This is a genomic window from Magnetococcales bacterium (assembly GCA_015232395.1).
GTDB lineage: Bacteria > Pseudomonadota > Magnetococcia > Magnetococcales > JADFZT01 > JADFZT01.
Map to the genome: position 1 here is coordinate 3,030 of JADFZT010000004.1, position 57,671 is coordinate 60,700.

Here is a 57,671-nt window from a genome sequence, read left to right on the forward strand (position 1 = left end):
TTTTTTTTCTCACCAATTTTTTTTCAAGCAGACAGACCTATAACGGATTTTCCCGAAAGCAGTTGGATTACTCAATCGCCTCAGAAATACGATTTCGCAACTCCATCATCGGTGTATCCTTGGGAATATAGCGTTTGGCACCCAACAGCAAACACTCTTCATAGATATCCATGTTGTGGAGAGTGGTCAGCATCACCACCCGGGCGTTGGGGTCAGCGGCCAAGATCTTTTTAAGCGCCTCTATGCCATCCATCACCGGCATGTGGATATCCAGCAACACCAAGTCCGGTGCTTTTTCCTGAAACATCTGTAAACCTTCCTTACCATCCCGTGCTTCCCCCACCACCTCATAGCCCATGCCCTGGATCACCGTGGAAAAAAGGAGGTGCACGTTGGGGTCGTCATCCACTAAAAGTACTGTTTTTTTTGATGTTTCCTCAGGCATGGATTTTTTCCTCCAACTTTGGCCCATAAAAATGTAGACTTATAGTATGGCATTTATTTCAGACGGATGCATGGCGTTCCCTTTCGGGAAGCCAAAATATCGGCCTGTATCAAGATCATATGCCAGATGGAGATCATATGCCACAAGAGTGGAGGAGAGAAAGTCTGAAGGATGTGCCAATTGAGTGCTGTTGATTGACAGCCTGCGCAGATGTGCCCTCCGGCAAAATGGATTGCTGGATGGCGTGATACCACAAAGGGAGCTTGCGTTGATGGCTTTGATAGCCGATGCTCCATCCTTCGTTTCAACCCAGGCAGGCTTAACAGACGCGGTTTATTCGTGTTTCCGAGAGTCCGTTTACAGACGAATGAGAGCCCTCTGATCCTGATGGCAAGAGCCGTTATTTTTTGAAACATTAGCCCAGTTTGGAGAAGATTCCGCCTCCCCCCCGGATGCACGGAAGATCCAAGGAGGGGAGACAGGCGGAAGTCTGGCATCCGAATTGCTAAGTTTTTTGCTCAACAACTCGGCTACGTGGTTGTTGACTTTGAGCCGCATGGAGTCTGAGCCACTCCATGCGGTCTTTTTTTCCCCTGATCATGGGGAATAAATTGCCGTCTCCGGCAATCATTTCCGTGCAGACATGTCTATGTCTCCCTCTTCGGCATCCCCCGATTTTTTCTGAAGCCTTTTTTTACCCAGCCTGCTTTTTTTCTCCGATTTCATTTTTTAAAGTCAGAAATACGCCCTCTCGGCACCATCGAATGAAATTCCCTCCCAAGGCACCATCGAATGAAAATGAAGCAGATCCACCCTTTAGAAAACCACCTGAGCAGATCTCGCATGGGTTCTATTCACCCACCACCCTTTTGAATTGATCAACCTTTTGATAGAAGGATCGGATCATCCCCAGCCAATCAACGCTTATGGGAGCCATCACACCAGGGCATGTTGGCGCTTCGACCACAACCACAGACATAGAGGGTATCATCGGCCTCGGCCACATGACGCAAAGGGCGTTTTTTCTCAGGACGCCCCTTATGGCTGCCATCACAAAAAGGGGCCTTTTTGGAGTGGCCACACTGACAGATAAAAAGCGACTCTCCCTTTTTGGCAGTCACGGCATGGGGAGAATTTTTTTGATACATGAGAGGAGCTTCAGCACTCTGGGAATTATCGGACATGGGATCGACCTCCTTGATGATGTTGGATTATCTTGCCTGTTACCACTATAAACTCCAGTTATGATAGGGGCAATGGCAGATGCGGGTGGGGATGAACAGAGGGTCTCTTGCCATGTGGGCGTCAGGGGAGGATAGTAAAAATCGGGCAAGGTGTGCTTTGGTTGATGGAATGATGGTGAGCATATGACCAAGATGAAAGAAACATGGCGTAAACTGACCTTTTTTCCAGCACTCTTGCTGGGAGCGGCGCTGCTTTTTTCAGTGGTGAAGGGACGCACTCCCCCGGAACGGGTAGCCCCGGAAGAGCGCATTCGCCTGGCCCGGATCATTCCCACCCCAGAGCTGGCTTTTCTGCCACGGGCTACGGCTCACGGCTTGGTACGCCCAGGTCGGGTATGGCGGGCTGTGGCCCAGGTAAGCGGTCAGGTACTGGAAATTCATCGGGATTTGAAGCAGGGGGCCATTCTTCCAAAAGGGGCGGAGCTGGTTCGTCTGGACCCGGTGGAATATCAGCTCACTGTGGCACGTCTCAGGGCCAATATCAGGGGAGTCGAAGCCCGAATGGCCGAACTGGCCGTCAAAAAGGAGAACGCCCAGGCTTCTCTGACCATCGAACGTCAATCCTTGGCTCTGATCCAAAAAGAGCTGGAACGCAAGCGTGAGTTGGTCAAAAGCCGGACCACTTCCGGGGCGGCTTTGGATCAGGCCCAGAGGGAAGTGCTCGCCTCCCGCCAGGGGGTGCGTAACCTCCAAAACACCCTGGATCTGATTCCGACTGAAAAAAAAGCCCTGGAGGCTGAACGCACGGTCTATCAAGCGCAATTGGCCCAGGCCCAGCTGGATCTGGAGCACACCGTGATTACGGCGCCATTCGATCTGCGGGTGGCTGAGGTCAACCTGGAAACTTCCCAGTTTGTCAGTCGTGGGGAGCTGCTGGCTGTTGGCGATGGGTTGGCAGTGGCTGAGGTGGTGGCCCAACTTTCCCTGGAACGACTCTCCGGACTATTGCTCCCAAACCGCCGGAAAAAAATAGACCCTACCACCATTATGGCGGAGCTGCCGGATCTTTTGGGAGTGGTGCCGGAGGTGCGTCTGCAGGTGGGGGAGAGGACCATGACCTGGCCTGCCCGTCTCGCCCGCATCAGCGACGCCATCGATCCCCAGACCCGCACGGTCGGGGTCATCGTGGCGGTGGATCACCCCTATCGCCAGGCTCGCCCCGGCCTGCGCCCCCCTCTGTCGAAAAACATGTTTGTGGATGTCCATTTTCAGGGGCGTGCCCAAGCGAACAAAGTCGTTGCTCCCCGGAAAGCCCTCAGGGATGGCCATTTTTTGCATCTGGTGGGGAAGGATAATCGATTGGAAATCCGCCCTGTGGAGATTTTCTTGCGTCAGGATGATTTTATCGTCGTGGAAAAAGGCTTGTCTGCTGGTGAGCGGGTGGTGCTGACTGATTTGACGCCGGCGGTGGTCGGCATGAAAATCAAACCCACAGTGGATGAGGCGGCCTTGGCAGAGCTGGTTTTTCAGGCTTCAGGCAGCAGGGTAGGTGAAGCTGTAAACCCGGTTACCTCTTATGGGACCGATTATCTTCCGCTAGCGGCGGACATCCCTGTTGTAAAGAGCCCGGCAGTGGAAACCTTGAAGCCATGATCGGTTTTTTTGTTCGTCATCCCAATGCCGCCAATCTGCTCATGGCAGGAATATTGATCCTGGGATTGGCAGCGCTCCCCACCTTTCGCCGGGAAACCTTTCCCGATATCCCACCGGAACGGGTGGAGGTGCGGGTAGTCTATCCGGGGGCTTCGCCGGAATCCATGGAAGAAGCGGTCTGCCGTCGGGTGGAGGAGGTTCTGGAGGGCATCAACGACCTGCATGAGGTGATCTGCCAAGCCCGGGAGGGGGTGGCCATCACCACCGTCAAGATGCGGGAAGGGGGACGGTTTGATCAGCTGTTGGAAGATGTCAAGACCGAGGTAGAGGGCATCACCAGCTTTCCGGAGGAGGTGGAAAGGCCCCTGGTGCGTCCTTTGGACCGGGTCGATTTTGTCGCGTCCGTTGCGGTGACCGGTCCACTCTCCTCCCGGGATCTCAAGGCCTATGGGGAGGCTGTGCGCAAACGGTTGTTGAGTCATCGGGAGTTGACCCAAATTTCGGTACGGGGATTTTCCGACCATCAGATTCGCATTGAAATACCCACCGGCCTCCTGCGACGTTACAACCTGACCATTCCCCAAATCGCCGATAGAATCGCCAAACAGAGTGTGGATCTGCCTGCCGGAACCATTGAGGTCAAGAGCGGTGAGATCGGTATCCGCTTTGATGAGGAACGCTACACCCCCCAAGAATTTTGGGATCTGCTGGTGTTGGGGGGAGAGAGTGGCGCTGAAATCCGTCTGGGAGAGATTGCCCACATCAGCGAACGTTTTGAAAACGATGAAAACCGCGTGCTCTTCAATGGTCGTCGGGCCGCCATCCTGGATATCTCCAAAACCCGCAACCAAGACACCCTTCTGGTGATGGATGCCTTGAAAAAGGCCCTCAGCGACGAACGGGCCATGGCGCCCCCCGGGGTCACCTACACCATCACCAAGGATGTCTCCTCTCTGGTGCGGGATCGCCTGAACATGTTGATCGAAAATGGCCTGCTGGGGTTGATGTTGGTTTTTTTGGTGATGTGGATCTTTTTCAGTTTTCGCTATGCTTTTTGGGTCGCTGCGGGGTTTCCGGTGGCCTTTTTGGGAACGCTCTTTGTGATGAGTGCCCTCAACTATGACCTCAACATGATCACCATGGTCGCCCTGCTGATCGCTGTGGGCTTGATTATGGACGATGCCATCGTCATTGCCGAAAACGTCGCTGCCAGGAGAGAGGCGGGTGCTGGGGCTTATCAGGCAGCCATCGAAGGGGTGAGCCGGGTGTTGCCGGGGGTGGTCTCCTCTTTTTTGACCACGGTGTTGGTCTTTGGCTCTCTGGCCTTTTTAAAGGGACACATCGGCATCGTACTCAAGGTATTGCCGGTGGTGCTGGTCATCACCCTGGCGGTGAGCTTGATAGAGGCCTTTTTGATCCTCCCCAACCATCTGGCCCACGCCATGGCAGGGAGCTCCCGCCAGCCCAATCCCCTACGGCTGTGGTTGAATCGTCTTTTTGAAAAAATGCGGAATCGCTTTACCGAAGGGATCGTGGCCCCTGCCGTAAACTGGCGTTATCTCACTTTGGGGTTGGTGATTTCCGGGCTTTTGACCTCCATCTCCCTGGTCTCTGGGGGAAGTCTGAAAAGCCGGGCCTTTCCCGATCTGGAAGGGGATGTCATGGAGGCCCGGCTGCTGTTACCTCCGGGAACCCCCTTTTCCCGCACCAGTGGTGTGGTGGATCATCTCATATCTGCTCTGAAACAGGTGGAGACAAACCTGAACCATGAGACGGCATTAATCAAAAATATCGCTGTCCACTTTAACCGCAATGCGGACGCCAACGAAGAAGGCCCCCATCTGGCTACGGTGGTGGTAGATCTACTGGCGGCGGAGTCCCGGGGGATCCGGGTGGAGCGTTTTTTACGCCTGTGGCGGGAGGCTGTGGGGCAGGTGCCCGATGTGGTGAGTCTCAAGTTTACCGAACCCAAAATTGGCCCCGCTGGGCTGCCCATCGACATTCGCCTGTTGGGAGGGGATTTGGGAGAACTTAAAGCGGCCTCCCGGGAGATTCAGGATTGGTTGGCAGGTTATCGGGGAGTGCACGATCTGTTTGATGATCTCAGGCCAGGCAAACCTGAAATACGCCTGCACCCGCGTTCCGGTGCTCTCTCCCTGGGTCTGACCACCTCCGAAATCGCCAGACAGCTCAGAGCCGCCTTTCAGGGAACCACCATTCGGGAAATCCAGGTGGGAAGTGAGGCCTATGAAATCGACGTCCGCCTGACCGCCAACGACCGGGACAGCCTGATGGATCTGGACGATTTTTTTGTCACTACTCCGGATGGGGGACAAGTGCCTCTGGGGGTGGTGGCCCGGTTGGAGCGCAGCCAGGGATATGCCCGCATCGCCCGGATCAACGGCCTGCGCAGTGTCACGGTACGGGGGGATGTGGATACCGGTATTGCCAATGTGGCCGAGGTGATGGGAGATTTCAGAGAGCGCTTTTTGCCGGAGTTGAAAAAACGTCATCCGGGAGTGCGCATGGCTTTTGAGGGGGAGGTGAAGGAGGGGGCTGGGACCGGGGCTTCCATGCGGCGTAATTTTTTGATCGGCTTGCTGGGGGTCTATTTTTTGCTGGCTTTCCAGTTTCGCAGCTATCTACAGCCGGTGGTGGTTTTGGCCGTAATCCCCATGGGGCTGATCGGGGCTTTTTGGGGGCACTATTTTTTGGGTTTGGATCTCTCCATGCCGAGTTTTATGGGGCTGGCCTCCCTCTCCGGAGTGGTGGTGAACGACTCCATTTTGTTGGTTATCTTCATCAAGGACCGATTGGCCAAGGATAGGGAGATCCCGGTGGCAGATGCCGCCATCCAGGCCTCCAAAGAGCGGTTCCGGGCCATTTTTCTCACCTCCCTCACCACAGTGGCCGGTCTTTTGCCCCTGCTTCTGGAAACCAGCCTTCAGGCCCAGGTGTTGATCCCCCTGGCTGTCAGCCTCGCCTTTGGCCTCTTTTCCGCCACCATGCTGGCCCTGATCATGGTGCCGGTGCTCTATACCATTCTCGATGATTGGGGGTTGGCGCGGCGGGTTGAATCATCTCCGGAGGAAGTTCACCCTGATCACGCTACGCTCGATCCATCCTGATCTCATCATAGGCATTTCCTTCTGAAAAAACAGTCGCCAATTCTGGTATGACGCCTCACCCATCACCCTGGGCTAACGATGGGGCGTACCCCGGGCTAGCGATGGGGTGATGGATGGATGATGGCATCAGGCGGCTGAGAACACTTCATCATTTTCCGCTTCCAGCTCTCCCTCCAACATTTCGTGGAGTTCACAGGCAACGGCATAGTCTTGAATGCCCTGAATCAGAGCCTGATGTTGTTGGTCGTCAAACACAGTATAACCGTTATCTTCTATGTCGATATGTAAGCGTTCCATAGTTTTCTCCTTTTCCAGTGTCGCAAAGCCTTTCAAAGGCTCTCTCCGGCTCCGGAATTTTGCTTCTCAGAGAGTTTTAGTTTCGGACAACAACTGCCCTTAGGGTAATTCGACACGGGACTTTGAGGAAAGTTTCTTTGATTATGAGAAACCAACAGGGATAAACAGGGTGAATCCCGGATAAGTGCTTCATTTTGTGTCTATAAATTATCAGACAAAAAAAATGGTTCGATGTTGGATAAGCCCCTTTTTCCACCGTGCTGGCACGCCCTAGAGAAGCCAATCAAAGTTGTCAAAGCCAAGGCTGAAATGATGGTTCCAAAAGCACCGAAACAGGGTGCTGAGTGAACCCGGAAAGTGAATGCAAAAAAAGGGCCGGGTAGGGTGTCAGGCTGGGCACAGAGAGGGGGATGGTTGAGGGGGATGGCTGGGTAGGAAAGGTGAATGGGCTGAAAGGAGGTTGGGGCGTTTTAACCTAAATCCGGCAGTTGGGCGTGTGTGGCTGGTGCAGGATATTGGTTCGCATAGTGAATTGGGAGAAATCGCTGTCACCTTATTGGTCACAAGACTTTTTCCCGATTTGCTTGGTGGATCAAGAGGCTGGGGCATGTACGTACGCCCAACTGCCGGATTTAGGTTTAACAGTCGGAGACCAGGGCAGAGTGGATAAAGAGCGGGTAAAACACGTCGAGTTCAGTGCAACATGACCCCTCTGATGGGGGAAAAAGGGACTCTTTTTTTTGGAACTGTGCTTCGGTGACAGCCATAAGGACATCACATGTGGCGTGAACACGAACCAAAGCAGTCGTTCCAGTCAAAAATGGGGCGTAGGCCATGGCTCTTTTTCTGTCATGCCTGGGGATGGGGAAACCCAGGGTATCTGGCACCAGATTGTCCAAACCTTGAGCCGCTTTCAATCAAAATATCAGCATCCTGAAGATTTGGTTTTTTCTTGAGGGCCGCCATGATCTCCCTGGGTTTCCGTTTTCAGAGTGAAGCTTGCAGACCAGGTTCTGATAGCGTGGGTTAATCGAGAGGCTCTGAAGGATCTATTGTGCCATCCTGAGGGACCTCCACCGGGGCCTGCTCCCGAACCGGCTCCGTCTCACCATCGGTTGTGGAGCCGGAATCGGGCCCGCTGGGGGTGGTGGTTTCCTGTCCAGGGGTGACAATGCCCTCCTGTCCACCCGCTGATGGGGCCATCTCACCACTCCCAGGTCCATGATAATCCACCGTGGTTTGGGGGGCGCTGCCATCGGTAATGACCACTTCCTCATCCTGATCAAGCTTGTCATAGTCGATGGCTGCGGCGTCCTCTTCAATAGCGCTGGCTTCCAGGGCGGCCTTCTCCTCGGCAGAGCTGTTTTCCTCCCCACTCCCGCTGGGTTGCTGTCCGGTATGGGTCGCTTCGTGATCAAGCATCTGCGTTCCACCGGAGGAACTGCCACTGCCGACGAATTCACGCCCATCTTGAATGGATCCCTCACCACCACCGTCATGGGCCAAACCGCCATCACCCAGAGGATCCATCCCTTGGCTCACATTGGCCCCCCCCCATTCTCCGGTCTCACCAATGCCTTCCCCGCTTCCATCCAGCCCACCCAAACCCTCTCCCTGGGATAAGGCGTCACCATCAGCAGAGCCCTCCATATCTCCTGGAGAGGAGGAAAAGGGTGATGAGCCATTGGTCGGATCGGTTTCGACGCCCGCCAGTGCCGATCCCAAATCTCCTCCCAACATCCCCGGTGCAATCCGGTCTTCCAACTTAATGGCTTGTCCGCCTCCCACCTTCTTCTTTTTCTTGCCCATGGATAAACTCCCCACATGTTAATGATTGTTATCGAATATCGTAGATATTATTCAATATATCACATAGGGATGCCAGGATGTGGCGTTAATCAAAGCCGTGAGTGTGATGGCCAAATATCCTGCAAAAACGGTCATATATGGCTCTCATACCGCCCTCGTTGTGGATTGCCGTCATGGACACAACGGCAGTTTCTTCCGTTGAATTGACCACATATTCATAAAATCGATCAGGGTGTGTTAACCCGGTTTGATGCATCGAAGAGCAGAGTAAAGTGGAAGAAAAATGAACAAACCATGTCGAGCTTGTCAAATATAGGTTGGTCCGTAAAACATTATCCATATGGTGTAAAAAAAAGGATTCGATTTTACTGAACTGCGCTTCTGTGCATCCAAACATGCCGTATATTATGTTTTGCGATAACACACCCTGGATTGAACTCAGGCCAGAAAAAGAGAGGTTCGGCTAGAAAGGAAGGTGGGATTCAGGGGGACTAGGGTCACCGCCCAGGAATCCCCGGGTGAAGGTTACCCAGCGCAGGAATCGCCAGGATAAAGAGGAAAAAACGGTAGGGGCAGTGGAGGAGGGGGCTTGGATGCTGAAATAGCCACAACCAAGTCCCCTCTGAATCCAGACTCAGGAGAGGGCGTCCAGCTCCAGCTGACGCAATACCGCTTCGATGATCAACAAGATCACCGAGATCACATTGGCCACCAGCGCCCCCCAGGCCAGGGCGGTGGCAAATTCGGAATTATTCAAAATATAAAAGGATCCAAGGGCTGGCACCAGATGGAAGTCGGCCACCAGGCTCGCCGCCATGGTCATGGCCCCGGTAGTGCGCCTGGCCCCAAGCTTCAGGGTGGTGGCGATGAGATTCATGGAAACCGCAATGATCAACTCATAGCCGTTACCATGAAACAGATAGCTGACCGTGGTCGTCAGAGCCATCAACAAAAAAAAGGTAGTCCACACCAATCGCCATTCCATCGCTTGGGGTCTCCTTAGCTCTTGGGATCGGCAGAAGTGGCTTGTTGCGCCCGCACCATCTGCTCAGTTAACAAAAAATCAGGGAGTTGTTCCAGCTGCGCCAGGGTGCCCATGATCAGCACCTGATCGCCAGCATGGATGTGAATATCGGGATTAGGCAGTAGCATCAGCCGCCGCTGGCCTTTGCGTTGAATACCCAAAATATGCGCCCCGATCACCGAGCGCAGCATGGAATCCCGAATCGCCACTCCATCCAGGGAAGAATATTTTTCTACCGTGATATCCCGGATGTCCAGATTGACAAACTCTCCGAAGGCAACCCGATCCAAAAAGCTGGATTGCTTGCCCTCCGGGTCCGGGGGGTGGATGGCGATGGCGGAGATGCGTTGGCCGATCAATTCGTTGGGCATGATCACAACGTCGGCCCCGATCTTGCGGAGTTTATCCCGGGACTCCTTGTGGTTGGCAATGGAGATCACCAAAAACCGTTCGGCGATATCGGGTTTGAGCTCCTCTTCGAGAATCTTGCCGGTGACCACAGCGGTGATGTTGTCGGAATCTTCGGCAAAGGTGGCGATAATCCCCCGGGAATGCTCCACCCCGGCCCTTCGGTAGCTATCGTTCAGAAAGGGATTCAAGGGCATGACATCAGCGACGTTATCTTCTCCAGCCTGGGCCAGGCGTTCGGCATCGTCGTCAATCACCACGAAGGGAATATCCTGGCGGGCCAACCGGCGCACCACCTGGCGGGAAATTTCCGTATATCCGGCAATAATGAAGTGGTCCTTGAACTGTTTCACCCAGTGCTCCGTTATGGCTTCACGAATTTTTCCGATCAGATCTTCATTGACCACCACGCTGATGGTGACGCCCAAGGCATAGGACCACACCATCACCCCCCCCAAAATCAACAGGATCACAAACAGCTTTCCTGGATTGGAGATGGGATGGGTCTCCTGATAACCGACGGTAGTCAGCGTAAAAACGGTCTGATAGACGGCATCCAGAAAGGGGTAATCATCGATGATCATGAACCCCAGGATGCCGATGGTATTGACCAGAATCAGCGCGACCAGCGGTGGCCTGAACCGCCCCAGGATATCGTAGAGATCCCGGGGACGTTTGGTAAACCTGTTACGCAGGGTAAGTTCTCCCGGTTGATTTTGGCTCCAGTTTGCCCTCTGTATCTGGCTGGGGCCAGGGGGGAATGACAATCCCTCCGGAAATAACCAGTTTTAACCCCTCTTCCACACTCATTTCCAGAGGGATCACCTCTTTTTCCGGCACAAAAAGCAAAAAACCACTGGTGGGATTGGGGGTCGTGGGGAGAAATACGTTCAACACATTTTGATTGGTTTTTTCCTGCACTTCACCACGGCCTGTGCCGGTGACAAAGCCAATGGCATGCACCCCCCGGCGAGGATATTCCATCAGGATAACCCGATGGAATTGATCTTGAGTCCTGGAAAAAAGGGTCTCAAGGAGTTGTTTGATGGCTTTATGGAGATTGCGGACGAAAGGGATTCGGCCAATGATATCTTCACCAAACTCGACCACTCTTCGACCGACAAAATTGCTGGAAAAAAGGCCCACCAGAAAAATCACAAAAAGAGCCAGCAGCAATCCCACTCCAGGCAGATAAAAAGGGAGCAGGTTGTCAGGGTGGAGATCAGTGGGGAGGAAGTTCAGAGCCTGATCGGCAAAACGGATCAGAAGGGTCAGAATATAACCGGTCAAGCCCAGGGGGACGGCCACCAGCAGTCCAGTGATGAAATATTGGCGGAAACCGTGCTTGAAAGTGAGGCGAAAAGGCTGCACCCGTTCCCCCCTGATGATAGCTGGGCCTATGGTCCAAACCTTGGGAAGATCCTCCCCAAGGGAGATTTTCGAATCAGGACATTAAAAAAAAGCCGGATCCGATCAAAAAAAACAGAGCCGGGAAGGGGCCGATTCCCGATTATTTCAGGTGGCGACAGGCGCACTCGAAATAGATCCCTGGGACCATTCACCCGGGTTTGCCCCTCTGCTCACCCGGGTTGGCCCTCTGCCAATTCCAAAGGACAAAGTGAACTGAGAGGGTTCGACATTTGGTCTGCTATCCATCGCACCAAAGAGCTGTTTGGTAACCTGTTAGATGGGAGACGACAGAAAGCGCAGGTCGGCAGCCGAGGGACGAAGCCCTCTCACCAGCAGAGGAGAGATCTAGAAACCACACATTCCTCCACCGCAGCTACCACCCCCCATATTGGGTATACCGCAAGCGGGCCCCGGGGCATCTCCACCACTCTTCACCGAGCCGACAATTCCACCCGTCGCAAAAATTTTCCGCACCTTTTCGGCCCCACACTCGGGGCAGTTTTTAGGTGGCGGATCGGACATGGGATGATTTTTTTCAAAACGGATTTTGCAGCCGTCACAGGCATATTCATACAAGGGCATGAGTCAAGCTCCTTTGCAAACGATAACGACCTCTCCCCAAACATTCCGAAGAGTGTACCAGAAGCCCTCCCGGGCCATGGCCATACCAGGAGGGCTTCGGATCAGGGAGAGGGTGTCATTTTTTCACTTGGCGTTCCACATGCACCATCACCTCGGGGATCACGTCCGGGTGGAGGCGCAGGCGGATGGGATGTTCTCCCAGAGTACGAATGGGGTGGGGAACGTCAATCACCCCCTTGGGCAGTTCCAAACCCTTCTCTTCGAAAAAGGTGAAGATGTCGGAGTTGGTGACCGAACCGAAAAGTTTTTCGGTTGCCCCGGCAGGGCGCTCCAGAACCACCGTTACCTCGGCAATGGCAGCCGCCAGCTTTTCGGCGGTCTCCAACACCTGCCGCTGACGCTCCTCAAAAGCCTGCCGTTCTTTTTCGAAGCGGACCAGGTTTTTCTTGGTGGCTGGCAAGGCCTTGCCTTGGGGCACCAGATAGTTGCGACCATAACCGGCACGTACTTTAACGACCGATCCCAGGTCACCCAATTTACTGATTTTTTCAAGCAGTATCACTTCCATGGATCTTCACTCCTTGGAAATTCCGTCATCCTCTTCCGGTTTGGGAAGACGTTTGCGGAAATCCATCCAGGTATCAAACAGGCCCACGATCATCACCAGGAGAAACAGTTCTCCCCATAAGATCAGGGCGGCATAGAAAACGCCCCGGACAAATCCGGAAACGCCATAAAGTCGAAAAGCGGTAAGCACCACGGCCAGCCCCTGAAAAAAATAGGGAATGACCAAAAAAAAGACCAGATTGACGCCCAAATTTCCCAGGCTTCCAGAAGCAGTCAGAGCCAGTAGCCCCGAGCCGATGAAAGGCCAGATCAGAAAGAAGGGGAGTCGAATCCCCTGGGGCAATTCCGGGGTCAACCAATCCTCACCCCAACGCCCAAGCAGCGAGCGGGCCAAAGCCAGATTGCCCACCTGCACCAAAAACCAGCCCGTGGTAAAGAGCGCTGGAAAGAGCCTGGCCAAAATCTCGACGATCTGGTCAAGCCCGGTGCGTAATTCCATCAGGGCAACGGCATCCATCCCCTGTTCGGCCCCATCCTTGAGAAACTGCCCCCGAGCCGCCTCCATGGCGGTGCGGGCCGACTCGGATGGATCGAAGCCGGAAAGAAATGCCAGGAGGAGTCCTCCAGCCAGCAGCAGCAGGCTGATGAAAAAAGCGACGCTGCCACACTGACTCATCCGCCAGCCGTTGCGCAACATCCAGGCGGCCAGTAGTGGAAAGGCCCCGAACAGCAGGATCACCATTGCGGGAAAGTGCATCTCGCCGCTCAAAAAAAGCGCACCGGCTACCGGAAACGCCAACGCCTGAAATCCAGCCTTCATCCCTTGACGTAGGGCCACCAAAAGCAAGGGCAGGGGGGCTACCAACTGCAAAGGAGCGAGCAGCACCGCGCCCAGAGGGATGATCAAAAGTGCCGTAGCGGTCACACCCGCCAGCACTGGATTGGCGACCAGCGCTCTCAGGAACATGACCCCATCCAGGCATGATGACAACCACAGCTTTCCGGTGGTAAACGAACATGGGATGAAGGACGAATCACGAGACCAAAAACGGCAATAATGCGATATTGCGGGCCCGTTTAATGGCGATGCTCAAGCGGCGTTGATGGGGGGCACAGACGCCGGTGATGCGGCTTGGGACCATTTTGCCCCGCTCGGTGATGAAGCGCATGAGCAGTTTGGGGTCTTTGTAATCCATCACCACGGTTTTGTCGGCACAAAAGAGACACACCTTGCGCCGCCGATAGAAGGGACGACGGAAACCCACGCCACCTTTTTTGTCGCCCCGAGGGCCACCACCGCCACCAAGTCCACCACGGGAACGGGAATCTCCACCTCCGGCGGGACTGCCGTCACCACTGCTTAGTTGATCATCCGACATATTATGATTCCTTCAAAGTTTGATTTGAGTCAGTTTGGTTGGCCTGATGCGGATTGATTCAGAAGTTCTTCGATCAGGCTCGGACCGGATTCGCTCTCTTCCCCATCCTGTGGCTGGGGAAGAATTTCCAGGGCCACCAATTCAGCACGCCCCCAACGAACCTGGCCTTCCCGAATCCAACGTTTCTGGTTGAGTTGTCCATGAACCAGAAGCCGGGTTCCGGCAGTGAGACGTCGGCACGCTTCTGCCAGGGAGCCGATGGCGACAACGGTCATGCGTAAGGCCATCCGTTCCCCGGTGGCGGCGTGTTGGGTGCGAGCGATGTGTTCCAGCTCGAACCGCGCCACCGGTCTGCCCGCAGGCGTGACCCGAATTTTAACGGCTTTGCATAACACCCCTTCCAGGGAAGCCTGGTTAAGTGGTTCCAAGGCTTCCGAGTGGACCGGCGTATCAGGTTTGACCGTCAGTGTGTCGGGTTTGACCGGGAGCTCCGACATTTTTTACACCTCAGCAGGCGCAGCCTCCTCTGCTGGGGGCGTGTCGCTGGCAGGTGTAGCAGCATCAGCAACCGGGACACTGGCAGCCGGGGCAGCACCATCAACATCCGGGGCCGCATCCGCAGCGGGCACTTCCCGACGCTCTTCTGCAGGGGCCAGGGGACTTGAATCCATGGAGAGCTTTTGGATCCGGATGTTTTGATATTTCAGGACATCCTCATCAATGCGCAGGCGCTCTTCCAGCTCACGCATCAGGGGGCCTCTCCCTTCCACCATGTGGAAGACATAATAGCCCTTGGCATTCTTCTTGATAGGATAAGCCAATTGCCGACGTCCCCAGAGTTCGGTCTTGAGGATTTTTCCGTCGTATTTTTCGATGATGGCGGTTACCCGGGTGTTGATCCGTTCCACCTGTTCGGTGGTCAGGTCGGGTCTTAGGATGTAGATGGACTCGTAATAGGGCACAGCGTCTCCTTTCGGGCTTTGATTGCGGATCTTTATGGCCCCGGTTCGAGGTTGAGCCGGAGCAAGGAAATCGCAAGGATTGGAAAAAACGCGCCATTATGACTTAACCAGTCAGGATTTTCAAAGTGAAACTTACACTTTTACCCAACCGGGAAATACCGGGTTTTGCTGGGACACAGCCTTTTTTTACCACCCGTCATGGGGGCGTGAGCCAGGGGGCTTTCGGCAGTCTCAATCTGGCTTCCCATGTGCCAGACCAACCGGCCCATATCCTTGAAAATCGCACCCGGCTCATGGCCACCCTCAATCGCCCTCTCAAGACTCTCTGTCTGGTCAACCAAATCCATGGCACCAAAACCCTGATTGTCGGTAGCGAAGATCATACCGAAGTTGATGGGGATGCCCTGGTGACCGATCAGCCGGGAGTGGTCATTGGAGTCTTTACCGCCGATTGCGCACCGGTCCTTTTTTGTGACCCCAAAGCCCGGGTCATCGGCGCAGCCCATGCTGGTTGGCGAGGGGCGTTTGGAGGCATTCTGGAAAGCTGCATCCAGGCTATGGAAAACCTCGGAGCAAAAAAAGCAGGCCTCTCCGCCCTGATCGGTCCCTGCATTTCGGCTGAGTCATACACGGTAGGTGCTGAATTTCGGGAACATTTTATCCACTCTTCGACTCTGGAAGGAGGAATGGCCAACGAAGCATTTTTTAGGCCCATTACCAGAACCAGCTTTTCAGATGGCAGTAAAATAGGTAAGATCACGTTCGACTTGCCGGGTTATATCCAAGATCGGTTGGTCCGCAACGGGCTCAGTCCTGACGGAATTCACCATGACAATCAATGCACTTTTAAACTGGAAACAGACTTTTTCAGCCATCGGCGTGCGACGGTACGGCGAAAAAGTCCCTGTGGCCGGCAAATGGGGGGAATTCTGCTTGTCTGACTCTCACCGAAAAAAACAGCTCTTCTCTCTCCTGGCCATTCCCATGCTGATGGCCGGATGGCTCCTGCCCCTCTCCCTGGCAGAGGCCTCCTCACCAGGTCTCAGCTACCTGATCGAACGGGTAGCCCGGCAGGAAGGGGTGGATTCGGAACTGCTCCACGCCATGGTCGCTACGGAGTCAGGCTTCAATGCCCAATCGGTCTCCACCAAAGGCGCTGCGGGACTCCTGCAACTCATGCCGGCCACAGCCCGGGCCATGGGGGTGGTTAATCGTTTCAATCCGGAAGAAAACCTCCGGGGCGGAGCGCGCTATATCCGTCATCTGCTGGAACGCTTCGATGATTTAAGCTTGGCCCTGGCCGCCTACAATGCAGGCCCCGGCAACGTCATTCGCTATCAGGGTGTTCCCCCTTTTGCGGAGACCAAGGATTATGTCTTTCGGGTACTCCGCCACTACCAAAAGCTGGAAACCCGCAAAACCGGAGCTCTCACCGCCAAACCCAAGCGGCGTCCCCCACAAGACAAGGAACTCCTGCGGACCATCTACCGCTTCCAAAGGGATGACGGTACCCTGGTGTTGACTGATCGTGTACCGGCAAGCGCTTCACCGGAAAGTCCTGCCAAGGTTCAGACCATCACCGTAAAGCAAAAAACAGCCACCCCCCCCCTCGCCAGAGAAAAAGTGGTACTGAGCGCCCCCACCAACCCTCAGCTGGGCCAGCAAGCCACGGCCCAGGCTACCATTCGACCCAACAGCGACCGATCTGGTACGATCTCAATAACACCTTCTGTCAGCCACACGGTCAAAAAAGACGCTGTGCCCCTTGCCAGAGCCAGCCAGAGCCAGGCAGCCACTCACACACGTCAAACCAACGCCATATCATCCCCGGAAGAAAACCGGCAGTCAGTCAAAATAACGGCCCTCCCACCGCTCCCTCCAGCTCCCACTGGGCTGGAAGTGACGACGATCACCGAGGAGCCAACCCGTCCAGAAAAAACCGCAACCGTCGAGCCCCCTCTACCTACGGACACCAAAAACGTCATTCGGCGGGTCTCCAACTCCGAACGTTCCGAAACCGTCCCCCTGCTTGCCAACCGGAAGCAGGCTCGAACCATTCGTCTGGTTTCCAATCTGGGTCATGTCGAAGGGTTTGGGGATGCGGGCACGGGTACCCTGCGCACCAGTCGCTGACGGGGAAAAACACCACTTTCGGACGTTAGAGTTAGGCGGCTCACCATACCGCAAGAGATCAGGGGAGGTGTCCTCAAGGGCTGACGGGCTCTTAAAGTTTGTTGGTTGCAGAAAGAATGCGTTCCAGACGCTGTGTCGTTGCACCACTCCTTTCTTTATATAGATGCTGAAAAATTCTTTTCCTACTCTTCATACCCGTGCCGACCATCACAGACAGGCTGTTTGGCGCTTCGCCCACAGGTGCAAATGGCCACCGTCCGGGTTTTTTCAAGATGAAGCTTTTGGGCATCCCGGCAGCGCCCCTGGCCAGATTGGTCACACAAGGGGCTCTCAAGACTCTCCCCACAGTGGCAAATGGTGTGCTCCCCTGGGCCAAGTCGAATGACAATCGGGTGGAGACCATGCACAGGCCTTCTCCATGAATCAATAGATGGGTTAAAAGTGAACGATATCCTCACAGCCGATCTCATCACCCGCTGCCTCGACCGGAATATTAGCGGTGGGGGGAGTGGCACTTCAAGCGATGAATGGGATCGTCTTGATCCCGCCGCTGTTTTGGTACCTCTCTATCAGGAAAAGGGCGCTTGGCGACTGCTTTTGATTCGACGCTCTGGTCAAGTAGCCACCCACAAGAGTCAGATTGCCTTTCCGGGAGGGCGACGGGATGATACGGACCAGGATGATCGGGCCACGGCTCTGCGAGAGACCCGGGAGGAGATCGGGCTTGATCCGGAAAATATCCGGGTATTGGGTTTTCTCTCTCATCAGGCTACTTCGACCACCGGTTTTTTGATTGTCCCGGTCGTCGGTGTTTTGTCTTTTCCCTTTCAGCTCGCTCCTGCACCGGAGGAGGTGGCGGGGGTACTGTCAGTGCCTCTTGATTTTTTTCTGGCAGCTGAACCTTTGGTCCAAGGCGATCACCGCCGTTACCAGTATGGCGAGGATCTCATCTGGGGCGCTACCGCAGCCATTATAGAACAGTTGATTCTACGTTTAAAATCCGGGATAAAATCGGCATCATCATAAAATTCCAAACGGCCCCTGTGCCGACAGAGTTGGATCGAAGTGCAAAGGGCTCAATCTTGGGCAGCACCGCTGAAACTGAACCAAATCAGCTGGACGAAAAAAGGATAACAATCGTATGCATCTGATTGCCAACGGATTTTTCAAGCCATGAGACTTATACTCCTACTGGCCCTTGGTTTGTTGATACTGGGTGCTGTTTTCTGGCTTCTCAAACAGTTTTGGAAAACAGCCCACACCCCGGAAGAGGGTACCGCCACCGGTGAAGCCGCCAACGATATAGAGCAGCCCCCTCCCTGGATCGAATCCCGACAGGCGCGCCTGCTGTTGATTTTGGTGATGGTGCTGTTTGGTTTGATGGGCCTGGAACATGTATTGCGGACCAACAAACAAGCCCCCCCCGAGACCTACATCCCTCCCCACATGGAGGAGGGGAAGCTGGTGCCCGGACAGTTTAAATAGGCCAGGGCCTGATCCAAAGTCGTGCAGGAGGTCATTTTCAGGAACAAATGGCCTCCCGCCCTTTTGGAGTCACCAAATGGCGTTCCTCAAGCCTTGCCTGACACCTTTGTTAACAGGCCCTGAAACCATGCGAATTTATTCCTTTCCCGTTGCCCCTTGTCGCGCCTCTTGCCACTGCTGATAGCGCTTCGCAAAAAAGTGTTCCAGATCTGCCACCACCTCTTGATCACTGCTACCGGTCACCTTACGCATCAAGATGGTGGAGGCTTCCTCCAGAAGGCGCAGGTCGTTTTCAATCATGGGGTAGCTCTTTTTGAGCCTTTTGAGCGCCTTGACCGCAGACTCCCCTTCGGGCTTGGGAATATCCAGAGGTTCGGTGGGGGGTGGGGAGGGACTTGCCGTGCTGTGACTTGCCAAAAACTCGGCAAATTTAAGCAGGGCATGTCGATCTTCCGGCCCCATTTTCCGCCAAGCAGCCAGCAGCTTGCGTTGTGTGTCGTCCGGGCCCATCACCATCATGGCGGCTTATCTCCCAACTCTCGGTGAATAAAGGAAAATGTTTGGATTTTGCCTAATAATCAGGCAGGTTGCCTGGAATTTAAGCAACCTTTTTGCCCTAAACAGAGTCAGGGTAATAAAAAACCACTTAAAAACAAGGCTGTAAAATTGGTATGGAACTTGATAGACCATTACCATGACTAATCGTTAATAAGATAATTTCATGCAGCATCAGATAGACCCCAATCAACCCATCGAATCAGTAGGAGATCAGGCCATGCGGCCCCTCAGTAAAACCTCATCAAGACCATATACCACCCGGTTCAGGGACGCCACCCGAGCCATTTTGACCAACACCATTGCCGTCACTCTGATGACTGCCTGTGTCACTGGCCTGATCCACCTGCCCAACGCCATTCAGTTTTTGACCCGCCAGCAACTCCCCCACTGATTCCAATATCCATAGGGCATTTCGGTTCCCTGTAGCAAGCATGAGCGCCCCGCCCCTTTGGGAACAGGGTAGACCCAAAAGCGATCGCCACTCTTTTTTTTCTCTGGTGAAAACTTTTCAGCCAAACCATCCACCCAATCATCAAAGCATGGCCACGATGGATGGGGGGATCCCCCCCTGTCGGGAACTCGACGCTCTCCTGGCTGTCCATCTGACGTGGGGGCTGGTGGCTTGACAGAGTCACTGGATTGACAAGGGTGTGGCAGGTTAGCACACCTGTCAAAGCCACTTTCAGAGAAGCTTGTCCTGTTGTTTGGCGGTTTTTTAAAAAAAAGATCAAAAAACTGAAAAATCGTTTAAACAAAAAGAGTTGAGGCAATTCAATCGAGGTATTCCCGTCTAAAAAACACCTTGATCGGCGTGTCTGCTTACAGTCTTGGTATGAAACTTGTAAAATCAGTGCCCCCAAGTACAGTTTTTCCCACCTGCCTCAACCAAATTTTGACGGCTTGGGCTAACGAAGGGAACAAAAAGAGGAGATTGAAGATGCACATTTCATCTCAAGTGGAAGATCTTATTTCAACAATTGGCAAAATAGCGGATTGGGGACGCAAGGAGCAAACTTGCCCGGATGGAGAGTCCCATCACCCCTCTGTCTGCCTTAGGGGTTGGCGTGGAAGTCTCTGCCACAACTGCGAGAAGTGCGGTTTGTGGAGTGAAGGGGGAGATGAGATCAACCCCTACGCGTACAACAATTGCAACATGGTATAGCTTGAACAGGGTATGGGGGGCACCAGCCTGAACCCATTGGGTGAATCAGGTCAAAAGGCTGAAGATAGTAGCTTTGGAGGCGCTTTAAGCTCCGGTATCGAATTCAGCGATTACCGGGGCGTGGTCCGATGGCCGGGGCCACCCCCGGGGCGTGGCATCGATGACGCAACGGGATAACGTCAAAGCGAGCCCCTGGGACGCCAATATGTGGTCGATGCGCACCCCACGGTTGCGGGGGAATGAACCGGCCCGATAGTCCCACCAGGAAAAATGGCCTCCCCGGGCCTCCTTTTCCCGGAAACAATCCACCAGTGGCAGGCCGATCAGCCTCTGATATCCCTCGCGTTCCGGGGGAGAGACCAAAATTCCCCCAGCCCAGAAAGCCGGATCATGGACATCCCGGTCGTCCGGGGCAATGTTGAAATCCCCTGTGACAATCAGCGGCTGGCCGGTTTTCAGTTCTTGGGCAACGTAACTCTCCAAGGCCTTGAGCCATTCCAATTTGAACCCATACTTATCTGACCCGACACTGGCTCCGTTGGGGACATAGACGTTGATCACACGTGTATTCCCCACAGTCACTGCCAAAAAGCGTTTTTGAGCAGGATCCACCCCTGGCAGCTCCTTCAACACCTGGCTTGCCTCAAGCCGGCTCAATACCGCCACCCCATTGTAGGTTTTTTGTCCTGAAAACCAGGCCTGATAGCCCATATCAGCAAAGGCGGCCTCCGGAAACAGGTCATCGGTAAGCTTGGTTTCCTGGAGGCAGAGCAGATCCACGGGATATTCCTGCAACCAGGTCTGTACCTGCTCTTGACGGACTCTGAGGGAATTGACGTTCCAAGTGGCGATTTTCATGTTTGGCAACACATTTTGCGCTCTGGACTCGTTATTCTCTCCAACCCCTGGCCAGGAGTGAGAGGGGGAAGTCAGCCGCGCATGAAGGAGGAGAGGGCTCGAATGGCGTCAAGCTTTCCAGCAGTAGGTCTGAATTTCCCGGACTGAATCCAGGTCAGCCAATTTTTTCAGCATATGGCTTAAGACTGAGGGCTCTTTTCCCCCCAACTCCATGCTGATGGCATAACACTCGGCAGAACGTCCCTGGCCCTGGATGGAGTGGCCGTTGATGCCCAGATTGGCCAACAGCTCCAACACCGGTAGCAAGGCACCGGTTTGATGGTTGATGGAAAAAGTGACGTGGAGATTTTCCCCCCGGCTTTGGATCGACCAGGAACCTGATTCCCAAACACCGCTCTGGGCATTGTCGCAATCGGCGTGATGGACAATCCAACGACCATCACCGGAGAGGCGCCCCCGGATGGGATCTTCCGGTGCGGCCAAGCAGCAGGCGGACCAAAAAATGTCCGGCCCGGTGAGGGAGGTGAGGGTAAAATGGCCGTTTAGATTTCGCCGTACCCCTCTGACGGGAATATCCTGGCGTTTCAAGGCTTGCTTGACCAGGGTACGCGCCCGGGCGGTTTTGACCACATCCAGCCAAGCGCGCTGGGGGCGGGCATCCTTGGCAGTCACCACCTGCACCACATCCCCATCGTTGAGGGTGTGCTCCGGTGGGCGTTGAATGCCGTTGATCCGCCCCCCCGTACAGCGTTCCCCAAGCTCGGTGTGGACCAGATAGGCAAAATCCACCACCACCGAACCCACAGGAAAGGTGAGGCGATCTCCCTGAGGGGTATAAACATCGAGGAGGTCGGGCAAAACGTGGGCGTGCACCTCCGACATCCGCAAATCACTGTCGCCGAGGGTAGCCAATAGCCGCATATATTTTTGCGGATCGGGTCCACTTACCCCCCATTGGGCGAGAATACCCATGCGGTTGGCCTCTTCATCCCGGGTGCGAATCACATGGATGCTCAAAGGCTGCCCTTCCCAAAAGACCCGGCTGGAGAGGGCTCTGAAACCGTTGATGCGGGGCGCGTTGAGATAATCCCGAACGTGGCGGGGCAGGGGGCCGAAAAGGCTGTGCATTTTGCCCAACACCCGCCAGGCGGCATCATCGTCAGCCACCAGCAACTTCAGACGATAGACCGGCCAGCCAATCCGCCGCAGGCGACCGGTACCCGGATTTTCGGTGAGATAAAAAAAATCAGCGATCTTTTTGGGCTCCAGGAGATAATCTTCCGCCAGATTATCATCCAGGAGTTTTTCCAGGTGGCCTGTCAGGCGATCCATGCTGGGGGCTGAGCGTTTTTGCAGACTGAGCAGGGTGCTTTCCGCCCGTTTGCTCTGCACCGGCATCAGGTGATTTAAGATCCGGGCGATCAGGGCATCGGCCAGGGCCATCATTCCCAGACGTCTGGCCACCCCCACATAGATCAAACCGAGGCTGGCTTTGGTTTTGGCTTTGGCTGGTCCGTGAACATGGAGGGTTTCGGTGTTGTGTAAAACATCGAAAATTTTGACGATCAAAACCCTCAGATCCTTGGCAGCGGCTCCGAGAATACGGCGATAGGTGGCGGGCAGGTCTCCAGCCCCTGTTTTGAGGCTGCGAATTTTGGAAAGCGCCTGAACGATACCCAGAACCTCTTCGCTAAATTCTCTGATCCGCTCCTCAGCTTGACGCTCTTCGGGGGCATCTTCGATGGCGTCGTGAAGCAGGGCTGCACACACCGCAGGCAGGTCGATCAAACCCCAGGTCAGGCAGTTGTGGCTTACTTCCAGACAGTGGGTCACATAGGGTGCACCATCCAGTTTGCGCACCTGACCGTCATGGAGTTCCACTGCCAGACGAGCGCAATAATCCACTTTCCGGGCCGCCTCTTCTCCGAGACGATCACGGCTTAGTTCTACCAACTCGGTGATATGCCTTTCCAGATCCATAACCATTCCAAATTGATGTTGAGCCAAGCCCAACGAAGATACCATCCACCCCGTTTCATGCCCACCCGGGACCACAACCCGACAGAGAATAGCGAATCCAATGCCGTCATGGACAGGAATTATGGGCCGCTTTGCAGGTTGAGTAAAAAGGATTTTTTAAAAAAAATGCACAAAACCCCACCGCAGGTGACTTCCAGACCTTGAAAAATTGTTGAAAGTCGTACAGCTTTTGCCGTTACGTGGGCATAATAAGCCGGATAGACTTAAATCCCAGGGTGGGCGTTTCCCCCCCCCATGGGAGCAATTCGGTACCGCGTCCTGGAAATGAGATCCAACAGGCCAGGTTGGAGATGCCTTATTCCGTTTGGGAGGAAGATATGATTGTAAGATTCATCAAGTGGCTGTTCAGAAACATCGGCCCCTACGTTTTGGGCATCTCCGTAGGAATCGGTTTTGCTTACCTGCTGATAATTTTCGTGGCCCAAACGGAAATTCCCATCAACATGGATAACCTGACCCGGTATATCCCTTCTTTGTCGGTGGAACCGGAAACCCTGATAACCCCTCCGGAGCCACCCACCTCGGAGCCGCCGCCAGCGAAACACACCCCACCCCCCGTAGCTGCTGTCGAAGCCCCGGTAGAAACGCCGGTTGAAGCGCCCGTCGCACCCCCTTCACCAGCTGAACCTGCTGAGACCGTTGGGGTGGCGGGTATGGGTGTGGACCCGGCATGGACGGCACAGGCTGCCGCTGAAAACCAGGCGACGACAACGCCATCCACCGAGTTGCCGAATGAATTGAGCCTGCCCATTACCCCTGTCGTTACGCAGTCGTCCCAAGCCCAAAAAAGCACTCCGGCTGCCAAAGGGAGCGGGCTTGCCTACACTCCCGCAGTCAAATCTCCAGCCAAAAGCAAAAAGAGCACCGCCAAAAAGGTCTCCTGTGGTACTCCCCCCAGCCAACCCGGCTTTGCCATGGATCGTTACCTCTCCTGCCAGTGGTATCGCCACTGCCTGGATCGTCTGGATCGCGCCCGGCGCATGATCTCCAGAGGGCGTGATCTTTGTCCCAAATCCGGGGCCAATGCCCAACAGTGTCGCAACTATTATCGCTCGCTGGAATCCCGCTATCAGCCGGAAATGTGCAATCAGTGGCGAGGTTATTCCGCCATTGGTGGATAGTGGCTTGTTCTCCTGGGGTGGAGCAGCCGCTCTGCCTCAGGATGAGCACCAATGGGTGATGATTTCAGACGAAATTCACCCACCACCCACTCACTTTCCCGGCTTTGGATAAACCCGCCCTGGCTTGGTTCACCTGCCGGTCTACCTGCCCCGGCGGTAAGGGCCAATCTGTTTTTCCAGCATCCCCTCGGTCCATACACCACGATAAATGAACCACCACCCCCTTTTTTCTGAAAATATTTTTGACACATATTTCCTGAAAAAAGGCAAAAAAAAAGGCCCTGTCCGGGGGCCTCTTATCACTTCTTTTTCTTTGATTTATCTCATGATTCAGTCAAACATTCTTTAGTCTCCTTGTCTGATGGTGGCGGCACCCGGAGAACTCCTCCGAGAGGCTCCTCATCCAGTTGCCGAAATGTCGTTACCCCATTTACGATAACGAGTTGCCCAAAAAGTTTCAATGATCCATAAAAAAAACGATTCCGCCAACTTTCCCGTTCCGTGACCACCCATGGGAAAACCGAATACTTTGGCTTATTTGGCTAAACCAACCTTGGCTTGCATCCTGCCGTCCTGGCACGAAAATCCCGGTAATTATTCGCTCATTACACGAAAGGGGAGTCGAACCCACCCGGTCATTCGTTCAGATCGTGATCGCGTGATCGAAAATCAATGCACCCGGTTTAATTTTTTGGTTTCCATCACCCCGGAGGCATCGCCCCATTTTTCCCGCAACTCCATGGCATTGTCCGTCAGCTCTTCCTCATCCACACCGAGATGCTCGGCCATGACGGCTGTCCGCCAGTAGGGTTCCCCCTCATCGTCGTAACCGGTAGGAGGGGGCGGGGAGCCATAAATCTCTTCCAGAGCCATGCGCATGGCTTTACGGACCACCGGGTTGCGGCTCTTGGCCAAAAATTCCCAGGCATCATCATAGCCGGGGTGGTCCGGACCATCCTCAATCACCCTCAGAACCTCTTCAATTTCGATTTCGTCGCCGATCATACCGATTCCCAGGTTGCTGTCAGAAGGGTGCGTCATTGCCGATGCTCCTTGGAGTTGAGTCTGGTGTTTAAATGATTTGACCCGTTTGCCCTTGTCCAGACGATCATCCGGTTGAGAGCTGTTGTGCTGGAGCTTTTGCAATAATCGTACCTGTTTGTATGCTTATGGTGCAACATTTTGATAAATTGGAACTTATTGTGGTTCCAAAAAGAGTGTCCTGGAGCCTTGAAGCGCCTGACAATCTTTTTTCTCCCACTTTAAGTGGGACACTTTTGCCTTCAGATCCCCCCGGAGAGCCTGGGATAGGTATCATTTTCCTCCCAATCCATAAATCTCAAAATAGCAATGATGCAGAGGATGGCAGGACCGACGAGAAGGAAGGACGATTCGATGGTCAACGTTGTTTCTCCATATTTTGTTTGTTTTGAGCTTCTTTGAGCTCCTTTGTAAACACACCTCCCTCGTAAGGGTACAGGTATACTAGCAAGAGCTTTGCCAAGAGAATTTTACGCCAAATTTCATCATGTTACATAAGATTTTCATTGTTTTTCGTTCTCAGCCATCGACAGTGGTTTGACTGGCCTGTGGGGTGGGGCAGGGGTTAAAAATGAGGGGATTGAATAAATTTTGGCAGGTAAAATCGACATGGGAATGGACGTGAAAAGGGATGGGCAATCGCTTGATTTGAGATGGATTTTTTAACCAGGCAATTTTTGCCCCATCGCTCTGGGTACGCAAAGATGAAATGCCAAATCCAAGGGTGAAAAGGGGGCTGTCAGCTTTGTGGCACAGAGGAGGCAAAGAGGTGGGGTCAATGGAAAAGAAGTGTCCGCAACAGGTCGTTCAGGGCTGAATCAAGAGGTTGGCAGCAACCCGGAATTTCTGGAACACCACCCGGGCTGGAGAGATAAACCTTCCCCGCTTGGTGCGAATGTGACAATTCAACCTGCTGAAATTGCTTGAAATTTATCTTTATGGTGAAGTCAAAAGCATGGGTGGGAGCATCCAGAGGAGGCGAAAAGGATGCGCCTCTGTTCGTTCCAGACAGAGAATGGTACCCGGTTGGGACAAAATTTGGGCTGGCGCTTGTGCCCCTGCCAGCACGAGGGAAACAAATCGGGTGATGTGGGGGCCGTGGCCCGCTATCAGGGTATCTTTTTCCCAAGAGGTACACGCATACAACAAATAATCAGCCGAATCCTTGGGGCGAATATGGGGGATGATTTCAAGGTTTTGATGATCGCTCAGGTAGCGGGCCAGAATATCGGCGGTTTGCCGGGCTCGGGTCTTGCCGCTATGGCAAATCCGCGCCACTCTTACCCCGCCATGGGCCAGAAACGCCCCGCTCCTCTCGATTTCTGAAATTCCCCGAGGGGTCAGGGGGCGATCCCGATCAACCTCCTTGGGTACCGCCTCGCCATGATGGGCCAGGAGCAGTTTCATGGATTCTATTCCCGATCCTGTTTGTTGATCAGATTGGGATTGGCTGGATCAATGATCTGATCTTCCAGGGGTTTGCCGGTCAAGAGCCTGGCAAAGAGGGTGGGCTGGGGTTTTTCCAGGGGAGAACGCTGGCTGGGCTTGGGGGAGTCGTTTTTATCGCTGCCGGGTTGTGGAAGCTTGGTTTTCGGCATGATGCTCTCCTTGGTTTTTTTTGGGTCGCTATCCAACGGTGGCCTCAGGCACTTTTACAGCTCATGATACCAAATCCTGTTCAATCATCCAAAAAAACAATCCCAGGGGAGGGTGGGCATTCAATCACCATTCCCATGATTCAATCAGCGTTGTCGCTGGTCATCCCCATCGCAAAACATGGTGGCAGGGGGCTGGTTGTGGAAAAATAGTTGGTTATGAACTCTCTCTCAGCCATCGATTCCCACCCAGATCAGAACCAACCCGGGGTAGGTGCGTTTCCCTTCGACACTTTCATGGCTGCTCTTAATCGAGGAGATCTCTGCCTCACAGTCAATCGACGCCTGGCCCGTACCCTGGCCAAGGCCTACGACCAAGAGCAGATTCACAAGGGCAGGCAGGTGTGGTCCACCCCGGAAATTTTGCCTCTATCTGCCTGGCTGCAACGCCTTTGGGGGGAGTGGCTGGATCTTCAGGAAGAGAGTGTCCCCCCCCTGCTCCTCACCCCCTGGCAAGAACGCACGCTCTGGCAGGAGATCATCCAAAGCTCACCGGAAGGGGCGGGGTTGATGCAGGTGGCTGATGCCGCTGATCAGGCCATGGAAGCATCCAGACTCCTGAACTCCTGGGGGTTGGAGATGAGCTGGCAACCAGTGGAGGAAAACGAGGATGTCCGGGCCTTTCGTCACTGGCAGGAGCTGTTTAGCCAGCACTGCCAGGACAACCAGTGGCTGGTGGAGTCCCAACTGATCGATTTTTTCCAAGAACGCCTTGGGGAGATTCCCTGGCCCAGCGCCTTGTGGTTGGCCGGATTTGATCGGATCACCCCCCAGCAGGATCATTTTTTGACAAGATTGGGTGATCTGGGCACCACCGTGACTCGACTCCCACCCCTTTCAGATCCCTTGGCTCGTGGCGTACGGGTGGGATTTCCCGACCGCCGGGGGGAAATTTTGGCCGCAGCCGGGTGGGCTCGGGATTATCTGATCAAACAGACCCCCAACAGCCCGGACCAATCCTCTCAGATGCCTGTAAAAATGGGCGTGATCGTGCCGGACCTGGACGCCCGCCGACAAGAGGTGGCCCGGATTTTTGCCACGGTTTTAGATCCCCAAGGGTGGCTGCCTCACCATCCCCCGGCGACACCGCTGTTCAATATTTCCCTGGGCACTCCTCTGGATGAGGAGCCCCTGATCCGTGATGCCCTCCATCTGCTCACCTTGGGGGAAGGGTATCTCCCCTTGGCCCGTTATCGGGAACTGCTCCACTCTCCTTTTTGGGCCGGGGGCATGGGTGAGTGGAGCGAGCGGGCTTTGATGGATGTGGCTCTGCAACGCCATGGTCACCTCACCATCTCTATTGAAGGCTTGATTTCAGCTGGATTGGGGGAGGGGGGTGGAGGGGATTTTGAGACGCCCCGGGAGAGCGGGGAAAATAAGCCTGAAAATCCCAGCCAAAAACGCGCCCCATCTCCCCAATTGGTGCAGAGTCTGAACCGCTTCCGGGAAGGGTTTGCAGAGAGCCCGAAGGCTACCGCCCCTCCCCAGGAGTGGGCCACCCGTTTTGCCGAATGGCTCACCCTTCTGGGCTGGCCAGGGGAGCGGGCCTTGGACTCCAGGGAATTTCAGAGCGTGGAAGCCTGGCGGGAACTCCTCACCACCTTTGCCTCTCTGGAACGGGTGGTGTCCGACATGACTCTGGGAGAAGCCTTGACCCAGCTGCGCCTACTGGCCCGGGAAAGCACCTTCCAGACCGAAACCCCTGAAGCACCCATCGAAATCATGGGGGTGCTGGAAGCGGGTGGGGAACGATTCGATGCCCTCTGGATCATGGGCTTTTCCGACGCCCTCTGGCCCCCCAACCCCGAACCCAACCCTTTTTTGCCCCACAACTGGCAGCGGGATCAGGGTCTGCCCAGGAGTTCCCGGGAAGCGGAACTGGTTTTTTCCCAACAGGTGACCACACGCCTTTTGGCTTTGGGCAGAGAGGTGGTGGTCAGCTATCCGGAGGGAGAAGAGGATCTGGAGCGCCGTCCCAGCCCACTGATCATGACCCTGCCCCCGGTGGATCCTGAAATACTTCTCCCCACACCCCCACCCACCCCCGCCCAATGGATCGGTGTCGATGGCCGGATGGAAACCCTCCCCGATCACCAAGCTCCGCCCCTTTCTCTACAGCGGGAAAAGACCAGCGCTGGAGGCTCCGGAATACTCAAAGCCCAATCCCTCTGCCCCTTTCAGGCCTTTGCCCGTTATCGCCTGGGGGCGCGAGAGGTCGAGACACCTGAGCCCGGACTCTCCCCCCTGCAACGGGGCAACCTGACCCATTGGGCACTGGATCATCTCTGGGGAGAGATCGGCTCCCTGGCCCGGCTTCGCACCCTTTCCGGTGAGGCGATGCAAGAGGTGATACATCAAGGAGTCACCCAGGCCATCAACAAGGGCAAAAGCCGATTTCCCGAAGGGTTGCGGGGGGGCTTTCAGAAGTTGGAACAAAAACGTCTGGAAAGATTGCTGCATCGCTGGCTGATGTTGGAGACTGAGCGGATGGATCCCTTTGAGGTGACTGACAGGGAGAGGCAACAGGATCTGGAGATCGGCGGCTTGACCATCCATCTGCGCCTGGATCGGGAAGATCGGTTAACGGGACCGGGTGGGGGACAGATTCTTCTGGATTATAAAACCGGCAAGGTGGGGATGAAGGATTGGTTTGGGGAGCGCCCCAAGGATCCCCAGCTACCCCTCTATTATCTGGCTGGGGGCGAAAAAACCGTCGGGGTGGCCTTTGCCCAACTTTTACCTGGGGAGGTCGCTTTCAAGGGACTTTCCCGGGAGCCCGACCAGCTCCCAGGGGTCACCACCCCGGAGGGAACCCGCCACCTCCCTCCGGATCTGGATTGGCAGGCGTTGGGGCCTTATTGGCAAAAAACACTTTCGGGGATTGCCGAAGAGTATCGGGATGGCGTTGCCAGTCGCACCCCTCAAACCGGGGCCTGTGATTATTGCGACCTGACGATTTTTTGCCGAAAACATGAAAGCAGTCCCGAAATTCCAGATGGTATGAATGCCAAACCCTCGAATGAAATGGATGTCACCCGGATCAAGGAGGGTGGCGGGGAGGAGAGAGCCGGGGATCAACCAGGGAATCACAGCAGTTCCCCGGAAGAAATATCATGAACCACACCCCGACCCTTGCCGATAGCCAAGCCCGAAAAGCTGCCCTGGATCCCGAGGCTTCGTTCATTGTTCAGGCCCCTGCCGGTTCCGGCAAAACCGGACTGTTGACCCAGCGGTTTCTCACCCTGCTCTCCCGGGTTAATCAGCCCGAAGAGATCATCGCCATCACCTTCACCCGCAAGGCGGCGGGGGAGATGAAAAACCGTATTCTGGAATCTTTGGAGATAGCCGGAAACACCCCTCCCGCCCCCCCCCTGCCAGAGGATCCCCACGAGCGCCTGAATCGGCATTTGGCTGAAAAGGCCCTGGCTCGGGATCAAGTGGGGGGATGGCAGATTCTTCTCAACCCCAACCGACTGCGTATTCTCACCATCGATTCCCTCTGCGCCTCGCTCACCGCCCGCATGCCCCTGCTCTCCAGAATGGGGGGACGGGCCCGGGTGGTGGATCAAGGGGATCCTTTCTATCAGCAGGCGGCCCAAAACTGCCTGGCTCTGGTGGGGGGGGCCGACCCCTATGGCGCGGCCGCCGCCACGCTTCTGGATCACCTGGACAACAACCTGCCACGGGCCACCCGCCTGCTGGCCGAAATGCTCGCCACCCGGGATCAATGGTTGCGGCGTCTGGGCAGCTTGGGCGATGAGATGCGGGAGCCTCTGGAAGGGGTGCTTCAGGCGGTCCAGCAACGGGAGGTGGCCGGGGTTTTGGCGCAAATTTCCCCAGCCATCAAAGAAGCGCTGATCCAGGCGGCCACCTTTGCCGCGGCCAACCTCCAGGCGGCTGAAAAAATCTCACCTTTGAACATCTGGTTGGATGCCCTCGATTTTCCGGACACCTCCCCCGACTCCTTTCCCCTCTGGCAGGGGCTGGCCGAGCTGCTTTTGACCCAAAAGGGAGAGTGGCGTAAACAGGTCAATGCGGCGGTGGGGTTCCCTGCCCCCAGTGGTGTTAAAAACAAGACCGAAAAAATCAGCCTGACCGAGAAAAAAAAGCAGGTTACAGCTTTGCTCAAAACCCTGGCCCGGAATACCACCCTGGCCCGGGATCTCCACGGCTTGCGCAGCCTGCCTCCAAGCCGCTACAGCGATCAACAATGGCGCATTCTTCAGGCCCTGCTCACCCTTCTGCCCATGGCCGCCGCTCAACTTCAAGTGCTGTTTATGGAGCGGGGGCAGGTGGATCATACCGAGATCACCCTGCGGGCGTTGGCAGCGCTGGGAGAGCCGGACAATCCCACGGACCTGGCTTTGAGTCTCGACTATCGCCTGGGCCACATCCTGGTGGATGAATTTCAGGACACCTCCGTCACTCACCATCAACTTTTGGAGCGCCTCACCGCTGGCTGGAACCCGGAGGATGGCCGCACCCTTTTTCTGGTAGGAGATCCCATGCAGTCCATCTACCGGTTTCGGGAGGCGGATGTGGGAATCTTTTTAAAAACCCGCAGGGATGGTCTCGCAGGTCTACCCCTGATCCCCTTGAATCTCACCGTCAATTTTCGCTCTCAACAAGGCTTGGTCCACTGGGCCAACGCCGCCTTTGCCCAGGTGCTGCCCCAAAAGGAAGATCCCTTCTACGGCGCCGTCTCCCATACCCGTTCCGACAGCTTCCGGCCTACACTTGAAGGCAGCCCGGTCACCTGCCACCCTTTTGCCGAAGAGGATCGGGTGGCGGAAGGGGAGCGGGTGGTGGCACTGGTTCGGGAAGCGTTTGAAGGGTCTGTTTCGGAGGGTAACAAAGGCCAGGTGGCCATCCTCGCCCGCTCCCGATCCCACCTGGTGGAAATTGTGCCAGCACTCACCCGGGCGGGCATTCCCTTTCAGGCGGTGGAAATTCGCAAACTGGCGGATCAAACCGTCGTGCAGGATCTGCTCGCATTGACCAGAGCCATCACCCATCCGGCTGATCGGGTGAGCTGGCTGGCCATTTTGCGCGCCCCCTGGTGTGGCCTGACCCTGGCTGACCTGGATGTTTTGGCAGGGGGGCATCACACGGCCACCCTTTGGGATCTTCTGAACGATCCAGCTCATCTCTCCAGGCTTTCCAGGAGTGGCAGAGAGCGGCTGGAGCCGGTGCGCGCTCTCCTCACCACAACTCTAGCCCAGCGCCGCCGCACCGCCCAAGGCCCCCTGACCGGTTTTTTGCGCCGTCGGGTGGAAGGGGTCTGGCTGGCCCTGGGGGGACCGGCCTGTTTAAATTCCCCCGGAGAAATTTTGGACGCTGAACGCTTTTTTGATCTTCTGGAAGAGATGGAGCGGGGGGGGGTGATTGCTGATTTCAAGGAATTGGGGGAGCGGGTGGAGGCTCTTTTTGCCGGTCTTGATCCCGAGGCCGGCCCTCAAGTGCAGGTGATGACCATTCACAAGGCCAAGGGGCTGGAGTTTGACACGGTGATCCTACCGGGACTGGGTCGTCGTTCCCGGGGAGAGCAAGGACGCCTGCTGGCCTGGATGGAGCCCTCGGGAGAGTCCCTGCTCCTGGCCCCCATCAAGCGGAGCGATCAGGGAGCGGGGGATCCCATCCACGACTATCTGATGGGGGTGGAACGACAAAAGGGGCTTCTGGAAGCCGGACGCCTGCTCTATGTGGCGGCGACCCGAGCCAAAAAAAAATTACATCTGCTGGGCCATTTGAACCCGCCCAAAAAAGGCTCGGATCTGCCCTATCCCCCCTCCGGCTCCCTGCTTGCCCTGCTGTGGCCTGCTGTTGAGCGGGATTTTACCAGCCATCCCGAAGCCATCCCCCAGGGTGCAAACACCCTCGATCCGGCTCTACCAACCACCGATCCTGCCAGCCAAGTGGGTGATTCAGCCAACCAAGTCACAGACCCTGCCTTTTCAGCCAAGCCCCCACCCCCCTTGCACCGCTTGGCCGCTGGTTGGCGACTGCCAAAATGGCCTCCCCCGGTGGGTCGCCCCGGGAGCCCGGAACAGATCGAGGGGGAGCCGGTTCCCTTCGAATGGGCTGGGGAAACCATCCGTCTGGTAGGCGTCGTGGTCCATCGCTATCTGTGCCGCATCGCCCGTGACGGGATTGATCGTTGGTCTCCCCAGCGGGTGACCGCCAGCGCCCCGACCATCGCTGCGCATTTGATCAGACAGGGCCTACCCGAAGGGGAGGGGCTGGACCAAGCTTGTGTTCGGGTTCAAACCGCACTCCGCTCCACCCTGATCGACCCCAGAGGGCAGTGGCTCCTTTCTGATCAACATACCGAAGCCCACTCGGAACTGGCTTTAACCGGGCTTTTCAAGGGTAACCGACTGGCCATCGTCATGGATCGGACCTTTATCGATGGGGAAGGGGTTTGCTGGATCGTTGATTATAAGGTGAGCGTTCATCGGGGAGGGGATGACGAAGCTTTTTTGGATAACGAGCAGACGCGCTATCGGGATCAATTACAACGCTATGGCGCTTTCATGCAGGCGGCTCACCCCCATAGAGAGATCCGTCTAGGACTCTATTTTCCCATGCTGGGTGGCTGGCGCAGCTGGATCTTCCAAGGAATCGATAACCAATTTACCTCTCAGAATAAATAGCGATTTATTTATCGGTCATCCAACTCCAGATACTTTTGAAACCGGGCTGAATGTTTTTCATTTCAAAAAAAACAGCAAAAAATCGATATAAATACGCTTTCTCCAATGCCATGGATGTAATACCTCCTGTTACACTACTGATTATTGTGGTAAATTGCTTTTCTAGATTGTAATTCCTACCCATCTTCCAAACCGACCCGACGCACATGGATGAACGGCACATCAAGGCACTGACTGCCCGTCTGGTCATTATCGTGGCGGTGCTATCGCTTTTTTCCATCGCCTCGTTCCTGATTCTGGAAATGAGCATCAGCGGTAATTCCCATTCTGGTGCTCTCATCAACGTTAGTGGCCGACAGCGCATGTTTTCCCAACGGATTTCCCATCTGGCCGTCAACCTGGGGAGCATCCGGGATCCCATCCTATGGCAATCCACCCGCACTCGGTTGTTAAAAGCCATCAAAGCCATGGAGAAAGCCCATCAGGCCCTGCTTTATGGAAACCCCGACTTAAACATTACGGGACGGATGTCTCCGGAAACCAAAGCCTTCTATTTTGGACCGAACAGTTACGTCCACTGGGAGGTTAAACGTTTTTTGCATGCGGCCAAGATCATTGCCGACCAAACGGTAGAGAGCCCCGAGCTGCAAAATCGCCTGCATTTTTTCCTGGGGAATGAACCAACTGAACTTCTCAACAATCTCGACCAGATTGTCTCACAATATTTAATTGAGAATGACCGGGAAGTGGCCCGGCTCCAAGGGGTTCAGGTGGGGGTGTTGTTGCTCACCCTCTCTCTTTTGCTGCTGGCTGCCTTATGGGGGGTGCATCCCATATTCACTCGCATTCGCAAGGATATGGAGGAGCGCCACAAACACGAAGCCAACCTGCGCAAGCTTTCCCAAGCAGTGGAGGCCAGCCCCGCCTCCGTGATTATCACCGACCGGAATGGATTGATCCAATACGTCAATCCGCAATTTTCCCAAACAAGCGGATTTTCCAGCGAAGAAGTGCTGGGTCAAAAAACCAGCATCCTCAGATCAGAACATACCTCTCCCATCACCCACTCCCGACTCTGGGGAACCATCCTTTCAGGGAATCCGTGGCGAGGGGTGCTGCGCAACAAAAAAAAGCAGGGGGAGGTCTATTGGGAGAGCATGCACATCTCCCCCATCCGGGATATGGGCAGTGGGGAGATCACCCATTTTGTGGCGGTCAAAGAGGATATCACCGAGCGCCGACACAACGAAGAAGCTCTGAAAAAGGCCAAGCAGCAGGCTGAGCAGGCCAACCGGGCCAAATCGGAATTTCTCTCCAGCATGAGCCACGAGTTGCGTACCCCCATGAACGCTGTATTGGGATTTGCCGAGTTGTTGGAGAGCGATCCCATGGAACCTCTGACAGAGTCCCAACTCGACAGCGTCCGGGAAATTTCCAAGGCGGGGCGCTATCTACTCACCCTGATCGATGAAATTTTGGATCTGGCCAAAATCGAAGCCGGGAAGGTGGCCATATCCCTGGAGGAGGTCTCCCCCAAAGAGGTGCTCCACGACTGCCTCGCCCTGATCCAGGCCCTGACCGAAAAACGCCAGGTGGAACTGGAGGATGGCCTGACCGGCTGCAATGTCCCGCTGATCCATGTGGATCGCATGCGCTTTAAGCAAATTTTGCTCAACCTTCTCTCCAATGCGGTCAAATACAACCGCTCCGGGGGGCGGGTGCGCATCGAATATGAAATACACAATAAATATCTGCGCCTGCGCATCACCGATACCGGATTGGGTATTCCCGAGGCCCAGCAGCATGAGGTATTCAAACCCTTCCAACGTTTGGGCGCAGAAGAGTCCACCGTCAAGGGCACTGGAATCGGCCTGACCATCACCAAGCGATTGGTGGAGCAGATGGATGGACAGATCGATTTTACCAGCGAAACGGGCAAGGGATCGATCTTCTGGGTGGATTTTCCCTTGGCCCAGGGGGGGGCAAAATCCCAACAAAAAGCCCATATCGACTCTGGAGCCCACCGGATACGCCCTTTCGAACCCACTTCACAAGCCATCACCGTGCTCTATATCGAAGACAACCCGGCCAACCTGTTACTGATGCAGCGGATTCTAAAGCGTTTTTCCAACCTGACGCTGATTTCCGCTCCAGATGCCGAATTGGGACTGGGGCATGCGGAAAAACGCCCCCCGGATGTGATTTTTATGGACATCAATCTGCCGGGAATGGACGGATTTGAGGCCTTTTTACAATTGCAGGCCACTCCCAGGTTAAGTGACATTCCGGTGGTAGCAGTCTCGGCCGATGCCATGCCATCCTCCATCGAAAAAGGCCGGGCTGCCGGTTTTTTTCGCTATCTGACCAAACCTTTGGCCATTGAAGAGGTGTGCGAAGCCCTGAACGACGCCTTGGAAAAAAATCTTCTCCCCACAAACTCCGGGGAGGGGCAGAGTTGAAGCGAATCTTGAGTACCAGGCTGGTTTTTCAGCTATCGCTCTTAAAGGTGTACCTTTTGTTTCAATACGCGCTCTTCTCTTCTGGCGCATCCAAAACGATCTTTTTTTTCCTGTCGTGAGAACGTCATGAATATCAAACCTTTCAAACGTTTACTACGCAGACTCCTGGACAACCTGTTGGGGGGGGAACAAGGAAATTTTCAGGGGCTGCTTTTTCCATGGAAGCAACCAGAATTGGTCTCAGCTCAGCGGGTGATGCTGATTCTTTCCCGGGTTCGACTCACTGCCATCGCCTTTGCTATTTTGACACCCCTCTGGATTATTTTGGATATTGCGGTATTTCCAGATGATATCTGGACGCGCTTGGCTATTGGCAGACTGCTCGCCAGCGCGGCATTTGCCATGGTGCCCTTTCTGTTTCGGGACTCCGACCGGGTTCGGGATGCCTATCTGGCGATCATACTGCTCTTCAGCATCCCCACCCTGCTGTTTCTCTACTCCCATCACCTGTTCGCCACAATCCAGATGACCATCACCGGCATCGGTGCCAGCTTTATTGCCGGGTATGCCTTTTTGCCTTTTGTTTTGGTGTCGGGTTTGAGCGTTTTTCCCTTAACCGCCTTGGAAGGGGGGGCTTTTGTCGCTCCAGCCATCCTGGTGGAGTTGGCTACGGGCGCTTTTGGCCAAAGCCTGATCTCACCCGATGCCCGTTTGGGCCTGATCTGGCTGCTCATTCTGATCGGTGCGGTGGCGGTTATTTCCGGCATGAGCCAGCTACACTATCTTTCGGAAATCATCGTCAAATCAGCCCATGATCCCCTGACAAAAGTGTACAACCGGGCTACCGGCAGTGAGCTACTGGAAAAATATTTTCTTCTGGCCAGGCGTAACGGTACTCCCTTGAGCCTGCTTTTTTTCGATCTCGATCACTTTAAATCGATCAACGATCATTTTGGTCACGATGCCGGGGATCAGGTATTGCAAAATGCAGCCCTCGCCTTGAAAAAAGCGATTCGCAAAGAAGATCTGGTGGTGCGTTGGGGAGGGGAGGAGTTTTTGGTGGTGCTGCCCCATATCACCCGGATGGAGCCCAGCTTTTTGATCGAACGTTTGGGCAGGGAAGGGCTGGGTATGCGACCGGAAGGCACCCCCTTGACCGCCAGTATGGGGCTTGGGGAGTTTACCACCGACCAACCGATCCATCTCAACGCTTTCATTGAGCTTGCCGATCAGCGGATGTACCGGGCCAAACAATCAGGCCGCAACCGTCTCTGCTTTGGAGATGAAGAAGGGGAATGTTTCAGCCCTGTTTTCAAACCCCTGCCCGGCTCCCAACATCCAGCCACCGCCAAAGGGTAGATTTATACCAATTCCGGTGCAACAGATGAGCCGAACAAAAAAAACGTTTAGCCACAGAGGGCACAGAGAACACAGAGAAAACCACAATCGAACCAAACTCATGCCTGGTAGTGGTCGGAACATTCAGCTGTTTTTCATGCTTTTTCTCTGTGATCTCTGCGTTCTCTGTGGCAGATTTTTTCGGTTTTGAATGAAGTTCAAACGATGGCCTCAAGCTTATCGTTTGAACCAGAATTCGTATTAGACTGACTCTCCCACCAGCCACACCCCTCCACCCAGGGATCAGACAACCTGGAGAGGGAAGTATGGCCGTTATTTTCAAGAAGACTTCCCAGGAAGGAGATTCCCCAGGCAGGAATGGTTGTGGTGTGAGGCTTCAGTGGGGCTTGGTGGGGATTAAATCTTTAAAGTTCTTCGTCTTTCCACTTGATGCTGCACCCCATGGCAGAATGTTGGGGTTCAGGAATTTCCTTCCCGGCCAGGAGTGCCAGCAAGGCTTCACGCATCTCTTCTTTTTTAACCGCTGCCGGATTTCTGGGGCTATCGTCCAGCCGTCCCCGATAGCGGAGTTTGCGCTCGCTGTCGAAGATGAAAAAATCGGGGGTACAGATCGCGCCATAGGTGCGAGCGATTTCCTGGCTCTCATCCATGAGATAATCGAAGGGATAGCCCTTTTCAGCCGCCCGTTTTTTCATGTTTTCAAAGCTGTCAGCGGGATAATTGATGGGATCGTTGCTATTGATCCCCACAAAACGGACCCCTTTCGAAGCCATCTCTCCCGCCAGAGCGATGAGTCGTTTTTCAATGGCTTGAACGTAGGGACAGTGGTTGCAGATAAACATGATGACCAACACCCGGGCATCCTGATAGTCAGCCAGGGTGTGGGTGCGACCATCTATGCCGGGCAGGGAAAAATCAGCAGCCGAAGCCCCGATCTCCCCCGGAGGGGTATGTAGCAAAACCATGGGATATCTCCTTGTTTTGACTCATTGTAACGCATCCGAATTTTATTTGAAAGCGTCCCATCGGGATATAAATTATCGGAAGTGAATAGAAAAGGATCTCCAGGGGGATGATGGGGCAGCTGGAAACTGGGCGTTCCAGGCAAAAACAGGGCTTAAGAGCCTGGAGATGTCTGATGGCTTGGAAGAATAATGAACCGAAACGATGGGCTCAATCAGGTCCGATCCCAGGGGAAGGGAATAACCTCCTCGATGTGCTGTTTTCCCAGGGCCACCATTACCAGCCGATCCAAACCCAAGGCTACCCCGGCTGACAGGGGCAGGCCAGCATTCAGAGCGTCCAAAAACAGTCGATCCAGGGGGAGGGGGGCCAAGCCGTTTCGGACTCTTTCAGCATTGGCCTGCTCCAGGCGCTGCTCCTGCTCCCAGGGATCGGTCAGCTCCTGATAGCCGTTGGCCAGCTCGATTCCATAAAGATAAAGCTCAAACCGACGGGCTACCGGTGGCGGACCGGGATCCACCTCCGCCATGGCCGCCTGGCTGGGGGGATAGTCTGTCAGCAAAACAGGGGCCTCCAGCTGAGCAAAACCGGGCTCCACCCGCTCCAGCAACAATAGATCCAACATCCCGTCCCGATCCAATTCCGAAGGCGGATGGAGGGAAGTGATATGGGCTGCCAGTTCGGCTTCGGATGCCTGAAAAGGATCTATCCCGGCAAAACGGAGGAAGGCTTCCCGGTAGGTGAAGGTCATGGGGGAGGGGGCTTGGGTGATTTCCCGGACCAGATCAACCACTTCCCCCATCAACTGACCCAGACTCCAACCCGGCCGATACCACTCCAGGATGGTAAATTCCGGGTTATGACGGGGGCCGGATTCCCCGCTGCGAAAGGCCCGGCAAATCTGAAAAACAGGCCCACTCCCCGCTGCCAACAGCCGCTTCATGGGGGTTTCCGGGGAACTACGGAGAAAAAAATTTCCACACGAAATTGGCTCCATATGGGGCTCAGGAGCGATGGCAGGGGCCAGCAGCGGTGTTTCCACCTCCAGTACCCCCCGGCTTTCAAAAAACCGCCGCACCTGGCCGATTATTTTGGCCCGCTCCCGAAGGGTTTCCAGAGTGGTGCTGGGAGACCAGAGGGGTGTGTCGGAAATCATGGGGGGGTCGAGGAGCCTCTCCCAGGATAGAGATGCCATGCTGCATCCGGGAGGGTGGCAGCCCAGCCCAGGTGCAGCACTTCCAGGCTGGATATCATTCCATGGTGGGGAGTGGTCAGGATTTGGCCCGCTCCACATAGAGCCCGGTTCGGGTATCCACCCGGATCATCTCCCCTTCGTTGACGAAGAGGGGCACTTTGACCACGGCGTTGGTTTCCATGGTGGCGGGTTTGGTGGCACCAGAGACGGTATCCCCTTTGACGCCGGGCTCACAAACGGTAATTTTCAGCACGACGAACGGGGGAGGGGTGACGGCAATGGGCTTTCCCCGCCAGAGGGTAACCTGATAGGTTTCCTCTTCCTTGAGCCAATTGATCACATTGGCGATCTGCTTTTCCGTCACAGCCACCTGCTCGTAGTTGCTTGGGTCCATAAAGTGCCAGAAGGAGCCATCGCTGTAGAGAAATTGCATGTTTTTGTCCATGACGTCCGCTTTGGAAACGGATTCACTGGACTTGTAGGTGCGGTCGATTACCCGACCATCGATCAGATTTTTGATTTTGATCTTGGTGAAGGCTTGGCCCTTACCAGGTTTGACAAACTGGGCGGAGATGATGATCCAGGGTAGGCCGTCAATTTCGACCCGGGTTCCGTTACGCAACTGATTGTGATTCAGCATGATGGTCTCGTGGGTTTTGGCAGTTGGTTTTCAAGGTGGGAAAACGTGAATTCAAAAAAAGAGCACTATAACCCAAATGAACCCGATGATCATCCCCTGAACTTGGCAAGCCCGGGAAAACGGGCCGATCCAGGGGCGGATGAGGCCGCTCGGCTCTATAGCTATCGGGCTCCCGGCTCTTTTACCGATCGCATCGACTGGAGCAATCCGGACGATCCTCTCCTACGCCAGGTGATGCCCAGTGGGGAGGAGTTGCAGCGGGTTGTGGGGTTTACCACCGATCCCCTCCAGGAGGCCGAATGCGTCCCAGTGCCAGGATTAATTCAAAAATATCCAGGCCGGGTGCTTCTGCGGGTGACCCGTGACTGTGCCATTCACTGCCGCTACTGCTTTCGCCGCCACGACAAAAATAGAGGTGGGGAGGAGCTGGCTGAGGATTGGGCAGCCTCACTGCGTCATATCCGGCAAGATTGGCAAATCAGAGAGGTGATTTTATCCGGGGGGGATCCTTTGATGGTGAGCGATCAGCGCCTGGCAGGGCTGGCGGGAAAGCTCGCTGCCATCCCTCACCTCACCCGTCTGAGAATCCACAGCCGCATGCCGGTAGCCAGCCCCGAGCGGGTGGGGGATAAACTTTTGGGCTGGCTCAACGGCACGCGCCTGACTCCGATGATGGTGATTCACTGCAACCATCCGGCGGAACTCAGCAAAGAGGTGGTGGCGGCTTTGGGAAGGCTGGCAGAGGGGGGGGTGCCACTCTTCAACCAGTCGGTGCTGCTCAAAGGGGTAAACGACCGGGTGGATATCCTGGCAGAACTGAGTGAACGCCTACTGGATGCCCGCTGTACCCCTTATTACCTACACCTGCTCGATCCGGTAGCGGGAGCGGCGCACTTTCAGGTAGGCGAAAACCGCGCCAAAAAACTCACCGCCGACCTCCGCCTGAAACTCCCCGGTCTGGGTGTCCCCACCCTGGTGAGGGAAATTCCAGGGGAGGGAGCCAAGACAGTTTTGTAGGCCAAACAATCCATTCCATCTATTTTTCCAACTGCCCCAAATCCCGCACCGCCCCCTTGGCCGCCGAGGTGGTCATGGCGGCGTAGGCGAGGAGGGCTTGGGAGACTTTGCGCTCCCGGTGTTCGGGTTTGTAGGCTTTATTGCCCTTTTTAGCCATCCGTTCACGCCGCGCCTCAAGTTCCTTTTTTGAGACGTCAAAATTGATCGTGCGGTTGGGGATGTCGATTTTGATGATGTCCCCTTCCTCTACCAGGGCAATATTACCCCCTTCAGCGGCTTCCGGGGAGACGTGGCCGATGGAGAGCCCGGAGGTTCCCCCTGAAAAACGGCCATCGGTGATCAACGCACACGCTTTGCCGAGATTTTTTGATTTGATATAACTCGTCGGATAGAGCATCTCCTGCATCCCCGGCCCCCCCTTGGGCCCCTCATAGCGGATAATCACCACATCCCCCGCCTGGATGCGATCCCCCAGAATGGCGTCACAAGCGGCTTCCTGGCTGGCAAAAATCCGTGCAGGCCCGGAAAATGTCCAGATCGATTCATCCACCCCGGCGGTTTTGACGATGCAGCCATCCTGAGCCAGATTGCCAAAGAGCACCGCCAACCCCCCATCCTGGGAATAGGCCTGCTCCATGGAGCGAATACAGCCATTGGCCCGGTCGAGGTCGAGGCTCTCCCACAGCGCTGACTGGCTGAATGCCTCCAGAGTCGGTTTTCCCCCCGGGGCGGCCAGATGGCGGCGTTTGGCTTCCTTTTCCACCGTAGGGGAGGCGATATCGTCCCGGGCCAACGATTCCGCCATGGTCTGGGAATGGACGGTGGGCAGGTGGCTATGGAGCAGACCCGCTCGATCCAGTTCCCCCAATATCGCCGGAATACCGCCAGCCCGGTGGACATCTTCCATATGATATTGCTCCGTGGAGGGAGCCACCTTGCACAGGCACGGCACCTTGCGGGAGAGCCGGTCGATATCGCTCATGGTAAAGGAGACCTGGGCTTCAGCTGCTGCAGCCAAAAGGTGCAATACCGTGTTGGTGGAGCCTCCCATGGCGATATCCAGGCTCATGGCGTTTTCAAAGGCTTCGAAGGTGGCGATGGAGCGGGGCAGCACCTGCTCGTTATCGGCCTCATAATATTGCCGGGTCAGCTCAACAATCGTGCGGCCCGCCTCAATGAAAAGAGATTTCCGCGCCGCATGGGTCGCTACCAGCGTGCCGTTGCCAGGCAGCGCCAACCCCAATCCTTCTATCAGGCAGTTCATGGAGTTGGCGGTAAAAAGCCCCGAGCAGGAGCCACAAGTGGGGCAGGCGGAACGCTCCATGGTCGATAGATCGGCATCGGAGACACTTTTATCCCCCGCCGCAATCATGGGATCGATCAAATCCAGTTTGCGCATACGGCCATTTTCCAGGATGGCCTTGCCCGCCTCCATGGGACCGCCGGAGACAAAAATGGTCGGAATATTGAGGCGCAACGCCGCCATCAGCATCCCCGGGGTGATTTTGTCGCAGTTGGAGATGCACACCAGGGCGTCGGCGGTGTGGGCATTGACCATAAATTCAACACTATCGGCAATGAGATCCCGGGAGGGGAGGGAGTAGAGCATCCCCCCGTGGCCCATGGCGATGCCGTCGTCGATGGCGATGGTGTTGAACTCCTTGGCCACCCCCCCCACCGCTTCGATTTCACCAGCCACCAACTTGCCCATATCCCGCAGATGAACATGCCCCGGGACAAACTGGGTAAAAGAGTTGGCCACCGCGATAATGGGTTTGCCAAAATCCTGTTCCTTCATACCAGTAGCCCGCCAAAGGGAGCGGGCACCGGCCATGTTGCGGCCATGGGTAGACATGCGGGAACGATGGGCAGGCATCTAAAATACTCCTCACGATTGACCAGGGGCTGGATTGTTTGCGACTATGCAGCCGCTTTCGTTTTTATATCGACCCGTAGGTTAAACAGCCTCACGGGAATTGTTGGGTGCCAAGGATACGACAATGGGACAGTTTTTTTCAATTCATCCGGACAACCCCCAGCCCCGCCTGCTGAAACAGGCCGTGGCCATTCTGGAGAAGGATGGGCTCATCGTCTACCCCACAGGTACCAATTATGGCCTGGGATGTGCCATGAACAACCGAAAAGGGGTGGAGAGGATTATCCGAATCAAAAATCTTCCGGCTTCCCACCGTTTTTCCATTCTCTGTGCCGATCTCTCCGATATTTCCCGTTTTGCCCGGGTGGATAACCAGACCTATCGGCTGCTGAAGCGTTTTTTGCCCGGCTCCTATACGTTCGTTCTGCCCGCCACCCGGGAAGTCCCCAAGACCATTTTGCCCAAGCGCAAGACCATCGGTCTGCGCATTCCGGACAATCCCATCTGTCTGGGGCTACTGAAAGCCTTTGGAGAACCCCTGATCACCTCCTCCCTCAGTCTTCCCGACGAACAACTTTCCGGTGGCGATCCCGAAGAGATTCGGGATACTCTGGGCAAGCAGGTGGATCTGATCGTCGATGGTGGCATCCTGCCGGATATCCCCTCCACGGTAGTGGATCTCACCGACGGCGCCCCCCAGGTGATCCGGGAGGGTGCAGGGAAGATTGATTATTTTACCTGAGGCTGCTTTTTCAGAGATGAAAGGGGCTGTTTCCCTCTGGAAGGCGGGTTTGGGAAGTTATTTTCAAACAAGCCTCAAGCCTCCCTTGAAACTGGCTGTCCGTGATGATAAAACTCGCATGTTATCCAAATGTTTGGATAGCGTGAGCATTTCTAAAACCCCCAACCACAAAAAACGCACGCCGAAATCCTGCGGCTCCGGTGCCCGGTGAAACCGGGTTGGGCTGCAATCAGGAACGGCGGAGGCACAACCGAACGCCTTAAGGAGGCAAAGATGGCCAAATTCACGATTCGTGAACTGATGGAGGCTGGGTTGCACTTTGGTCACCAGACCAAACGCTGGAACCCGAAGATGAACCCCTACATCCACTCCCCCCGCAACGGGGTCCACATCATCAACCTGCAAAAAACCGTCTATTTTCTCCGTGACGCCTATAATTTTGTCCGGGAAACCGTCAAAGGTGGCGGTCGGGTGCTTTTTGTCGGCACCAAGCGTCAGGCTGTGGATATGATCGCCGAAGAAGCGACACGCTCTCGGCAATATTTTGTCAATCATCGCTGGCTGGGGGGAACCCTCACCAACTGGAAAACCATCCAGGGTTCCATTCGGCGACTGAAAAATATCGATAAAATGAGAACCGACGGCACCTTTGAGGCCATCACCAAGAAAGAGGCCCTGGGTTACCAACGGGAGTGGGAAAAGATCAACCGCTCCCTGGGTGGCATCAAGGATATGGATCGCCTGCCGGACGTGATCGTGGTGGTGGATACCAACAAGGAATCCATCGCAGTCCAAGAGGCCAACAAGCTGGGTATTCCGGTGGTAGCCCTGGTGGATACCAACTGCAACCCTGACCCGGTGGACTGGCTGGTACCAGGTAACGACGACGCCATCCGCTCCCTGAAGCTCTTTTTGGGCAAAATGGGCGACGCCGCTCTGGAAGGTATGCAGTTGCGCAAGGATGGCTCTGGAGAACTGGTCGGTGGCGGGGACCCCTCCCAAGACGGTTCCGAAGAGATGGTAGCGATTGAAAGCTAGGTTGAACAAGAATTCGAACAATCAGGATCCAAGGGAAAGCGAACAATGGCGGTAAGCGCAAAAATGGTAAAAAGTCTCCGGCAACAGACCGGAGCAGGTATGATGGACTGCAAAAAAGCCCTCACTGAAACGGACGGCAATCTGGAAGAAGCCGTTGACTGGCTGCGCAAAAAGGGGCTCTCCACAGCCTCTAAAAAAGCGGGCCGGGTGGCAGCCGAAGGCAAGGTGATTGCGATCTCCAACGGCAGCCGTGGGGTGCTTCTGGAAGCCAATCTGGAAACCGACTTTGCTTCCAAAAACGAAAAATTCATCGCCTTTGCCAATACCACGGCACAGGTGATTCTGGATAACACCCCGGCAGACGTTGAAGCCTTGAAGGCTCTGGACTATCCCGGATCGGGACACAATGTCGGCGAGGAACTGACCCAACAGATCGCTTCCATCGGCGAAAACATGAACCTTCGTCGCTTTGCCATCGAAGAGGTCCCCCAGGGGGTGGTCTCCACCTATATTCACATGGGTGGCAAGATTGGCGTGATGGTCGGTGTGGAGTCAGCGGTGAGTGATGAAGCGGCACTGACCGAAATAGGCAAAAAAATCGCCATGCACGTAGCCGCCTCCGCCCCTCCCTATCTGGATCGGGCTTCGGTGCCTGAAGCAGATCTGGAACGGGAAAAATCGGTCCTCACCGAACAGGCCAAATCATCCGGCAAGCCGGATAACATCATCGAAAAGATGGTGATCGGCAGGATCAACAAGTTTTACGGCGAAAACTGCCTCCTGGAGCAGCCCTTTGTGATGGATCCAGACCAAAAGGTGGGTAAATTCCTCACTGCCGAAGCCAAAAAACTAGGAGCCGATGCCAAACTCACAGGCTATGTCCGTTTTGCCCTGGGTGAAGGAATCGACAAAGGCAACAAAGACTTCGCCGAAGAGGTCGCCCAACAGCTGGGATAAGGATATCCTTCAGGTGGAGACATCTACCAAGCGCAAAAAAAGGGTTTTGCTGAAACTTTCCGGTGAATCCCTGATGGGTGAGCGGGGGTTTAATATCGACCCCCAAATTTTGGCAAGGTTGGCCGAGGATCTGTTGACCATCCACCAAATGGGGATAGAGTTGGCCCTGGTAGTCGGTGGAGGCAATATTTTTCGAGGTGTTTCAGGATCGGCGGCGGGTATGGAACGTACCAGCGCCGATCACATGGGCATGTTGGCTACCACCATCAATGCCCTGGCCCTACAAAATGCCATTGAGCAAAAGGGGGTTCCCGTTCGGGTGCAGTCTGCCATCTCCATGCCCCAGGTGGCTGAACCCTTTATTCGGCGAAAAGCCGTGCGTCACCTGGAAAAAGGCCGCATGGTGATTTTTGCAGCGGGAACCGGCAACCCCTTTTTCAGTACCGACACAGCCGCCAGCTTACGGGCAGCTGAGATCAATGCCGATCTCCTGATCAAGGCTACCAAAGTGGATGGGGTCTTCAGCGCTGATCCAGTGACCCATCCAGATGCTGAACACTTTAAACGGCTCTCCTATTCTGAGGTCATTGCACGAGATCTCAAGGTGATGGACATGACTGCCGTCTCCCTTTGCCGGGAAAACCGGATTCCCATCCAGGTCTTTTCAGTTCTGGAACCGGGGGCTCTGGTGGAGGTCATGCAAGGAGAGTCGCGGGGAACGCTGATAGAGGAGGATTGATGGTGGAAGCTACCTTGAAAGATTGTCGCATCCGGATGAAGAAAGCCCTGGTATCCCTCCACGAGGAAGTGGGTTCACTGCGTGCGGGGCGTGCCACCACTTCCTTCCTGGATAATGTCCAGGTCAATGCCTACGGCTCCAAGATGCCCCTTAACCAAGTGGCTACGCTGAATGTGCCGGAACCACGCCTGGTGACGGTGCAGCCCTGGGACAAGGGTCTGATGAAGGCGATTGAAAAATCCCTTCGGGAGTCGGACTTGGGAATCAACCCCATCAGCGACGGTGCCCTGATCCGGGTCCCCATGCCGGAGCTGACCGAGGACCGCCGTAAAGAGTTGGTAAAGCTGGTCCATAAATATGGTGAACAGGCCAAGATAGCGATACGCAATATCCGTCGGGATGTGATCGAAAAACTAAGAAAGGCTGAAAAAAACAAAGAGATCTCCCAGGACGATATGCACCAATATGAAAAGCAGGCCCAAGACCTGACCAACACCCACACCAAGGAAGTGGATGAAGTCGTGGCCAAAAAGGAAGCGGACGTCATGCAGGTTTGACGTCTTTCCCGACCTCTTATGACTGACACAATTGATCCGGAACGCATGCCCCGCCACATTGCCATCGTTATGGATGGCAATCGGCGCTGGGCCAAATCAAAATCTCTGCCCAGGCTAGAAGGTCATCGCCAGGGAGTGAAGGCGGTACGCCGTACGGTCAAGGCGTGTATCTCCCTCAAGGTTCCCACCCTGACCCTTTACACCTTTTCTTCCGAAAACTGGAACCGTCCTCCCGATGAAGTATCCGCCTTGATGGATCTTCTGGCCTATCATCTGCGCAAGGAGATGGAGGAGCTGGCCGAGGAGGGGGTACGGTTTCGGGCACTGGGCCGTATCCACGAGCTTTCCAGCGGCATTCGCAACCTCATTGCCGATATGGAAGAAAAAACCCGTTACAACGATACCCTCAACTTTAACCTTGCCATCAACTATGGCGGTCGCCAGGAGATGTCCGATGCGACACGCGGGCTTGTTCAGGATGCTTTGGCAGGGCGTATCAAGGAGGAGGATATTACCGAGTCCACCATCAGCGCACGCTTGACCACTGCGGGCCAGCCAGATCCGGATTTGCTGATCCGCACCGGGGGAGAGCAGCGCATCAGCAACTTTCTCCTGTGGCAACTGGCCTATACCGAGCTGGTTTTCCTGCCGATCTTTTGGCCGGCCTTCAGCAAACGGGACCTGGAAGAGGCTATCTGGGAATACAGTCAACGGGACCGCCGTTTCGGCGCGACCAACTGACCGGCCTCCCCAGATTTCATGCTCCTAAGAACCCTCTCCGCCCTTGTTCTTATACCCCTGGTTCTAGCCCTGCTGCTTCAGGGTGAGACACTGCATCTTTTCCTTCTGTTCCTTCCCCTTTCCGCCGGTCTTATCCATGAATGGCTGGGATTTGACGGCCCGGTTGACCGACGCCTCCACCTTCTGATGGCAGCTGCGGCTTGGTTATTGCTGACCACGGGTTTTATGGGAGGAGTGGGCTGGATTTTGGTGGAGGTGATGCTGCTCTACTGGGGGCTTCTGCTGATGGCCATCTATCGCTATCAGCCGGGTCGGATGGAGTCGGAGGTGGCTGGTTTTCACTTTCGGGGGCTGATCTATACCGTCATCCCTCTGCTGATGGCCCTGGAAATTCGCGCCTTACCGGCGGGGGGAGATCTGCTCTGTTATCTGCTCTTTGTCATCTGGGCGACCGATTCCGGGGCTTATCTGGTGGGGCGCGCCATCGGCAAACGGAAAATGGCCCCCCGTCTTAGCCCCAACAAGAGTTGGGAGGGATTGATCGGTGGGATTCTACTGGGTGTGGTCGTAGGCTTTGGGACCATCCGGGGCTTTTCCCTGGCAATTGACCCTTTATGGGCTGTTTTGTTGAGTTTTTCCGTCGCCTTGGTGGGGGAGTTGGGGGATTTGGTGGAGTCGCTGTTTAAACGGGAGTATGGGGTCAAGGATTCCGGCACCCTGATTCCCGGTCACGGCGGATTATTGGATCGTCTGGACAGCCTGCTGTTTGCATTACCCCTGTTTTATTTTTTTCTTTACTGGCAAAATTGGTTTGTGTGACACATTCAGATGTGACAGGTGAAAACGGACAAAATGGTCGGGGTGAGTTTTGTCACAAGGTCCGAAGATGTCTGTCAGGATGGGATGGAGTCGTATCTTGAGCGCGTTCGGTCTCAACCTGATCAGGTTGCGTGATTTTTATGACGGAGCCATTTTCTGCCACTGATCACTCTCTTGGGAACCACGGCCCTCTGAAAAGGAGCTGACACCTTTGGCTGTCAAGCGCATCGCGATTCTGGGATCCACTGGATCCATTGGGGTGAATACCCTGGATGTGATTTCCGCTCATCCGGATCGATTTCGCGTGGTGTCCCTTTCAGCTGGATCCAATCACGAAAAATTGATTGCCCAGGCGCATCGGTTTCAACCTGAAGCCGTTGCCATTCGGAATCCGGAAGGGGCGGCCAAGGTACGGGAAGCCTTGGCGAACACAGCTATTCAGGTGTTGGAGGGGGAGGCTGGGGTGTGTGAAGCCGCCGCCTGGGACTCCGGGGATGTAGCCGTATCAGCCATTGTTGGTGCCGACGGACTACAACCGACCCTGGCAGCCATTCGCTCCGGCAAGGATATTGCTTTGGCCAACAAGGAGTGCCTGGTGATGGCCGGGGCACTCTTCCATGAAGAGGTGGCCCGTTATAAAGTGGATCTGATTCCGGTGGATTCGGAACACAACGCCATCTTTCAGGTCCTCTATAATGGGGCTTGGCTGGGTGTGGATCGAAAGGAAAGGGCCAACACCTCTCCTGCACTGGTCGATGTGGTTCGCTCCCTGGTCTTGACCGCTTCGGGCGGGCCCTTGCGTAGCTGGTCCAAGGAACGCCTGGCAACGGTGACCCCTGAGGAGGCTCTGGCTCATCCCAATTGGAAAATGGGTCGCAAAATTTCCATCGATTCGGCCACCTGCATGAATAAGGGCCTGGAGGTGATTGAGGCCCACTGGCTGTTTGGCATCCCTCCAGAACATATTTCGGTGGTAGTACATCCGGAAAGCATTGTACATTCGATGGTCACTTACCGGGATGGTTCGGTCCTTGCACAGATGGGCATGCCGGACATGCGCACCCCTATTGCGGTGGCACTGGCTTGGCCGGAACGCATTTCAACACCGGTTCCGGCACTGGACCTGCCAACTTTGGGTCGATTAACCTTTTTTGAAGCGCCGGAAAAAGAGCGGTTTCCGTGTCTGGATCTGGCTTATCAGGCGTTGAGCCATGGGGGGAGTGCTCCTGCCATACTCAATGCCGCGAATGAAGTGGCCGTGGCTGCGTTTCTGGATGGTAAAATGGGTTTTCAAGGAATAGCAGCCGTGATTGATTGGACTCTGAGCGAACTCTCCCTGCCCCCACCGGACTCCATTGAATCCGTATTGGATGTGGATCGATTGGCCCGGGAGCGGGCATGGCAATGGGTAGCTCAGCATGGAAGCGGGCTGGGTGGTACATCATGAATACCGTTTTTTGGGCCTTATTGGTCCTGGGCATACTCATTTTTGTCCATGAATTGGGCCATTTTCTGGCGGCACGCCTTTTCGGGGTGCGGGTGCTGATCTTTTCCCTGGGATTTGGTCCGCGTCTGTGGAGTTGGAAAAGCGGCGACGGCGAGACCGAATATCAACTTTCTGCCATTCCCCTGGGAGGTTACGTTAAAATGTTGGGGGAAGGGGAGGAGGAGGGTGAGGGCGAGGGTGAGGAGGAGAATAGGCCCCTCACCGAGGAGGAGCTGCCCCACGCCTTCAGCTCCCAATCAGTGGGACGTCGTATCGGGATCGTTTTTGCGGGACCTGCCTTTAATTTTATCTTTGCCTTTCTTTTTTTGGTTGTAGCCTACATGGTCGGGGTGGGAGAAGCCCTGCCGGTAGTGGGCAAGGTCAGTCCGGAGATGCCTGCCTTGGAGGCGGGACTGCAACCGGGAGATCGCATCACCCATATTGATGACCAACCGGTGGAACGTTGGCGCACGCTGAGCCAGATTGTACGGGCCTCGGATGGCAACCCCCTACAGTTTGATGTTTTGCGAGGGGAATCCTCTTTTCGGGTTGAAATTGCCCCCCGAATCCAGGAAGTTCCCAACCTGTTTGGCGAACCGGAGCGTACGGCGTTGATCGGTATTTCTCCGGGGGATGCGGAGGTGGTTGTACAATATGGCCCCCTGGAATCCATCGGCAAAGGGCTGGAACAGACCTGGCGGATGACCGATCTGACCTTGACCTCTATCTGGAAGTTGGTTACCCGGGTCATTTCAGCAGATCAAATTGGCGGCCCTTTATTGATCGCCGAGTTGGCTGGCAAAACCGCATCCCAGGGAGCCACCAACCTGCTTTTCTTTATGGCGCTCATCTCAATCAACCTGGGAATACTGAACTTATTGCCCATTCCCGTACTGGATGGCGGGCATCTTCTTTTCTTCTCCATTGAAGGGCTCAAAGGCAGTCCGGTGAGTGAAAAAGCACAAATGTTCGCCAATCGGGTGGGCATGGTTTTTTTGATCATGGTGATGGTGTGGGCTATGAAAAACGATCTGGTGCGTCTCTTTTCCTCTGGGTGAAAACCCGCGAGACCCTGGTCGATTATCGATTTCCCAACCTGAAATCTTGCCGTGGCGGCTCAAAACCCGTATGTTTTGGTGGTTTGGTTGCCTGGTAAATAACGTCATCGATTGGGGTCCTACCCAATGAATTTTTTGCGAACTCTCATTCTCGCCCTTTTTCTGGGATGTGTGCCACTTGTGGCGCTTCTCTCTGTGGAACCTGCCTGGGGTGCTGTTTTCATTGATGATATCCGCGTGGAAGGGAGCCGACGTATCGAACCCGATACCGTTAAGAGCCACCTTCTGCTGGATGTAGGAGACCGCCTGGATTCCACCAAGATTCGCAAGAGTATCAAGGCTCTCCACGACACCGGTTTTTTCCAGGATGTCCTGATGGAACGGGATGGGAACGTTCTGGTGGTACGGGTGAAGGAAAACCCGATGGTCAATGAGGTCACCTTCGAGGGCAACGATGCCTACACCGAGGATGACCTGCTGGAGGTGATCACCCTCAAGTCAGGGGCGCTGTTCAATCAGGCCAAAGTGGATCGGGATCTGGCCACCCTGCGTCAGGGATACCGCATCAAAGGGCTCTTTCTGGCCCAGGTAGAGATGGTCTCCGAAGAGCTGGACCAAAACCGGATCAACCTGACCTATCGTATCCAGGAAGGGGAAAAATCCAAGGTTCGGGAGGTGCGCATTATCGGTAACAGCGACCTGACGGACAAGGAGCTGATCAAGGATCTCCTCATCAAACCCACCAACTGGCTCTCCTGGTGGCGGGAAGATGATACCTATGATCGGGAAAAACTGCTGTTTGATCAGGCCCAGCTGCGTAACATCTATCTGGATCGGGGATATGCCCGGGTTCGAGTGGACTCTTCGGTGGCAGAATTAACTCCTGATCGCAGCGCCTTCATGATCACCCACACCGTTAATGAAGGCAGTCGCTATAAATTGGCTGAAATTCGGGTCATCGGAGATTTTGATGAGATGCCCCGTTCTGAAATTTATCAGCACATCCGCCTGAAGCAGGGGGAGTGGTATTCCCGCAAGGAGGTTCGCTCCGCCATCGAAGTCCTCACCGACAAGATCGGCGATTATGGCTACGCCTTTTTACAGATCCAGCCGGAAACCTCCATCAACGACGACGATCTGACCGTCAACCTGATCATGAAAATCGACAAAGGGCAGCGGGTTTATGTCAACCGGGTGGAGGTGGCGGGCAATACCCGGACCCGGGACAACGTGATTCGTCGGGAAATCAAGCTGCTGGAAGGGGATCGCTTCTCAGCCTCCAAAATGCGCTCTTCCAAGAAAAAACTCCAATCCTTGGACTATTTCGAGACGGTAGAGGTGACCACCGTACCAGCTGGTGAGGATGACAAGGTTGACGTCAAGGTGAAGGTGGAAGAAAAACCCACAGGGACTTTTTCTGTCGGTGCGGGTTATTCCAGTGTGGAATCCTTCATGGGAACCGCCTCCGTCACCCAGAACAACTTTTTGGGCAAGGGACAGCGCCTGGTTCTCTCGTTTGCCTTTTCAGGCACCACCAACGAGTTTGAACTCTCCTTCACCGAACCCTATTTTATGGAGAAAAACGTCTCAGCCGGGTTTGACCTGTTCAACCGTACCACTGACTGGGACTCCATCTCCTCCTACGAGCAGCAACTCTCTGGTGGCGGCCTGCGCCTGGGTTTTCCCCTCTCCAACCATCTCTGGGATACAGTCAGCTATCAGCTGGCCTATGTGGAGATCGAAGATGTGGATGAGGATGCTTCCAATATTATCAAGGATATGGAACAGAGAAGCCCCTACCTGCAGTCGATGGTCTCCAACACCCTGCAGTGGGATAGCCTGAACAACCGGATTTTGCCCTCCAAAGGGCGTCGTCATCGCCTCACCACTGACTTTTCCGGCCTGGGCGGGGATGTCTATTTTGCCCGAATGCTGACGGATCACAGCTACTACCATCCCATTTCAGAGGATGAAATGTGGGTGGGTCACATCCGAGGTCGCTTTGGGGTGGTGGAAGGGATCGACGAAGAAGTACCCATCTTTGAACGTTTCTTTCTGGGTGGCAACAGCTCCATTCGCGGCTTTAAACCCGGTGGTGTCGGTCCACGTACCCCTGAAGGGGATGCCTACGGCGGCAACCATTTCGAACAGATCAACGCCGAACTCTATTTCCCCATCATCGGTCTGAAGGAATATGGCGTTCGGGGTCTGACCTTCTTCGATGCGGGTTACATCGGGGATTGGGATGACTATTACGGCAACATGAACGACGACGGCTCCATACGTCTCTCCGGTGGTGTCGGGGTTCACTGGAACTCCCCATTTGGCCCCCTTCGCGTGACGCTGGGCATACCCATCCAGAAAGAAGATTACGACGAAACCCGGACGTTTGATTTTACCTTCGGCGCGGCCATGTAGGCCAGATTTTTAGGAAGGATGATCGTTATGGGCAGGTGGTACGTTTCAAGTAGATGGTACGTTTCAAGCAGATGGCTCGTTGCGTTGTTTTTTGTGCTGGCTGGGCTGATTACAGGTTCAAGTAGTGCACTGGCTCAATCCAAGGGCACTTTTGCCTATGTGGATGTCCCCCGAGCCATCGCCTCTTCGGTAGCAGGTGAAAAAGCACGGGATCTTCTGAAAAACAACATTGCCTCCAAGCAAAAAGAGATCGCTGACATGGAGGCCGAAATCAAACGAATGAAGGAAAACACCGACAAAAAGAAAAGCCTGATGAAACCCGAGGCTCTCTCGGAAATGCGCAACACCATCCAGCGCAAGTTTCGGGAGTACCAACGCATGGTGGAAGACAACCAAGCCGCCTTGGATCGGGAAAACCGTCGGTGGACCAAAAAAATCACCAAAACACTCCACGAAATCATTCAGGAAATTGGCCGTGAGAAAAACTATACGGCCATTTTCAGCCGGGGCCAGGTACTCTATGCCGACCCGTCGATCAACATCACGGATGAAGTCTTGAAGCGTTTGAACTCCCGCACCAAGGATTGGTTTTAAATCATGGTTTTGGATAATCCCCAGGACATTCTGAAAAATCTGCCCCACCGCTACCCCTTCCTGCTCATTGACCGTGTGCTTGAAGCGGAGGCGGGCAAGCGCATCGTGGCGATCAAAAACGTCACCTTCAACGAGCCCCAGTTTATGGGTCACTTTCCAGAAAACCCGGTCATGCCGGGAGTCTTGATTCTGGAGGCGATGGCCCAGGCGGGTGCCCTGCTGGCTGGTCACACCGATCCAGCTTCGGTTCAGGGTCGCCTGGTTTATTTCATGTCCATCGACAAAGCCCGTTTTCGACGTCCGGTGATTCCGGGAGACCAGCTTCGAATCGAAATGGTGCTCGATAAACGGCGGCGGGAAGTGTGGCGTTTTACCGGCAAGGCCTATGTGGGTGACCAGGTAGCAGCCGAAGCCCAGGTGATGGCCATGACCCGTGATATCGAAAAGGCCTCCGGGGATTCTCAGGCATGATTCATCCCACAGCCGTGGTGGAATCCGGAGCCACTCTGGACCCTGAAGTGCGGGTGGGGCCCTATTCCGTCATTGGTCCCAACGTCCATTTGAAAAAAGGGGTTCAGGTGGGGGCTCACGTGGTGATCGCCGGGCATACCACCATTGGCGATGAGAGCCGAGTATTCAATTTTGCCTCTATCGGCGAAGCCCCCCAGGATGTCAACTATGCCGGGGAAAAGACCCGGGTTAAAATCGGCAAGAAGTGCCAGATTCGGGAATATGTCTCTATCCACCGAGGGACGGAAAATGGTGGTGGGCTCACCCGGGTGGGGGATGGCTGCATGATCATGGCCTACTCCCATGTCGCCCACGACTGCCGAGTGGCTGACAGCGTGGTGATGGCCAATGGCGCCACCCTGGCTGGGCATGTGGAGATTCAGGAAAATGCCGTCATCGGCGGGCTTACGGCCATTCACCAATTCGCCCGGGTTGGTCGCAACGCCTTTATCGGTGGGGCTTCAGCCATCTCCATGGATGTGATGCCGTTTGCCTCGGCTGCTGGCAACCGCGCCCGGATTACCGGGGTGAATGTCGTCGGCATGCGCCGCACCGGTTTTTCTGAGGAAGTCATCAAGGCGGTGCGTCAAGCCCACCGACTGATTTTTCGAGCCAATTTGCGCCTGGAAGAAGCCATTGCCGAGGTGGAGCGTCTCTATCCCGCCATTCCCGAGGTTCAGTGCGTTCTGGAATTTCTACAAACCGGTCAGAGGGGCATTTGCCGTTGACCTCATCCCCCCCTCTCCCCAGATTGGGTTTGATAACGGGGAGTGGTCAATTGCCGCTGATCATCGCTCACTCCCTCAAGGGACGACGGCAGCTGGTGGCAGTGGCTCATCAAGGCGAAACCGACCCTGCCCTTGGGGAGTTGGTGGAAAGCCTCCAGTGGGTGCGGTTAGGGCAGTTTAAAAAAATCCTCAAGTTTTTGGCCCGTGAGGGGGTTGAAGAGGTCATGTTGGCCGGGGGGATCACCAAGGCCAAAATTTGGCACATTCGCCCCGACACCTTAGCCTTGAAGCTGGCTACCCGTCTGCGTCATCTCCACGATGACATGCTCCTGAGGGGGGTGGCTGAAGAGTTGGAGAGTCAGGGATTCAAGCTTCGGGGGGTGGCGGAATTTTTGCCGGAGCTTTTGGCACCAAATGGTATTTTAAGCTCCCGCCGTCCCACCCGGGAGCAGTGGCAGGAACTCCAGTTCGGTTGGAACTCTGCCAAGGCGTTGGGGCAATTGGATATCGGGCAAGGGGTCGTGGTGAGACAGAAGGTGGTGGTGGCTGTGGAGGCCATGGAAGGAACGGACGCCATGCTTGAGCGGGCAGGTAAACTGATCTCAGGCAGACGGGTCAAAGGGGATGCGGTTTTCGTCAAGGTGGCCAAACCCCAACAGGATCGCCGTCTGGACCTGCCGGCCGTTGGGCCCAAAACCATCGAAAATCTCCATGCTGCAGGGATTCCCATTCTGGCGATAGAAGCGGGATCTGCCATGATTCTGGATCCGGACGCCACTCTGGCAGCAGTGGAAAAATATGGTTTGGTGATGGTCGGTTGCAGCGAAGAGGAAATGGCGGCTGTCGATCGCACTGATGGAGTGGATTTTGACCGTTGGATGATGCGCCATGACCACTAATCAGACAGATTTGGCCGGGCGTCCTCTCCGGGCTGCAGTAGTCGGTGTTGGCTATCTGGGACGCTTTCATGCCCAAAAATATAAAGCCATCGAAGGTGTCGATCTGGTAGGGGTCGTGGATGCCGACAGCGAACGCTCCCGGCGGGTGGCCCAGGAACTGGAGGTCGATTTTTACTCCGACCTGAAGGATCTGACTGGCAAGGTGGATCTGGTTTCCGTGGTAACTCCCACCCAGAGCCACTTCGAAATAGCCGGGGCTTGTCTGAAGGCTGGTTGGCATGTGTTGGTGGAAAAACCCATCACCGTCACCATTCCCGAAGCGGATGGGCTGATTGCACTGGCGGATCAAAAAAAACTGGTTTTGCAGGTAGGTCACCTCAAAAGGTTTCATCCGGCGGTGGTGGCTTTGAATGAAAGCGGCGTACTGGAAACGCCCCGTTTTATCGAATCCCTTCGATTTGCCCCTTTCAAAAGCCGCGCTTTGGATGTGGACGTGGTTTTAGACCTGATGATTCACGATGTGGATCTCATTTTGAACTTTGTCGGATCTGAAATGGTCCAAGTGGATGCAGTGGGAACCCGAGTGGTGACCAATCAGGTGGATATCGCCAATGCCCGGCTCAAGTTTGCCAACGGCTGTACCGCCAATGTGACCGCCTCCCGGGTGGCACGGGATTCAACCAGGCGCATTCGTCTGTTTCAGGATAACGCTTTTCTCTCCCTCGATTTTATCCGCAACGACATCATGGTTTTGCAGCGGGGTCGAGGCGTGCAAGAGCTGGACGGCATTGAAGTACCGGCCATTGAGGAAACCACTATTCCCATCCAAAAATATGACACCCTTGAGGCGGAAATTCGTTCTTTTTGCGAGGTGGTTCGGGATAACAAGCCTCCTCTGGTGAGTGGTCGGGATGGTCGCAAGGCCTTGGAAGTGGTCAACGCCATCCAAGAATCCATCGAAGCCAATACCCGTAACATCGGTTTGGAGGGGATGCCCGGCCTGACATGAGCGATTCCCCACCGGTTCGGCTGATGATGGTCGCGGGGGAGGCTTCCGGAGACCTGCTGGGAGGTACTTTACTGACCACTCTGCGCTCAGCCATTCCGGACTTCGAGGTGGTTGGTGTCGGTGGGTCACGTATGCGGCAGGCTGGGTTGACCACCCCCTATGACGTCAACGACCTCTCTGTGATCGGTTTGGTAGAGGTGGTGCGCAGGCTGCCCCGGCTGATCGAGGTCTTTCGCTATCTGAACCGACTTTTGGAAGAAAATCGGCCCGATCTTTTAATCACCATTGATCTTCCGGACTTTAATTTTTTACT

General features: G+C 55.0%; 53 protein-coding genes (1 of these 53 only partly in view). 29 read left to right on the plus strand and 24 right to left on the minus strand.

The window, feature by feature from the left end:
• Nucleotides 1–67: 67 nt before the first annotated feature.
• Complete coding sequence (locus tag HQL52_02080) at nucleotides 68–445, minus strand: response regulator transcription factor (GenBank protein MBF0368219.1); 378 nt, start codon at nucleotides 443–445, stop codon at nucleotides 68–70.
• Between the two features lie 917 nt (nucleotides 446–1,362).
• Nucleotides 1,363–1,629, minus strand: coding sequence for a CDGSH iron-sulfur domain-containing protein (locus HQL52_02085; protein MBF0368220.1), 267 nt, complete (start codon nucleotides 1,627–1,629; stop codon nucleotides 1,363–1,365).
• Between the two features lie 183 nt (nucleotides 1,630–1,812).
• Between HQL52_02085 and HQL52_02090 the strand changes: the two genes are divergently transcribed.
• The gene (locus HQL52_02090; GenBank protein ID MBF0368221.1) at nucleotides 1,813–3,282 is read left to right on the plus strand and encodes an HlyD family efflux transporter periplasmic adaptor subunit; all 1,470 of its coding nucleotides are present in this window, start codon (nucleotides 1,813–1,815) and stop codon (nucleotides 3,280–3,282) included.
• On the plus strand, nucleotides 3,279–6,410 hold the full coding sequence (locus HQL52_02095) for an efflux RND transporter permease subunit (GenBank protein ID MBF0368222.1): 3,132 nt from the start codon (nucleotides 3,279–3,281) through the stop codon (nucleotides 6,408–6,410). The genes HQL52_02090 and HQL52_02095 overlap by 4 nt, the downstream gene beginning before the upstream one ends.
• Nucleotides 6,411–6,536: 126 nt before the next feature.
• Here the strand turns inward: HQL52_02095 and HQL52_02100 are convergent, their stop codons facing one another.
• The 11 genes from HQL52_02100 to rpsF form a co-directional block, all read right to left on the minus strand.
• Nucleotides 6,537–6,707, minus strand: coding sequence for a hypothetical protein (locus tag HQL52_02100; GenBank protein MBF0368223.1), 171 nt, complete (start codon nucleotides 6,705–6,707; stop codon nucleotides 6,537–6,539).
• A 1,026-nt stretch (nucleotides 6,708–7,733) separates the two neighbouring features.
• A complete protein-coding gene (locus HQL52_02105; protein MBF0368224.1) occupies nucleotides 7,734–8,516 on the minus strand; it encodes a hypothetical protein in 783 nt (260 codons plus the stop codon).
• A 634-nt stretch (nucleotides 8,517–9,150) separates the two neighbouring features.
• Nucleotides 9,151–9,501: a hypothetical protein gene (locus HQL52_02110; protein ID MBF0368225.1), complete on the minus strand. Its 351-nt coding sequence runs from the start codon at nucleotides 9,499–9,501 to the stop codon at nucleotides 9,151–9,153.
• Nucleotides 9,502–9,515: 14 nt separating this feature from the next.
• Complete coding sequence (locus tag HQL52_02115) at nucleotides 9,516–10,715, minus strand: NAD-binding protein (protein ID MBF0368226.1); 1,200 nt, start codon at nucleotides 10,713–10,715, stop codon at nucleotides 9,516–9,518.
• Nucleotides 10,636–11,319: a DUF502 domain-containing protein gene (locus tag HQL52_02120; protein ID MBF0368227.1), complete on the minus strand. Its 684-nt coding sequence runs from the start codon at nucleotides 11,317–11,319 to the stop codon at nucleotides 10,636–10,638. Before HQL52_02120 ends, HQL52_02115 begins: the two co-directional genes overlap by 80 nt.
• Before the next feature lie 384 nt (nucleotides 11,320–11,703).
• Nucleotides 11,704–11,940, minus strand: coding sequence for a zinc ribbon domain-containing protein (locus HQL52_02125; protein ID MBF0368228.1), 237 nt, complete (start codon nucleotides 11,938–11,940; stop codon nucleotides 11,704–11,706).
• A 115-nt stretch (nucleotides 11,941–12,055) separates the two neighbouring features.
• The gene (locus HQL52_02130) at nucleotides 12,056–12,508 is read right to left on the minus strand and encodes a 50S ribosomal protein L9 (GenBank protein ID MBF0368229.1); all 453 of its coding nucleotides are present in this window, start codon (nucleotides 12,506–12,508) and stop codon (nucleotides 12,056–12,058) included.
• Between the two features lie 6 nt (nucleotides 12,509–12,514).
• Entirely contained in the window at nucleotides 12,515–13,474 is a 960-nt protein-coding gene (locus HQL52_02135; GenBank protein ID MBF0368230.1) for a DUF2232 domain-containing protein, read from the minus strand.
• Nucleotides 13,475–13,541: 67 nt separating this feature from the next.
• Nucleotides 13,542–13,886, minus strand: coding sequence for a 30S ribosomal protein S18 (locus tag HQL52_02140; protein ID MBF0368231.1), 345 nt, complete (start codon nucleotides 13,884–13,886; stop codon nucleotides 13,542–13,544).
• A gap of 29 nt (nucleotides 13,887–13,915) precedes the next feature.
• Nucleotides 13,916–14,383: a single-stranded DNA-binding protein gene (locus tag HQL52_02145; GenBank protein ID MBF0368232.1), complete on the minus strand. Its 468-nt coding sequence runs from the start codon at nucleotides 14,381–14,383 to the stop codon at nucleotides 13,916–13,918.
• 3 nt (nucleotides 14,384–14,386) lie between these two features.
• A complete protein-coding gene (gene rpsF, locus HQL52_02150) occupies nucleotides 14,387–14,848 on the minus strand; it encodes a 30S ribosomal protein S6 (protein ID MBF0368233.1) in 462 nt (153 codons plus the stop codon).
• Between the two features lie 155 nt (nucleotides 14,849–15,003).
• On the opposite strand from rpsF, the gene pgeF reads away from it, so the two are divergent.
• Both pgeF and HQL52_02160 read left to right on the plus strand, forming a co-directional pair.
• The gene (gene pgeF, locus HQL52_02155) at nucleotides 15,004–15,789 is read left to right on the plus strand and encodes a peptidoglycan editing factor PgeF (GenBank protein ID MBF0368234.1); all 786 of its coding nucleotides are present in this window, start codon (nucleotides 15,004–15,006) and stop codon (nucleotides 15,787–15,789) included.
• On the plus strand, nucleotides 15,677–16,981 hold the full coding sequence (locus tag HQL52_02160; GenBank protein ID MBF0368235.1) for a lytic transglycosylase domain-containing protein: 1,305 nt from the start codon (nucleotides 15,677–15,679) through the stop codon (nucleotides 16,979–16,981). The genes pgeF and HQL52_02160 overlap by 113 nt, the downstream gene beginning before the upstream one ends.
• 182 nt (nucleotides 16,982–17,163) lie before the next feature.
• Here the strand turns inward: HQL52_02160 and HQL52_02165 are convergent, their stop codons facing one another.
• Nucleotides 17,164–17,304, minus strand: coding sequence for a CDGSH iron-sulfur domain-containing protein (locus HQL52_02165; GenBank protein ID MBF0368236.1), 141 nt, complete (start codon nucleotides 17,302–17,304; stop codon nucleotides 17,164–17,166).
• A gap of 58 nt (nucleotides 17,305–17,362) precedes the next feature.
• On the opposite strand from HQL52_02165, the gene HQL52_02170 reads away from it, so the two are divergent.
• Nucleotides 17,363–18,007, plus strand: a complete 645-nt coding sequence (locus HQL52_02170) for a CoA pyrophosphatase (protein MBF0368237.1) — start codon at nucleotides 17,363–17,365, stop codon at nucleotides 18,005–18,007.
• Between the two features lie 147 nt (nucleotides 18,008–18,154).
• Complete coding sequence (locus tag HQL52_02175; protein ID MBF0368238.1) at nucleotides 18,155–18,466, plus strand: hypothetical protein; 312 nt, start codon at nucleotides 18,155–18,157, stop codon at nucleotides 18,464–18,466.
• 135 nt (nucleotides 18,467–18,601) lie between these two features.
• Here HQL52_02175 and HQL52_02180 read toward each other — a convergent pair whose 3' ends face one another.
• Nucleotides 18,602–18,985 (minus strand): hypothetical protein, encoded by a 384-nt coding sequence (locus HQL52_02180; GenBank protein ID MBF0368239.1) that lies wholly within the window; start codon nucleotides 18,983–18,985, stop codon nucleotides 18,602–18,604.
• Between the two features lie 256 nt (nucleotides 18,986–19,241).
• Here HQL52_02180 and HQL52_02185 point away from each other — a divergent pair, with 256 nt between their 5' ends.
• Nucleotides 19,242–19,415 (plus strand): hypothetical protein, encoded by a 174-nt coding sequence (locus HQL52_02185; GenBank protein MBF0368240.1) that lies wholly within the window; start codon nucleotides 19,242–19,244, stop codon nucleotides 19,413–19,415.
• Between the two features lie 855 nt (nucleotides 19,416–20,270).
• Here HQL52_02185 and xth read toward each other — a convergent pair.
• Nucleotides 20,271–21,044, minus strand: coding sequence for an exodeoxyribonuclease III (gene xth / locus HQL52_02190; protein ID MBF0368241.1), 774 nt, complete (start codon nucleotides 21,042–21,044; stop codon nucleotides 20,271–20,273).
• Between the two features lie 108 nt (nucleotides 21,045–21,152).
• Nucleotides 21,153–23,024: a bifunctional (p)ppGpp synthetase/guanosine-3',5'-bis(diphosphate) 3'-pyrophosphohydrolase gene (locus tag HQL52_02195; protein ID MBF0368242.1), complete on the minus strand. Its 1,872-nt coding sequence runs from the start codon at nucleotides 23,022–23,024 to the stop codon at nucleotides 21,153–21,155.
• Between the two features lie 377 nt (nucleotides 23,025–23,401).
• Here HQL52_02195 and HQL52_02200 point away from each other — a divergent pair, with 377 nt between their 5' ends.
• Nucleotides 23,402–24,205 carry a hypothetical protein gene (locus HQL52_02200; GenBank protein ID MBF0368243.1) on the plus strand — a complete coding sequence of 268 codons (804 nt, stop codon included), beginning with the start codon at nucleotides 23,402–23,404 and terminating at the stop codon, nucleotides 24,203–24,205.
• Nucleotides 24,206–24,874: 669 nt separating this feature from the next.
• Here HQL52_02200 and HQL52_02205 read toward each other — a convergent pair.
• From HQL52_02205 to HQL52_02215, 3 genes are all read right to left on the minus strand, one after another.
• Nucleotides 24,875–25,246, minus strand: coding sequence for a hypothetical protein (locus HQL52_02205; GenBank protein MBF0368244.1), 372 nt, complete (start codon nucleotides 25,244–25,246; stop codon nucleotides 24,875–24,877).
• Between the two features lie 936 nt (nucleotides 25,247–26,182).
• Complete coding sequence (gene sixA / locus HQL52_02210) at nucleotides 26,183–26,653, minus strand: phosphohistidine phosphatase SixA (GenBank protein ID MBF0368245.1); 471 nt, start codon at nucleotides 26,651–26,653, stop codon at nucleotides 26,183–26,185.
• Between the two features lie 5 nt (nucleotides 26,654–26,658).
• Complete coding sequence (locus HQL52_02215; protein MBF0368246.1) at nucleotides 26,659–26,844, minus strand: hypothetical protein; 186 nt, start codon at nucleotides 26,842–26,844, stop codon at nucleotides 26,659–26,661.
• A gap of 216 nt (nucleotides 26,845–27,060) precedes the next feature.
• Here HQL52_02215 and HQL52_02220 point away from each other — a divergent pair, with 216 nt between their 5' ends.
• The 4 genes from HQL52_02220 (at nucleotide 27,061) to HQL52_02235 (ending at nucleotide 37,372) form a co-directional block, all read left to right on the plus strand.
• Nucleotides 27,061–30,018, plus strand: a complete 2,958-nt coding sequence (locus tag HQL52_02220) for a PD-(D/E)XK nuclease family protein (GenBank protein MBF0368247.1) — start codon at nucleotides 27,061–27,063, stop codon at nucleotides 30,016–30,018.
• On the plus strand, nucleotides 30,015–33,554 hold the full coding sequence (locus tag HQL52_02225) for a UvrD-helicase domain-containing protein (protein MBF0368248.1): 3,540 nt from the start codon (nucleotides 30,015–30,017) through the stop codon (nucleotides 33,552–33,554). Before HQL52_02220 ends, HQL52_02225 begins: the two co-directional genes overlap by 4 nt.
• 206 nt (nucleotides 33,555–33,760) lie before the next feature.
• On the plus strand, nucleotides 33,761–36,013 hold the full coding sequence (locus tag HQL52_02230; GenBank protein MBF0368249.1) for a PAS domain S-box protein: 2,253 nt from the start codon (nucleotides 33,761–33,763) through the stop codon (nucleotides 36,011–36,013).
• A 126-nt stretch (nucleotides 36,014–36,139) separates the two neighbouring features.
• Nucleotides 36,140–37,372: a diguanylate cyclase gene (locus HQL52_02235; GenBank protein MBF0368250.1), complete on the plus strand. Its 1,233-nt coding sequence runs from the start codon at nucleotides 36,140–36,142 to the stop codon at nucleotides 37,370–37,372.
• 404 nt (nucleotides 37,373–37,776) lie between these two features.
• Here HQL52_02235 and HQL52_02240 read toward each other — a convergent pair whose 3' ends face one another.
• The 3 genes from HQL52_02240 to efp form a co-directional block, all read right to left on the minus strand.
• On the minus strand, nucleotides 37,777–38,337 hold the full coding sequence (locus HQL52_02240) for a thioredoxin family protein (GenBank protein ID MBF0368251.1): 561 nt from the start codon (nucleotides 38,335–38,337) through the stop codon (nucleotides 37,777–37,779).
• A gap of 212 nt (nucleotides 38,338–38,549) precedes the next feature.
• Nucleotides 38,550–39,488: an EF-P lysine aminoacylase GenX gene (gene genX, locus HQL52_02245; protein MBF0368252.1), complete on the minus strand. Its 939-nt coding sequence runs from the start codon at nucleotides 39,486–39,488 to the stop codon at nucleotides 38,550–38,552.
• Nucleotides 39,489–39,606: 118 nt separating this feature from the next.
• The gene (efp, locus tag HQL52_02250; GenBank protein ID MBF0368253.1) at nucleotides 39,607–40,170 is read right to left on the minus strand and encodes an elongation factor P; all 564 of its coding nucleotides are present in this window, start codon (nucleotides 40,168–40,170) and stop codon (nucleotides 39,607–39,609) included.
• Nucleotides 40,171–40,215: 45 nt separating this feature from the next.
• Between efp and epmB the strand changes: the two genes are divergently transcribed.
• On the plus strand, nucleotides 40,216–41,187 hold the full coding sequence (gene epmB / locus HQL52_02255) for an EF-P beta-lysylation protein EpmB (protein ID MBF0368254.1): 972 nt from the start codon (nucleotides 40,216–40,218) through the stop codon (nucleotides 41,185–41,187).
• Nucleotides 41,188–41,206: 19 nt separating this feature from the next.
• On the opposite strand, the gene ilvD is transcribed toward epmB, so the two are convergent.
• Nucleotides 41,207–43,063: a dihydroxy-acid dehydratase gene (ilvD, locus tag HQL52_02260; protein ID MBF0368255.1), complete on the minus strand. Its 1,857-nt coding sequence runs from the start codon at nucleotides 43,061–43,063 to the stop codon at nucleotides 41,207–41,209.
• A 124-nt stretch (nucleotides 43,064–43,187) separates the two neighbouring features.
• Between ilvD and HQL52_02265 the strand changes: the two genes are divergently transcribed.
• The 16 genes from HQL52_02265 to lpxB form a co-directional block, all read left to right on the plus strand.
• A complete protein-coding gene (locus HQL52_02265; GenBank protein MBF0368256.1) occupies nucleotides 43,188–43,805 on the plus strand; it encodes a threonylcarbamoyl-AMP synthase in 618 nt (205 codons plus the stop codon).
• Nucleotides 43,806–44,078: 273 nt separating this feature from the next.
• Nucleotides 44,079–44,843: a 30S ribosomal protein S2 gene (rpsB, locus tag HQL52_02270; protein ID MBF0368257.1), complete on the plus strand. Its 765-nt coding sequence runs from the start codon at nucleotides 44,079–44,081 to the stop codon at nucleotides 44,841–44,843.
• 45 nt (nucleotides 44,844–44,888) lie between these two features.
• A complete protein-coding gene (locus HQL52_02275) occupies nucleotides 44,889–45,800 on the plus strand; it encodes an elongation factor Ts (GenBank protein MBF0368258.1) in 912 nt (303 codons plus the stop codon).
• Complete coding sequence (locus HQL52_02280) at nucleotides 45,721–46,539, plus strand: UMP kinase (protein ID MBF0368259.1); 819 nt, start codon at nucleotides 45,721–45,723, stop codon at nucleotides 46,537–46,539. Before HQL52_02275 ends, HQL52_02280 begins: the two co-directional genes overlap by 80 nt.
• Nucleotides 46,539–47,096: a ribosome recycling factor gene (frr, locus tag HQL52_02285; GenBank protein ID MBF0368260.1), complete on the plus strand. Its 558-nt coding sequence runs from the start codon at nucleotides 46,539–46,541 to the stop codon at nucleotides 47,094–47,096. Before HQL52_02280 ends, frr begins: the two co-directional genes overlap by 1 nt.
• 18 nt (nucleotides 47,097–47,114) lie before the next feature.
• Nucleotides 47,115–47,837, plus strand: coding sequence for a di-trans,poly-cis-decaprenylcistransferase (gene uppS / locus HQL52_02290; GenBank protein ID MBF0368261.1), 723 nt, complete (start codon nucleotides 47,115–47,117; stop codon nucleotides 47,835–47,837).
• Between the two features lie 18 nt (nucleotides 47,838–47,855).
• Nucleotides 47,856–48,656: a phosphatidate cytidylyltransferase gene (locus HQL52_02295; GenBank protein MBF0368262.1), complete on the plus strand. Its 801-nt coding sequence runs from the start codon at nucleotides 47,856–47,858 to the stop codon at nucleotides 48,654–48,656.
• A gap of 211 nt (nucleotides 48,657–48,867) precedes the next feature.
• The gene (locus tag HQL52_02300; protein MBF0368263.1) at nucleotides 48,868–50,103 is read left to right on the plus strand and encodes a 1-deoxy-D-xylulose-5-phosphate reductoisomerase; all 1,236 of its coding nucleotides are present in this window, start codon (nucleotides 48,868–48,870) and stop codon (nucleotides 50,101–50,103) included.
• Nucleotides 50,100–51,200 (plus strand): RIP metalloprotease RseP, encoded by a 1,101-nt coding sequence (rseP, locus tag HQL52_02305; GenBank protein ID MBF0368264.1) that lies wholly within the window; start codon nucleotides 50,100–50,102, stop codon nucleotides 51,198–51,200. The genes HQL52_02300 and rseP overlap by 4 nt, the downstream gene beginning before the upstream one ends.
• A gap of 126 nt (nucleotides 51,201–51,326) precedes the next feature.
• On the plus strand, nucleotides 51,327–53,618 hold the full coding sequence (gene bamA / locus HQL52_02310; protein MBF0368265.1) for an outer membrane protein assembly factor BamA: 2,292 nt from the start codon (nucleotides 51,327–51,329) through the stop codon (nucleotides 53,616–53,618).
• An 84-nt stretch (nucleotides 53,619–53,702) separates the two neighbouring features.
• Nucleotides 53,703–54,212: an OmpH family outer membrane protein gene (locus HQL52_02315; protein ID MBF0368266.1), complete on the plus strand. Its 510-nt coding sequence runs from the start codon at nucleotides 53,703–53,705 to the stop codon at nucleotides 54,210–54,212.
• A gap of 3 nt (nucleotides 54,213–54,215) precedes the next feature.
• On the plus strand, nucleotides 54,216–54,683 hold the full coding sequence (fabZ, locus tag HQL52_02320) for a 3-hydroxyacyl-ACP dehydratase FabZ (GenBank protein MBF0368267.1): 468 nt from the start codon (nucleotides 54,216–54,218) through the stop codon (nucleotides 54,681–54,683).
• Nucleotides 54,680–55,450 (plus strand): acyl-ACP--UDP-N-acetylglucosamine O-acyltransferase, encoded by a 771-nt coding sequence (gene lpxA / locus HQL52_02325; protein ID MBF0368268.1) that lies wholly within the window; start codon nucleotides 54,680–54,682, stop codon nucleotides 55,448–55,450. The genes fabZ and lpxA overlap by 4 nt, the downstream gene beginning before the upstream one ends.
• Before the next feature lie 50 nt (nucleotides 55,451–55,500).
• Complete coding sequence (gene lpxI / locus HQL52_02330) at nucleotides 55,501–56,349, plus strand: UDP-2,3-diacylglucosamine diphosphatase LpxI (protein ID MBF0368269.1); 849 nt, start codon at nucleotides 55,501–55,503, stop codon at nucleotides 56,347–56,349.
• Nucleotides 56,339–57,358: a Gfo/Idh/MocA family oxidoreductase gene (locus HQL52_02335; GenBank protein ID MBF0368270.1), complete on the plus strand. Its 1,020-nt coding sequence runs from the start codon at nucleotides 56,339–56,341 to the stop codon at nucleotides 57,356–57,358. Before lpxI ends, HQL52_02335 begins: the two co-directional genes overlap by 11 nt.
• Nucleotides 57,355–57,671, plus strand: partial view of a lipid-A-disaccharide synthase gene (gene lpxB, locus HQL52_02340; protein MBF0368271.1) — the 5' portion only. The gene runs 847 nt beyond the window's last position; 317 of the gene's 1,164 nt are visible here — the first part of the coding sequence; the start codon lies at nucleotides 57,355–57,357; its stop codon lies off the right edge, out of view. The genes HQL52_02335 and lpxB overlap by 4 nt, the downstream gene beginning before the upstream one ends.

Coding starts and splice junctions, on each gene's coding strand:
- HQL52_02335 (MBF0368270.1), top strand. CDS start 56,339: ATGACCACTAATCAGACAGATTTGGCCGGGCGTCCTCTCCGGGCTGCA.
- rseP (MBF0368264.1), top strand. CDS start 50,100: ATGAATACCGTTTTTTGGGCCTTATTGGTCCTGGGCATACTCATTTTT.
- HQL52_02100 (MBF0368223.1), bottom strand. CDS start 6,707: ATGGAACGCTTACATATCGACATAGAAGATAACGGTTATACTGTGTTT.
- HQL52_02225 (MBF0368248.1), top strand. CDS start 30,015: ATGAACCACACCCCGACCCTTGCCGATAGCCAAGCCCGAAAAGCTGCC.
- bamA (MBF0368265.1), top strand. CDS start 51,327: ATGAATTTTTTGCGAACTCTCATTCTCGCCCTTTTTCTGGGATGTGTG.
- HQL52_02085 (MBF0368220.1), bottom strand. CDS start 1,629: ATGTCCGATAATTCCCAGAGTGCTGAAGCTCCTCTCATGTATCAAAAA.
- HQL52_02110 (MBF0368225.1), bottom strand. CDS start 9,501: ATGGAATGGCGATTGGTGTGGACTACCTTTTTTTTGTTGATGGCTCTG.
- HQL52_02220 (MBF0368247.1), top strand. CDS start 27,061: ATGAACTCTCTCTCAGCCATCGATTCCCACCCAGATCAGAACCAACCC.
- fabZ (MBF0368267.1), top strand. CDS start 54,216: ATGGTTTTGGATAATCCCCAGGACATTCTGAAAAATCTGCCCCACCGC.
- HQL52_02180 (MBF0368239.1), bottom strand. CDS start 18,985: ATGATGGTGATGGGCCCGGACGACACACAACGCAAGCTGCTGGCTGCT.
- HQL52_02240 (MBF0368251.1), bottom strand. CDS start 38,337: ATGGTTTTGCTACATACCCCTCCGGGGGAGATCGGGGCTTCGGCTGCT.
- HQL52_02200 (MBF0368243.1), top strand. CDS start 23,402: ATGATTGTAAGATTCATCAAGTGGCTGTTCAGAAACATCGGCCCCTAC.
- rpsB (MBF0368257.1), top strand. CDS start 44,079: ATGGCCAAATTCACGATTCGTGAACTGATGGAGGCTGGGTTGCACTTT.
- HQL52_02090 (MBF0368221.1), top strand. CDS start 1,813: ATGACCAAGATGAAAGAAACATGGCGTAAACTGACCTTTTTTCCAGCA.
- efp (MBF0368253.1), bottom strand. CDS start 40,170: ATGCTGAATCACAATCAGTTGCGTAACGGAACCCGGGTCGAAATTGAC.
- HQL52_02125 (MBF0368228.1), bottom strand. CDS start 11,940: ATGCCCTTGTATGAATATGCCTGTGACGGCTGCAAAATCCGTTTTGAA.
- HQL52_02235 (MBF0368250.1), top strand. CDS start 36,140: ATGAATATCAAACCTTTCAAACGTTTACTACGCAGACTCCTGGACAAC.
- HQL52_02095 (MBF0368222.1), top strand. CDS start 3,279: ATGATCGGTTTTTTTGTTCGTCATCCCAATGCCGCCAATCTGCTCATG.
- HQL52_02135 (MBF0368230.1), bottom strand. CDS start 13,474: ATGTTCCTGAGAGCGCTGGTCGCCAATCCAGTGCTGGCGGGTGTGACC.
- HQL52_02080 (MBF0368219.1), bottom strand. CDS start 445: ATGCCTGAGGAAACATCAAAAAAAACAGTACTTTTAGTGGATGACGAC.
- sixA (MBF0368245.1), bottom strand. CDS start 26,653: ATGAAACTGCTCCTGGCCCATCATGGCGAGGCGGTACCCAAGGAGGTT.
- xth (MBF0368241.1), bottom strand. CDS start 21,044: ATGAAAATCGCCACTTGGAACGTCAATTCCCTCAGAGTCCGTCAAGAG.
- HQL52_02175 (MBF0368238.1), top strand. CDS start 18,155: ATGAGACTTATACTCCTACTGGCCCTTGGTTTGTTGATACTGGGTGCT.
- uppS (MBF0368261.1), top strand. CDS start 47,115: ATGACTGACACAATTGATCCGGAACGCATGCCCCGCCACATTGCCATC.
- HQL52_02275 (MBF0368258.1), top strand. CDS start 44,889: ATGGCGGTAAGCGCAAAAATGGTAAAAAGTCTCCGGCAACAGACCGGA.
- HQL52_02185 (MBF0368240.1), top strand. CDS start 19,242: ATGCGGCCCCTCAGTAAAACCTCATCAAGACCATATACCACCCGGTTC.
- HQL52_02105 (MBF0368224.1), bottom strand. CDS start 8,516: ATGGGCAAGAAAAAGAAGAAGGTGGGAGGCGGACAAGCCATTAAGTTG.
- HQL52_02265 (MBF0368256.1), top strand. CDS start 43,188: ATGGGACAGTTTTTTTCAATTCATCCGGACAACCCCCAGCCCCGCCTG.
- HQL52_02170 (MBF0368237.1), top strand. CDS start 17,363: ATGACAATCGGGTGGAGACCATGCACAGGCCTTCTCCATGAATCAATA.
- HQL52_02160 (MBF0368235.1), top strand. CDS start 15,677: ATGACAATCAATGCACTTTTAAACTGGAAACAGACTTTTTCAGCCATC.
- HQL52_02230 (MBF0368249.1), top strand. CDS start 33,761: ATGGATGAACGGCACATCAAGGCACTGACTGCCCGTCTGGTCATTATC.
- ilvD (MBF0368255.1), bottom strand. CDS start 43,063: ATGCCTGCCCATCGTTCCCGCATGTCTACCCATGGCCGCAACATGGCC.
- lpxA (MBF0368268.1), top strand. CDS start 54,680: ATGATTCATCCCACAGCCGTGGTGGAATCCGGAGCCACTCTGGACCCT.
- HQL52_02195 (MBF0368242.1), bottom strand. CDS start 23,024: ATGGATCTGGAAAGGCATATCACCGAGTTGGTAGAACTAAGCCGTGAT.
- HQL52_02295 (MBF0368262.1), top strand. CDS start 47,856: ATGCTCCTAAGAACCCTCTCCGCCCTTGTTCTTATACCCCTGGTTCTA.
- HQL52_02280 (MBF0368259.1), top strand. CDS start 45,721: ATGTCCGTTTTGCCCTGGGTGAAGGAATCGACAAAGGCAACAAAGACT.
- frr (MBF0368260.1), top strand. CDS start 46,539: ATGGTGGAAGCTACCTTGAAAGATTGTCGCATCCGGATGAAGAAAGCC.
- HQL52_02145 (MBF0368232.1), bottom strand. CDS start 14,383: ATGTCGGAGCTCCCGGTCAAACCCGACACACTGACGGTCAAACCTGAT.
- HQL52_02205 (MBF0368244.1), bottom strand. CDS start 25,246: ATGACGCACCCTTCTGACAGCAACCTGGGAATCGGTATGATCGGCGAC.
- HQL52_02215 (MBF0368246.1), bottom strand. CDS start 26,844: ATGCCGAAAACCAAGCTTCCACAACCCGGCAGCGATAAAAACGACTCC.
- HQL52_02130 (MBF0368229.1), bottom strand. CDS start 12,508: ATGGAAGTGATACTGCTTGAAAAAATCAGTAAATTGGGTGACCTGGGA.
- HQL52_02140 (MBF0368231.1), bottom strand. CDS start 13,886: ATGTCGGATGATCAACTAAGCAGTGGTGACGGCAGTCCCGCCGGAGGT.